The sequence below is a fragment of the Arthrobacter sp. T572 genome (genome assembly GCF_056780115.1).
Genome location: NZ_JBRAZQ010000002.1, coordinates 339,362 through 391,997, shown reverse-complemented (window position 1 = coordinate 391,997; position 52,636 = coordinate 339,362). Strand labels below are relative to the sequence as shown.

Genomic DNA, 52,636 nt, shown 5'->3' with positions numbered 1-52,636 from the left:
CAGGGCCCGGATGATGCCGGGGGCATTAACCTCGTCCCGTTCCGGCTCAAGGATCGCACCGTCCCAGATGACGTTGTCCATCACGATCACCGTCCCCGGGTGGCCCAGTCGGATGGCCCAGTCCAGGTAGTTGGCATCGTTGTCCTTGTCCGCGTCGATGAAAACGAAGTCGAAGGATTCCTCCGCGGCCAGCGTCGGCAAGGTGTCCAAGGCAGCGCCCACCCTGATCTCCACCTTGTGGCCAACACCCGCCGCGTCCACGTTGGCCCGCGCCACGTCCGCGTGCTTCCGGAGGTATTCGCACGTGACGAGGCGGCCGTCGTCGGGAAGTCCCTGCGCCATCCAGATGCTGCTGAAACCGGCCAAGGTTCCGATTTCCAGGATCCGGCGGGCACCGCTCAGCTGCACCAACAGTTTGAGCAACTTCCCGGCGGTGGGAGCCACCTCAATGGGCGGCATTCCCGCTTGGACGGCAGATTCCAAGGCGCGCTGGTGCGCAGGATCCGGACCTACGACGACGTCAGTCAGGTATTGCTCCACCTCAACCCATGCGGGTTCGGCTGCGTGTTCAACCATGGGCCCCAGTCTGGCACCTGTGGCGCCTCCGGGGGAAGGAACTACTCCTGGTTGCCGAGGGCCCTCTCCAGCCGCTCGACCTTTCCGGTCAACTCGCCGGTGTAGCCGGGGCGGATGTCGGCCTTGATGACCAGGCTGACCCGGCTGCCGTACCGGCCCACCGCCTCGGTGGCGCGCTTGACGACGTCGAAAACCTCATCCCATTCACCCTCAATGGTGGTGAACATCGAATCGGTACTGTTCGGCAGGCCGGACTCACGGACAATCCTGACGGCGGCCGCTACGGCATCGTGGACCGATGCGTCCGCTGAGGGTCCGCCTTCGGAGGCGGAAGCAGGCTGGCCGGAAGGAGCAACTGAAAATGCAAGCAACATGAAAACCAGTGTTTCATGTACCGGTATGTCATATAACGGCCTACTCCCGCGTAACCACGGCGCCCACCCGCTCCGTTGCTAGTCTGGCAAGCATGGAACAGCCCTCCCAACGCAAGCCCCTCCGGGCGGACGCTGCACGCAATGTGGACAAGATCATCACCGCCGCCCGGCAGTGCTTCCGCGAACACGGCCCGGACGTTCCCTTGCAGACCATCGCCTCCACCGCAGGAGTGGGCCCCGCAACCTTGTTCCGCAACTTTGCCGACAAGGAGCAATTGGTTTTGGCGGCGTTGTCCCGCCAGCTCCGCCAGCACGTGGATCCCGTGGCCGAGGCTGCACTCGACGGTATGGACGCGGCGGAGGGCCTGATCAACGTGATCGACGCCGTGGTTCACGTGGCCAGCGAAGACGCCAACCTGCTCAACGCGGTGGCCGGGCGCCGCGGCCTGCTCATGGGCATCACCGGTGGACTTATCGGCTCCATGGCCACTTTGCTGGAGCGCGGACAGGGCCAGGGGTCCTTGCGCAAAGACATCACCATCGAGGACATGGTCCGCCTGCTGGCCATGCTCATCGGTGCCGTGGACACCATGGAACCCGGCTCACAGGCATGGAAGCGCCCGGTGGCGCTGATCGAAGATGCCATCCGCACCCAGCGGCCATCGCGGCCGCTGCCCGAACAGTCCGATATCCCCGGCGTCACCTTGTCCGACGTCGTCTAGGGTTCAGCCCCAGCCGAGCAGCCGCAACAGCGCCGCCGCGGCAGCACCGGATATAACCACCACCAGGAACGGCGCCCGCAACCACAGGGCCACCGCGGCCGCCGCCAGTGCGCCGATGCGGGCATCCAGCACCAGCCCCTGGCCCGAGGCCAAGGCATTGACTGCCGTCAGGGAGGCCAGGAGGCCGATGGTCATGGTCCCGGCGATGTGCATGATACGCGGGCTCTTCAGCAGCTTGGCCGGAACGAAGTACCCTACCAGCTTGGTGAGGTAGGCCAGGGCGCAGGCAATCAGGATCCAGAGCCACAGATTCACGAGGATCCCTCCCGCCCATGGCCGTGGCGTCCCGCGTAGGGGTCAATATCCGGTTCCAGTCCTTCGTCCATACGGGCGTGGCTGAACCAGCCGATGACGCCTGCGATCACCGCTGCCACCAGGATTGGCACGCCGGACGGTACGAACGGAACGGCCAGGATGGTCGCCAAGGCACAGGCAGCCGCAATGGCCCACGGTTCGCGGCCCTTGAGCCGCGGCCATAGCAGCGCCAGAAACGCAGCCACCGCAGCGCCGTCCAGTCCCCACTGCTTGGGATCCCCCATGGCATCGCCGGCCAGGGCACCCACAGCTGTGAAGATATTCCACAGAATGAATATGCCAATACCGGCCGTCCAGAATCCCCGGCGTTGCTCGCCCGCATCTGTTTGGCCCGACGCCGTTGCCGTGGATTCGTCGATGGTGATGTGCGCGGACACATACCGGCGCCATCCGCGGGGATGCAGCATGGCATTGATCTGCATACCGTAGATTCCGTTGCGCAGCCCCAGCAGTGCACTGGCCGTCATGGCGGCCACGCCGGAGCCGCCACCGGCAACAACCCCGATGAACGCGAACTGGGATCCTCCGCTGAACAGCAACAAGCTCAGCACCATGGTCTGCCAGACGTCGAATCCGGAAGCAACGGAGAGCGCCCCGAAGGATACCCCGTACAAGCCGGTGGCGATGCTCAGGGAAAGTGCGATCTTGAAAGCCGGCGAGTCCCGGAGCTTCATGGGTGCCGCTTCCTGGGAGGGACCGCTCATTTCCGCAGGCTCCATGACCACAGGATCAAAGGGGCCTGGAGGGGCAAGCGCAAGGTGTGGATCCTGCGTTCAGCCGGTGTCCCCTCCGGCCCGTATGCACGACGCAGAGCATCAATATGCCCGGCAAGGAATACTGAAAACATCGCAGTTGTCGCATCCGCCGCGGCTTTGCGGGTAGCGGGAATCAAAAGGCCGACGCCGAGTGCCGCCTCGATCAGGCCGGAGGACGCCACCCATTCCTCACGGGACATCACGGCCAGGGCACCATTGGCCTTGCTGCCGGGCTCGTCCCGGCGGCAGAGATACTCCGGAACCACGGGGTAGTAGAACTGCGGAGTGCGGAAGTGCTTCATGCCGCTGGCCAGGAGGAGCGCGCTCATTCCTATTACTGAGACGGAATGTAAGAGGTGCGATGGTGTGGGCGAACGGCGTAGCGACATGAGACCACTCAATCACAACGGCCGGGAGACCCGCCAAAGTTTCCCAACCAGGTCGCATTAGTGCGCGTTTTGAGCGCTCAAAACGCGCACAAGTGCTACTTAGTTGGGACGGCGAGCTGGGCCAGGACCTGGGCAGGCTTGTTGGTGGTGATCTCGTGGATGCCCAATCCCTGGCACAGGGCTACATCCTTGTCTGAATCAACTGTCCAGACACGGAAAATACGGCCGGACTCAAGCCATCGCTGGACGTTCCTGGCATGCTCGCGCACATAATCGATTCCCGGACCGGCGATCAGTACCTCGCCCGCGTCGAGGACCCGCTCGGCTTCCTGCTGGGTTGCCCTCATGACATTGGCCAGCGCGCCTGCCGTGATCGGGCCGAAGCCCAGGTCTTCCCGGATTTCCTGCGCGGTGAAGTTGTCCACCAACTGGCAGATGTGCTCACCGGGCACAGACGCCAGAAGATGCTGGATGGAATCCGTGTCGAAGCTCATGAACGTGATCCGGATATTGTCCAGCCGTGATTCCTCCGGGCTCCAGCCTTCGCTGCGCAACAGGTCCAGCACCCTGTCCTCAAGTTTGAGCCGGTAGGGGCTTGGATGCTTCAACTCAATGGCCAGTCCGATTTCCCGCCCGGCTCCGCGCAGGATGTCCAGCAGCTCCGGCAGCGTCAGGAACTGGTCGGCCGTCCCGCCGTAAGCGTCCGGGATGCGGGCGCCCTTCCAGGAGGAGAAGTCCAGGGCACGCAGTTCGTCCAGCGTCTTCTCCGCAACCGGCCCGGTCCCCGTTGACGTTCGGTCCAGGGTGGCATCGTGCAGGAGGACCACATGCTGGTCCCTGGTCAGGTGGACATCGCATTCAACACCGTCGGCACCATCGGCAATGGCCTTCAAGTAGGCAGCCCTGGTGTGCTCGGCGAAGGCAGCGCTGGCTCCCCGGTGCGCGTAGACCTTGGGCCGGGCGGGAACGAAGTCGTCACTTGTCATGCAGACACGGTAGCCCACGCTGTTGGACGCTCGGGGCTAGGCTGGATTAATGCAGGTGAACTCTGAACAAATCCCAGCCGAAGACGTCACCAACCATTCCCCAGCCACACCGGCGGCAGGCACCGCACGCACCCGCGGTGGGTCCGCCGTCGTCGGGCCTTCCTCCGGAGACGAGGAGAAGGCTGCGGCGCTGCGCCGTATGAAGCGGCTGGCACTGTCGCTGCTGATTGTCATGGCTGTGGTCTTCATGGTTGCCTTCGCATATCAAAAGGAATACCCCTGGCTGGAATACGTGCGGGCCGCGGCCGAGGGCGGCATGGTGGGTGCGTTGGCGGACTGGTTCGCCGTCACGGCGCTGTTCAAGTACCCCATGGGCCTCAAGATCCCGCACACGGCCATCATCCCGCGCCGCAAGGACCAGATCGGCGAGTCATTGAGCAACTTCGTGGAGAGCAACTTCCTGTCCCAGGAAGTGGTGCAGGACAAGCTGGCCAGCATCGACATAGCCCGGAAGGCCGGCACCTGGCTGTCCGGTCCCGGCGGTCCCGAGCGCGTAGCCAAGGAAGGCGGCGCACTGATCCGCGGTGCCTTCACCGTGCTTAATGACGACGACGTCCAGGCCGTGATCGAGGGGATGGTCCGAAAGCACCTGCTCACGCCTCCCTGGGGTCCGCCCGTGGGACGGATGGCGGAACGGATCTTCGCCGACGGCCACCACCACAAGCTTGTGGACCTGCTGGTGGACCGGGCAGCGGACTGGGTGGATGCCAACCACGCCACCGTCAACCGCCTGGTCTCGGACCGCTCGCCGGTGTGGGTGCCAACGTTCGTGGACGGGCTCGTGGGCGACAAGGTGTACGTGGAACTGCTGAAGTTCATTCGTGCCGTGCAGAACGACCAGAACCACCAGGTACGCCAGTCCATCGATGCCTACCTCACCGAACTCGCCCATGACCTGCAGCACGACCCCGCCATGATCGAACGGGCCGAAGCCATCAAGGCCCAGATCCTCGGTGACCCCGAGGTCCGCGAGCTGGCTTCCCGCACCTGGGGTACCGTCAAGAACGCGCTGCTCGCCGCCGTCGACGATCCCGACAGTGAACTGAGCCTGCGCTTCAAGGGCGCCGTCCGCGATTTCGGTGCCCGGCTGGTCAACGACCACGAGCTCGCCGGGAAGGTGAACGCGTGGATCGGAGACGCCGCCGGCTATCTGGTGAACACGTACCGCTCAGACATCGCGGGGGTCATCTCCGACACCGTTGCACGGTGGGACGCGGAGGAAACCTCCCAGAAGATCGAACTCCAGGTGGGCAAGGACCTGCAGTACATCCGCATCAACGGAACAGTAGTCGGAGCCTTGGCCGGGCTGGCCATCTTCACGGTGGCTCACCTGCTGTTCGGGTGAGGCTCAGCGCAACAGATGCACCATCTGGCCGGGTCTTGCCTGGCCCAGCGCGTCCAGGTCTTCATCACGCACCACCGCAATCACGGGCGAGGAACCCGTAGCCGGGTGTCCGGCCAGCGCAATGATGGGAAGGCCCGACGGCGGGAGCAGGACCGAGCCTGTCACCAGCGGTCGGGCCTGGGGTGCTTCGCCCGCCTCATGGAAGCCCTGGGCCGGTCCGTCGGCCGGGTGCAGGGAACGCCCCACCAGCCGCGCTCCGGCGCGGTCCGACTCAGGCGAGAGCGTCCAGGGTTCCGTGGTCAACCTCAGCCAGGTGGCGGCGTCGTACTTTTCAACGTCCGGGCCGGGCGCCACCCTGGCGACCACTGGTCGTTCACGGTCCAGGGCACGGCGGGCGGTCCGGGTCACGGCCGGGAAGGTGTGCCCGCTGGGCGGCCCGAAGGTTAGCGTCCGCCCTGTGGTCAAGGCATCGGACTGCGGTTCCATGCCGCCTTGCACCGCGAGGTAGTAGCGGATGCCGAACAGGGCAGGGCCGAACTCGAGCATGGCACCGGGGGCCACCCGGACCGCCTTGTTCAGGGGCAGCTCTGAGCCGTTGAGCTTGACCATGCCCTCCGCGCCGGAGACAGCCACGGCGGAACCGGTGACAAACCGCAGGCGAAGGCCACCCACCAGGACCTCAAGCCCGGCAGCCTCACCGGCGTTTCCCAGCAGCGCATTCGCCAGGTTCAGGGACGCCCTGTCCAGGGCCTGTTCCGGCGCCACCACCACGGCGGAAGCACCGGGGTCCATCACTATCGCACTCATCAGGCCTCCTTTGCATCTGGCCAAGCCGCGCCTAGGCGAACGCTTCGATCTCCACACCGGCGCGTTCAAGTCCCTGCCGCACGGCCACGGCCATGTCCACAGCGCCCGGGGTGTCACCGTGGATGCACAGGGAATCGGCCCGGACGGACACCACGGAACCGTCAACGGCCACCACTTCGGCCCGCGTCGCCAGCCGTACTGCCTGGGCAACCACGGCCTCCGGATCGTGCAGTACCGCGCCGTCCTGCGAGCGCGGAACCAGCGTGCCGTCCGGGAGGTAGGCCCTGTCAACGAACGCTTCCGCGAACACGGGGTGGCCGGACTCTTCGGCCAGCTTCAGCCATGCCGATCCCGGCAATCCGAGCACCGGCAGGCCGGGGTCGTAGGCGTGCACGGCGGCCACCACGGCTTCGGCCTGGTCCGGGTCATGGACAATCCTGTTATAGAGCGCGCCGTGCGGCTTGACGTAGTCCACGGAGGCTCCCACCGCGTGGGCTACCCCATCCAGGGCGCCCAGTTGGTAGAGGACATCCCCGAAAAGTTCATCGAAGCTCATATCCAGTGACCGCCGCCCGAACCCTGCGAGGTCGCGGTACCCCACATGGGCGCCCACCCGGACATCGAGGTCGAAGGCGGCACGGCAGCTGTCCAGCATGGTGAGGGGGTCGCCGGCATGGAAGCCACAGGCCACGTTGGCGCTGCTGACGATCCTGAACATGGAGGCGTCATCGCCCATGGTCCACGAGCCGAAGGACTCGCCCAGGTCAGCGTTCAGATCCACCGGTGCCCCCTTCCAAGGGAAGATCCTGCCTGGCTGCGCCGGGCTGGAGTTCACCGGGTACGGTGTCCGGCAGCGGCCCGAATGCTTCCTTGGCCGTGGCCACCACAGCCCTGCCCATCATGAGGTTGCCGGCGCCGCCAACCACCGCTCCCACCCCGAACGGAAGGGCCCTGCCCAGCAGTGCCGTTCCCTGCCGCTTCACCAGGCTCTTCAGGAAGGCCCGTTGGATGGCGTCGCGGATCACGCCGAACCCGCTGCCCGGTATCTTCTTGGTCAGGGTGCGGCCCCACTCGTTGGTGATGTCTTTCCCGCGGCCCAGCGACTGTCCGCTGAGTGCTCCCAGCAGGGATGTGCCTTCCTCGCCCAGCATGATGGCCATGACCATGGTCCTGGCCCTTTCGGGGTCGGTCAGCCGGATTCCGTGCAGTTCGGCCAGCGACGACGCATACAGTGCCGTGGTCTCCAGGAAACCCACGGTGGCCAGCGCGGACAGTCCCAGCGAAGCTGCGGTTCCAATACCAGGTACGACGGCGGTAGCGCCTACCGCTGCTCCCCCGCCTGCCACGGCGGCCAGGTAGTCACGCTCGAGTTTGGCGGCCAATTGCGCGGGAGTCGCGTGGGGGTGCCGCCGCTGCATCCGCCTGAGGTTCGCCAGGACCAGGGGCCTTTGCACGTCCACGGCCTTGAGCAGGGCGGTGTGCACGCCCGGCTTGGTGTTTCCCTGGGCGTCGAACACGGCGTTGTGTGCTGTCTTTTGGGCGATTTTCACAGCGGGGTTGGGTCGCTTGGGCATCTTCACCTCTCCATGGCAGCTGGCTCGTTTCCGAAGAACTACTGCGTTCAGCCTATGCCACGCCGGCTGCACACCGGGCGTAGACTAGGGTGCATTCACGGAAGCAGTCCCCTGGACAGGAGTATCCGTAATGAACCCAGCCGACAAGAACGAACACGTGATCAGGCACCACACCGATTCCCCGGCCGAGGGCGGGACCGAGGATTGGGTACCTGACGACATCGGCATCCATAGCCAGGATCCCGCAGAGGGACCGGACACGGACGACGACCAGTCGGCGCCGGGAGCTTCCTGACCCGCTCTCGCCTGTGGCCGCTGCCGGGTCTAGGCTGGTGGAATGGCCGCTCTGAGGGCGTTGCGCCCTTTTGCACACCGTGAATTCCGGGTGCTCATCGCCGCGCTTTCGGTCTCCATTTTCGGCTCGGGTATGTGGGCCGTGGCCATGGTGTACGAGGTCATCCACCTCGGCGGCGGTCCCTTGGAGTTGTCCTTTGTGGCAACCGCGGCCGGCGTGGGCCTGGTGGCGTTCGTCCTGGTCGGCGGCATCGCAGCGGACCGCATGCGCCAGCGCCTCCTCATCATTGCGGTGGAGGGTGTCAACCTGGCAGTGATCGCCACGGTCTCCCTGCTGGCACTGCTCAACCTCCTGCAGTTGTGGCACCTGGCGGTCGGGGCCTTCGTGCTGGGAGTGGGACAGGCCTTTTTCTTCCCCGCGTACTCCGCCATGCTCCCCCGCATCCTGCCGCCCGAGGACCTGCTGGCCGCCAACGGCATGGAGGGCACGGTCCGCCCCATCCTCCAACAGGCAGCAGGCCCGGCGCTTGCGGGCATTGTGGTGGCGTCCCTGTCCCCTGCGTTCGCGGTGACAGGAGTCGCCGTTTGCCACCTGGTGGCGTTCGGCATCCTGAATTTCCTGAGCCGGCAGGACCTGGACATCCGCGGGCCCACCGCAGACCTGGCCGGAGCGGAAGTCCCGGCCCGGACGTCCCTCTTTCACGACCTGCGCGAGGGATTCAGCTACACGATCCGCACTCCCTGGCTGTTGTGGACCCTGCTGTGGGCCTGCCTGTCGGTGCTGTTCCTTATCGGCCCCATCGAGGTCCTGCTGCCCTTTGTGGTTCGGGACCAACTGGGCGGTGACTCGCGGATGTTCGGCTTCCTGCTGGCGATCATGGGCGTGGGCAGCGCCGTGGCGTCCCTGGCTACGGCATCCTTCCGGCTGCCCCGACGCTACCTCACGGTGATGATTGTGACCTGGGGCGTGGGCAGCCTGCCGGTGGCGGCCATCGGGTTCATGGACAGCGTGTGGGTCCTCGCGGCTGCCATGGTGGTCTTCGGAGTCACCGAGGGCGTCGGTGTGGTCATTTGGGGAACACTCCTGCAGCGCAGGGTGCCACCACATCTGCTGGGCCGGATCTCAAGCCTGGACTTCTTCGTGTCCCTGGCCCTGATGCCGGTGTCCATGGCCCTCGCGGGTCCGCTGGCCGAGGTGGTTCCCATCTGGCTGATCTTCTTCGTGGGTGGGCTGGTATGCCCCATCATGGCCTTCGTTGCCCTGTTCGCGGCACGGATGACGGTGGACGAGATCCAGCACCCGCTGTCCTCGGATTCGCCAGATCCGGCCGGCCGTCCTTCAACTGCAGGTCATTCACCGGCATAGGTTGTTACTGCACGGGCAGGGGCCCCGTTGTCCGGCGGAGCACCACGTGCGGAGTCCGCACAGCGTGGGTGGGAGTCGCCGCGCCTTCCAGCCTGTCAATGGCCCTGTCCACCGCGGCCCTGGCAAGCAGCGGCGCATCCTGGCTGACAGAGGTGAGCTGCACGTAGCTGAGGCGCGCGAACTGGCTGTCGTCGTAGCCCATCAGGGAAACGTCTTCCGGCACCCTTAGCCCTACGGCGCGGAAGCTCTCCCGGATGCCCAGGGCGCAGCGGTCATTGAAGGCCAGGACCGCCGTGGGCAACTCGTCCAGCAGCGCCTGGCCTGCGCGCATGCCGTCCTCTTCCGTGGCCCCGCCCTGGACAACACGCGCCTCCAGGCCCCTGCTTTCCATCTCCTGGACGAAAGCCTCACGGCGCCTGGATCCGGACACGGCAGTTCCGCCGTGGACGTGCACAATCCTGCGGTGCCCTTGCGATACCAAGTGGTCCACTGCCAGCCGGATGCCTTGGAGGTCGTCGCTGCTGACTGAGTCCACGGTAGGGCCAACGTCGTCGCGCAACAGGCTCACCACCGGCAGCCGTGCGGAACAGCGTTCCAGTTCGTCCTGCCCCAGCGCCGGGGAAATCATGATCAGGGCTTCGCAGCCCAAATCCAACAGCGACTCCACGGCCTGCGACTCCGGGCGGTCCCCTGTGACTGCGCTCAGGGCGATGTCGTAACCACGGTGGGCGGCTCCGGCATACGCTGCCTCCACGATTTCGGCATGGAACGCTTGTGCCGTGGAGAAGGTGACGCCCAAGAGCCTGGTCCGTGAACTGCGGAGCAGCCGCGCCCTGCTGTCCGGGCGGTAGCCGAGGTTTCCGGCGGCCTCCAAAACCCTGGCCCGGGTGGCCTCGGACGCACCCGGGGCGTTGCGCATCACGATCGACACCAACGCCCGGGAAACTCCGGCTGCCTCTGCCACGTCCATTAACGTGGGGCGTTTTCCTGCCATGGCCCTCCTCCGACGGAGCAAGTCTATAGAACGATCCAGCAGATGACTGGCGCTCGGTTTGCCCGGCGGATGGCCGGACCATGGCGTGACAGGTACCAGACGTGCGGCCGGCCGCGACTCAGACGACCGACCGCACTAGCCCGGTTCCACAGCGACGGCGCCCCGGGTGGGCCCCAGAACCCACCACATCCATCGCTGCTCACTCAGCATTGCCCGTGGATCTGTACCGAAAAGGGCGACGGCACTGCACACCGGGCAACGACTTGGGCACTGGATATGTGCCACCTGACCAAAGATCGTGACGGAGGTTTTGAAAGAAGTTTTGCGTTCCGGGCCAGGTTCCTTTTGACACGTGAACTAGAACGATCTAGACACGACGTCCGGCACATGCCACCATGGACTGACTAGAACGATCTAGACCAGGAGAACCAGAAGTCCACATGACATACCTCCAGCATCCCGCGCCCCAAAGCCGGCCGGTCCGGATTGCCCTGCTTGGCGCCGGCTGGATCGGCAAATTCCACGCCGATTCCATCGCACGCCGGATTCCGGATGCCCGGCTGGAAGCCATCGCCGACCCCCTCCTTCCCGCCGTCCAGGATCTGGCCACCACGTTCGGGGTCACCAAGATCAGTACCGATGCCGCAGATGTCCTTGCCGATCCCGACGTGGACGCGGTCCTCATCGCCACTCCCCTGCGCTTCCACGCGGAACTGATCCAGGCCGCCGCGAAGGCCGGCAAGGACATCTTCTGCGAAAAGCCCGGCGGACGAACCATCGAGGAACTGGACGCGGCCATCGAGGCGGCGGCGAGTGCCGGCGTCGTCCTTCGCTTTGGTTTCAACCGCCGCTACTCCAGCGACTTCGCGGCCGCACGCAGGCTGATCGACCACGGCGTTGTGGGCACGCCGCAACTTCTCCGCTCCCTCACCCGCGACCCCGGCACGGAAGCCGGCCTTGGCAATCCTGAACGCATCGCACCGGGCACCATCTTCCTCGAAACCCTGATCCACGACTTCGACACCCTCAACTGGCTCAACCCCGGCGCCGTCCCCGTCAAGGTCCACGCCGTTGCCGATGCCCTGGTGGCACCCGAGGCGAAGGCGGGCGGGTTGCTGGATACCGCCGTCGTGACCGTCACGTACAGTAACGGCGCCATCGCAGTGGCGGAAGCGAATTTCAACGCCCTCTACGGCTACGACGTCCGCGGCGAAGTCTTCGGATCCGCAGGCATGGTCACCGCAGGCACGCCCCAGGCCACCAACGCCACCAGTTACACCGCTGCCGGCATCGCCTCGGACACCACGCGCCTGAACATCCACCTGTTCCACGACGCCTACACCGATGAGCTGGCGCACTTTGCGCACGACGTCGCGGCACGCCGCGGCTTTGAAAGCACGACGGCGGCTGCCTCGCCTACCGCCGCTCCCGGCGGGGTCGACGCCCGGAACGCCTTGGCCGTGGCGTTGGCTGCGTTCAAGTCCGCCGAAACCGGGCTGCCGGTAGACGTTTCGGAGATTGCTGAGCTCCGCCCGGCCGAAGGTGCCGTGCAGTTGCAGGGAGCCGGAGCATGAGTTTCCGCTTGGCTGTCTGCGCCGAAATGGTCTACGGCGAACTGCCACTGATCGACCGTGCGCGCAGGATCCACGATCAGGGTTTTGAGGTGGAACTCTGGGACACCCGTGGGCGGGACATCTCCGGGTTGGCGGCGACCGGCGCCCGTTTCTCCTCCATGAGCGGCTATTTTGGCGGCAGTGTCATCGACCCCGCCAACGCCCACGAGGTCCTGGCCTCGGCGGAGAAGCTCATTCCTACCGCCTTGGATTTGGGCGTGGAGCGGATGGTGGTGCACCCGGCCGAACTGGGCGAGGGCGGGCGTGCCGTGAGGCCAACGCACCGCTCCACGGGAGAAATGTGGCTGACCGGACTCCGCACGCTGGAGAAGCTCGGAGCTTTGGGCGCGAAGCACGGCATCACGTTCGCGCTCGAAAACCTGAACACCATCCTCGACCACCCCGGCATTCCACTCGCCCGGGCCAAGGACACTCTGGCACTGGTCCAGGCCGTGGATCATCCGAACGTCAAAATGATGCTGGACCTTTATCACGCTCAAATTGGCGAAGGGAACCTGATCGAACTGGTCCGGGCGGCACAGCCGTACACCGGCGAAATCCAGGTGGCCGACGTTCCAGGACGTTTCGAGCCCGGGACCGGGGAGATCAACTACCCGGCCATAGCCAAGGCACTCCGTAACGCCGGGTACGCCGGGGTGATCGGGATGGAAGCCGGAGCCGTGGGTGGCCAGGGCATCGAGGCAGGCGACACCGCCCTCGCCGCCTTCCGCACCGCCTTCACCTAACCCCCTCCCCTCCCAACTGGGTCGCATTTGTGCGCGTTTTGAGCGCTCAAAACGCGCACAAATGCGACCTACTTGGGTTAGTACTTGATGGGTTCCATGCGTCCGGAGCGCAGGGAGAGCACGGCGGCTTCGGCGATGGCTTGGGCTTTCAAACCGTCCTCCAGCACGGGAATGGACGCCGGGCTGCCTTCCAGCGAGGTCACGAATGCTGCCAGTGCCGCCGCGTACGTTGGCTGCACACGTTCGAACCATCCCGGGTGCAGCCCGTCCTCCACCACAACACCACCCGAGTACCGGGATACGGCGCCGTTCCGGTGGCGTCGGGCTTCCACCATTCCCTCAGAGCCCATGACCTCGATCCGCTCGTCGTACCCGTAGCCGGTGCGGCGCACGGAATCGATCTGGACCAACGCCCCTCCGGGGAGCCGCAACGTGACCGCGGAAGTGTCGACGTCGTCGTACTGCGTGATGGCCGGTTCCGCCAAAGCCGAACCCGTGGCGAAAACCTCCACCGGATCCAGGCCGGACAACCAACGCGCGAGATCGAAGAAGTGGACGGTCTGGTCGCGCAGCTGACCGCCGGAGGTGGCCACGTAGGACAGCGGCGGCATGGACGGGCCACGCGAGGTGAGCTGGATAAGCTCAACGGTTCCGATCCCGCCGGAGTCCACCACGCGCTTGAGTTCGGCGTAGTCCCGGTCGAAGCGGCGGTTGAAGTCCACCATCACCGGGATGCCGCTCTCCTGCGCGAAAGCGGCGGTCTCGCGGGCCCGGTCCAGGTCCAGGTCAATGGGCTTCTCGCACAAAGCGGCGATTCCGACGGCGGCGGCGCGGCGCAGGTGTTCGGCGTGCGTATCGGTGGACGATGCGATGAAGACGGCGTCAATCGCCTCAGGGTCGAAGACCTCCTCGAGCGATGTGGCTGCCGAGGCGCCATGCGCGACGGCGAGCGACTCCGCGCGCTGCCGGTCGACGTCGTACACCAAACGGAAGTCAACGCCGGGGTGGGCGGCAAGGTTGGCGGCGTGGACGGAACCAATGAAGCCGGCTCCCACAAGGGCGAAACGTTGCATGTCAGGCTACTGCTTTCTGTGAGGCGAATGCGAATGCGGGGACTTTCCACGCGGAATCATCGTGGTGCGAGGCGGCGACGGCCTCGACGAACTGCACACCGATCAGGCCGTCGATCCCGGTGGGGAAGGTCAGTTCACGCCCGGGCAGGGCCGTAGAGTCGCGGCGGGCACGCAGCACTTCGGCGAGGTCGGAGTAGAAATTCGCGAAGGCTTCAAGGAAGCCCTCCGGGTGGCCGAGGCCCACGCGGGTGAGCCGGGACGCGTCGTCGTGCAGTGTGCTGAGGCCGTGCGTGAGGATGGTGGCGGCGCCGGCGAGGTCCTGGACCTTGAGGTGGTGCGGATCCTCGTGCTGCCATTCGAGGCTGCCCTTCTCGCCGTAGACGCGGATGCGGAGGCCGTGGTTGTGCCCGGTCGCCGCCATGCTGGCCCAGACGCGGGCGGGGACGTTGCCGGTGAGTTCGAGTTCAACGGTGGCGTTGTCGAAGACGCGACGGTTGGGCACGAAGGTCTGCAGCCGGCCGGACAGGCGCTCGGCTTCCAGGCCCGTGATGTAGCGGAGCAGGTGGAAGGCATGGGTGCCAAGGTCCCCGACGACGCTCGGGAAACCGGCGACGTCCGGATCCGTGCGCCACTTGGCCTGCTTGTGGTCCAGCTCTTCGAGGGCTGTCGCCGCCCAGCCGGAGGCATGCTCGACGTCGACAAACCGGATCGAGCCCAGCTCCCCGTTGCGGACCATGCGGGCAGCCTGGCGGACCATCGCGTAAGCCGAGTAGCAGTGCGGAACGGCCAGGATGGCGTTGTTTTCCCCGGCGATGCGCACGAGTTCGGCGGCGGTGGCGGAGTCCTGGGTGAGCGGCTTTTCGCACACCACGGAGATGCCCTTTTCCAGGAAAGTCCGGGCGATCGTGAAGTGGCTGTCATTGGGCGTGGCCACTACCACCAGGTCAAGGCCATCTTCACGGGCGGCCTCGGCGCGGGCCATGTCGCGGATGTCAGCGTAGTTCCGGTCTTCCGGAATGCCCAGCCCGGCGGCAATCTCCCGGGAGCTACCAGGGTCCCGGCCAAAAATACCGGCCCGGAGATCGTAGTGGCCGTCCAGGCGCATTGCGTAACGATGCGTCTTGCCGATGTCCGCGCCGGGCCCTCCTCCTACCATTCCGGCCACCAGCTGCCGCGTGTTCGGTGCACTCATGAGAGATCCTCTTTGACTCTTTGGAATTTACTTGGACCGGTCCATAATGGCTGTGACGGACCTCCAGCGTCAAGCCCCTAAGCTTGGTTGCGGAGCGCTGGACGAGAGGAGACACTGCATGCCGGCCGCGAAACCCACCATCCGCGATGTCGCGAGCGCCGCAGGCGTCTCCAAATCCCTGGTGTCCCTGGTCCTCCAGGGATCCGCCAACGTCAGCGAGGGCCGCCGTCGTGCTGTCCTGGAAGCCATGGACCAGCTCGGATACAGGCCCAACCGCCTGGCCCAGCGGTTGTCCGGGCCCCGCAGCGGGACCATCGGCGTGATGCTCAACGACATCCGCAACCCCTGGTTTGTGGAACTCCTCGAGGGTCTCACCGCATCGCTGCACGCGGCCGGGATTTCGCCCGTCCTGGCCGACTCGTACACGGACAACCGGGTGGGCCGCAGCTCTGTGGAGACCCTCCTTGACCAACGGATCGATGGCCTGGTGGTGGTGGGAACCACCACGGAGTCGGCGGCCATCGAAAAGGCGGCGCAAAGCATCCCGGTGGTCCTGGCCGGGACCCGCGAACCGATGTTGGACGGCGTCGACATTGTGGTCAATGATGACGACGCCGGCGCGCGGCAAGCAACCGAACACCTCCTCGCGCTGGGGCACCGGCACATCGCGCACCTCCAAGGGCCGGGCGAAGTGGGCAGGCTGCGCCGGTTGTCCTTTGAGCGGACCATGGTGGATGCCGGATGCAAGCCGGTGGTGCTGACCGGCGGAGTCACCGAGGAAAGTGCCTACGCCGCCGCAAGCCGCTTGCTGGCGGGAACGGAACGTCCCACCGCCATCTTCGCCTACAACGACATCGCCTGCATCGGCGCCCTCTCCGCCGCCGACGATCTTGGCCTCTCCGTTCCCGAAGACCTTTCCCTGGTGGGCTACGACAACACTTACCTGGCCAAGATCCGGCACCTCTCCCTGACCTCGGTGGACAACGGAAACCTCGCCGTGGGCGTCGAAGCAGGAAAGTTCATCCTGGAACGCCTCGGCACGCCGGACCTGCCGGCGCGACTGCACCAGGTTCCGTCGCAGTTGCAGGTGCGGGGCTCATCCGGCGATGCACCGGCCTAACGCGAGCGCCTGAGCAGCAACACCCCCGCGTTCGCTGCCACAATCAGCCCAATGCCCACCCACTGGACGGGCGCCAGCTCCTGGCGCAGCGCGAGCGCTCCGATGATTGCCGCGAACACGGGGTTGATGCTCATCAGGATGCCGAACAGGCTGGCGGGTACCCTGCGCAGCGCGACCAGGTCCGCCACGTACGGCAGCACGGAAGCCAGGATCCCGGCGGCCACCGCACACAGAACCGTAAATCCATCCACGGGCTGGCTCAGGAAAATCACGACGGCGACAGGCAGGAAGAGCGTCGCGGATACTCCCGTGGCGGCAGCTGTGCCTTGGATGCCTTGGGTTCTTTGGCCCACCACGCGGTTGAGGAGGATGTAGGCCGCCCAACTGCACGCAGCCACCAGTCCGAAGCCGATGCCCACGAAGTCCGTGGATGCTTCCGGATTGGTGATGGCCACGACACCCGCCGCAGCAGCCACCGCACAGAGGGCGCTGGTCTTCTGCCGCGAACTGGCCAATGCCACTGCGAGGGGCCCCAGGAATTCCAGCGTGACAGCCAGGCCCAGGCCGATCCGCTGGACTGACGCGTACAGGCCGAGGTTCATGGTGCCGAAGGAAACAGCCAGCAGGAGGACCGGCCACCATTGCCGCCAGGCCAGATCCCGCAGGCGTGGCCGGACCAAGGGCAAGAGCACGGCCGCAGCCACGAGTTGGCGGACAGCCACCACCCCCACCGGCCCGATGACCGGAAACGCCAGCGAAGCCGTCGCGGCTCCGAGCTGGTTGGAGAGGGCACTGGCCACCAGCGTGGCTGCTCCGCCGGCCTTGCCCGCAGCTGCTGATGGAGTCGTTTCGGTCATGGGGAGAGTCTGCGCGCGGAAGGCCCATCCGCTAAATGCATAAGCCACCCTATTTATACGCTGGATGCATGAATAGGATGGGCCGCATGGATGTGGAACTGCGGCAACTGCGGTGCCTGCTGGCGGTGGTGGATGAAGGCACGTTCACCGACGCTGCGATTGAACTGAGGATGTCCCAGGCAGCAGTCTCCCGGAACATCGCAGCACTTGAGCTGGCACTGGGGACACAGCTGGTGCGACGGACCACCAGGAGTGCAGGCCTCACGGCAGCCGGCGAGCGGGCGACAGCGACCGCGCGCCGGATCCTCGGCCTGTTGGCGGACCTTGAACGGGACGCCCGCGCCGGCACCGGGAAGATCCGGATCGGCTACGCCTGGTCGGCCCTGGGCGAGCACACCACGGAGTTCCAGAAACTGTGGAAGGGGCGTTTCCCGGACACCGAACTGCAACTGGTCCGGTCCAACACACCCAGCGGCGGGCTGACCGACGGAACCACCGACATGGCGATCCTTCGGCGCCTGCCACCAGGCGCCGCCGTCGAGCATGTCCTGATAGGTGAGGAGAAGCGCTACTGCGCCATGTCGACCGACGATCCCCTTGCCTCCAAGCGGACAGTCACGTTGGCGCAGATCGCGACGCTGCCTGTGGCCATGGACCAACGCACCGGCAGCACCACACTCGAGTTATGGCCCCCGCAGGGTGGACCCCCCGAGGTGATCCCCATCAACGACACCGACGATTGGCTCACGGTGATCGGCAGCGGTGCGGCACGAGGCATCACCGCCGCCTCCACCGCGCATCAATATCGACGGCGGGGCGTCACCTACCGCCCTGTCCGCGACGCGCCGCCCGTTCCCGTGCATGCGGCCTGGACCGGACGAGACAAGCCCCGGGAGTTGGAGGCGATCATCGAACTGCTGAAGGGTTTGTACTCGCCAGCGGATAGATAAGCATGCTTACCATAGCCTCATGTCGCAGCGAACAGTTTCGGATCTCATGGTGGAACGCCTCACAGCGTGGGGTGTCAACAGGGTCTTCGGATACAGCGGAGACGGCATCAACGGGTTCATGGGGGCCTTGCGCCGTGCCGAGGGTGAAGTGGAGTTCGTCCAGGCCCGGCACGAGGAAGCCGCTGCCTTCATGGCCGTGGGACATGGCAAGTACACGGGCGGTGTGGGCGTCGTGACCTCAACGCAGGGTCCCGGCGCGGTCCACCTGCTCAACGGCCTCTACGACGCCAAAATGGACGGGGTGCCGGTGGTCGCCATCATCGGCCAGCAAAGCCGGACCGTACTGGGCTCTGCCTACATGCAGGAGATAGACCTCCTGACCCTTTTCAAGGACGTTGCCGCGCAGTTCGCCCAGCTGGCCAGCTCCCCCGAGCAAGTGCCCATGCTGATGGACCGGGCTTTCCGCACCGCCCTGGAAACCCGGACACCGTGCGTAGTGATTGTCCCGCACGACGTACAAACCGCCGGCGCACCCGGGCTCGAGCCGGAACACGGCATCGTGGTCACGGCCCCGGTCTGGCATCCGGCCCGCGTGATGCCCCGGGACCAGGAGCTCGACGCCGCAGCCGGGATCCTGTCCCACGGAGAGCGGATTGCCCTGCTGGTCGGCCAGGGCGCCCGCAACGCACGGAAGGAAGTGGTGGATCTTGCGGAGAAGCTCAATGCCGGCATCACCACCAGCCTCCTCGGAAAACCGTATGTGGATGAAACCCTTCCCTTCGCCGCCGGCACCATGGGCCACCTCGGCACCACCGCCAGCGCCTACCTGATGGAAAACTGCGACACCCTGCTGATCGTCGGCTCCAACGACCCCTGGACAGAGTTTTATCCCAAGCCCGGCCAGGCCAGGGCGGTCCAGATCGACATCGACGGCCGCAAGATCGCCAACCGGTACCCGGTGGAGACCGGCTTGGTGGGTGATGCCGCGGAGACGCTGCGGCAGTTGTCGGTCCGGCTCGAAGCCCTGCAACAGGACAAAGAGAGCCAACGTGCCCAGTGGCGTGCCGACGTCGGGCATCAGGTCCGCGCCTGGCGGACCCTGTCGGAAGAACGCGCCGGGATCGCCGCCAGCCCGGTCAACCCGGAACTGGTGGTGCGCGAACTTAACGGCCGGCTTCCGGACAACGCCCAGGTGGCGGTCGACGTCGGAAGTTGCGTTTACTGGTACGCGCGGCAGTTGACCCTCCCCGAGGGAGTTCCGGCGCACCTGAGCGGAACGCTCGCCAGCATGGGCTGCGCCGTCCCCTACGGACTGGCCGCCAAACTCGCCCACCCGGACCGGCCGCTGGTGGCTCTTGCCGGCGATGGCGGCATGCAGATGCTGGGCGTCGCCGAACTGATCACCGTGGCCCACCGCTGGCGCGAATGGGCCGATCCGCGGTTCGTGGTGTGCGTCTTCCACAACCGCGACCTCGCTGAAGTCTCGTGGGAGCAGCGCGAAACCGAAGCCGAACCGCGCTTTCCTGCCAGCCAGGTAATCCCCGGCTTCGACTACGCCGGCTATGCGGAACTGCTGGGCCTGAAGGGCCTTCGCGTGGATGACCCAACGAAGCTCGGCGCGGCCTGGGAGGAGGCCCTTGCTGCCGACCGGCCCGCCGTACTGGAAGTACTGACCGACCCCAACGTTCCCCTCCTTCCGCCCTTCCCTGCAGGAGCGCAGAAGCTGGACGACATGCGTTCGGCGCTCGCGGAGGAAGGGGCGGACGGCACCCACGCCCGGAAGCTCCTGGATCTGTACGCGGAGGGCGAGGAACGGCTGCGGAACCACAGCTGACCGAGGTTGACCGTGGCGGTCAGCCGCCCACGTGGTGCACGGTGAAGGCCGTGAGGAATCCGACGGCGGCTGTCAGGCCGGTGAGGTTGTGGTGCTCTTCAAAGGCCTCGGGAATCATGGTGTCGGCGAGCATCGCGAGGATCCCGCCGGCGGCAATCGCCGTGATGAACGCGATCAGGGCATCGGGAGCGCTTTCCAGGGCTGTGTAGCCAACCAGTGAGGCAAGCCCGCTGAACACCGCGATTCCGCCCCAGGTACCGAAGACGTAGGCAGGGCTTCGCCCCGCCTTCTTCATCCCTGCTGTACTGGACAGGCCCTCCGGGACGTTGGAGATGAAGACGGCGGCCAGCATGGCGGGACTGACCGTACCGGATGCCAGCAACCCGACACCCAGCACCACGGACTCCGGGACGCCGTCGATCAACGCCCCAACGGCGATCGCCGTGCCGCTGCCCGGCGAATCCTTTTCCGAGGGCTGGCGACCGCCCGAACGCTTCCGGTGCCTGGCCCCCGCCTTGGCCAGCAGCACGTTGGAGCCTACGAAAATCAGGGCGCCCACCAGAAAACCGGCCACGGTGGGCACCAGCCCACCGCCTTCCACTGCCTCGTCCACCAGTTCAAAGGCGAGCGCAGAGATCAGCACCCCGGCGCCAAAGGCCATGATGGTGGAGACGACTTTGCCCGGCACTTTCCAGATCCAGGCAACCGCGGCACCCAGAACCAACGCCCCGCCTGCCACAGTTCCCCACATCAGCGCCTGCAGCCACATCGGCATGGTTCCCGGCCTCCCGTTTCAGATCAACCAGAGTATGGTAAGCACACTTACAACCTCTGGGCCGCGGGAACCACCGTTATTGGGCCGGCTGAGCCTGCGCCTTGATGCTCCACGCAGACCAATCCAGGGGGTGCACTGACGGCCGGCCCAGGAGGTAACCCTGCGCAGCCGTGATGTCCAAGGCTGTCACTTCGTCCAGTTCCTCCGGGGTTTCCACGCCCTCGGCCACCACGAAGGCCCCAAGTTCACGCGCAAGCTCCGCCACAGCGCGGGCACGGATCTTCTGGCCGTCGCTGGACCCGATGCCTTCGATCAAATGGCGGTCCAGCTTGATGATGTCCGGATTGAGCTCTTCAAGCCTGTCCATGGACACGTACCCGGCCCCGGAAGCGCTGACGGCGATCCGCAGACCCAGCCGCCGCAGGGGTCCCAGGCCGTCACTGGAGTGGACTCCCGCTCCGGCCAGGCTGCCATTCAATTCGATGATGATCCGTTCAGGTGCCAGTGGCGACGCTGCCAGCAGGTTGCGCACCCGGGGATCCCTGGAGGTTGCGGGGGTGAGGTTGAGCGCTACGGCAATGTCCTCGGGAACGTCCTTGGCGGCTGTCAGGGCACACAGCAGTGCGGCAATCTCGAGTTCCGTGCCGAGTCCCGCCTCCTCGGCCTCGCGGAACCAGACATCCGCTCCTGCGCCATCTACACCCACGAACCTGGTCAGCGCTTCCACACCCACCACCTCGCCCCCGGGGAGGGCATGGACCGGCTGGAATGCCGTCAGGAGGAGCTTGTCCTTCAGGATGGCCTGGATGTCCTCGCGAACAGCATGGCTCACGGGAACAGCCACGGTTTGGGCGTTGTCGGAGGACTCCAGGTGGAGGTTCGCGGACGCCTGTTCCACCGGCACCTCGCGCTCAGCCTCGGCTGCCTCGCGCGTCTCGATCAGATGCTCCAGGAGGGCGGCCTCGGGATTGCCCGGATGGGCTTCCACGAGACGGCGGAGTTTGTTCCGCGACTCTTCGCCACGGAGTTCGGTGTCCGCAAGGATGGCACCAATAATGTCCACCACTTGCCCGCGCATGGTCAGTTCGTCAGAGCCCGCTTCTTGAGCCATTGATTATTCCTTTGTGTGTGTCCCCCGCTGGCAAGAGCCAGACCTGACCCGAGGCATGTGCGCCGGGTCACGAATCTCCTGTCCCGAATCTTACAGATGAATCGCCCCGGACCTGTACGGCCGGAAACACTGCACTACGGCGGCCCGCACTGACATGCTGGGAGGGTGACACCAACCGCAACGGGAACGCCGCGCACTGTACTGGGCTGGAAGCTGCTTCCGGCTTCCCTGCTGTCCCTGTCAGCGCCACCACTTTTCGCCTTCGGAAATGATGCCCTGGGCTACAGCCTGCTGGCCGCAAGCGTGGCAACGGCGGCCCTGGTGGACCGTACCCTCCTGCGTCATCTGGCGATCATTGTCGCCGGCCTGGTGATCATCAGCCTGGTGCCGTTGCACGCCGACTTGAGCATCAGCCACATGGCGCTCATGGGCACCGCCCTGGCTTTGGCGGTACTGGTTCCGTGGGTCGTGTCGCGCTATGCCTACCGGGAGGACATCATCCGCTTTCCGGTCAATACCGGGCGCAAGTGGCCGCTGGCCGCCAAACTGTACCTGGTCGGAGTCATTGCGCTCGGATACTTCATCCTGCCCGCGTACCTGATCCGGACCGGCGTCTACCGGAACTGGCCCGACGCCTCGGACCCGGAGATCTTCTGGCGGTTGTTCCTTGGCGTGAATACCGTAGGCATCTGGGACGAGCTGTTCTTCATCTGCACCACGTTCACTCTGCTGCGCCGCCATTTTCCGGACTGGCTGGCCAACCTGCTCCAGGCCGTGGTCTTCTCGTCATTTCTGTGGGAGATCGGCTACCAGGCGTGGGGGCCGCTGTTGACCTTTCCCTTTGCGCTGCTGCAGGGCTACACCTTCAAGCTGACCAAGTCCTTCACGTATGTGGTGTCCGTCCACCTGTTGTTCGACTTCGTCCTTTTCCTGGCCCTCGTCCACGCCCACAACCGGGAGTGGCTGCCCATCTTCCTCTACTGATGCTCCCCTTGCGCCCAGGGGTCTTTTCCAACGCCGAGTTCGTCGGCCATGTCTTCCAGAAACCGGATTACCGTGGCGCGCTCGGACGGAGAGAGCCGGGCGGCCGCCAGGAAACGCCTGGCCTGCTTGAGGCCCACGGTCCGCATGGCGGCTTCATGAGTTTCGGGCGTGATGGAGATGGCAAGCGCACGCCGGTCGGAAGGATGCGCCTCGCGGACGATATGGCCTGCGCGTTCCAGGCGGTCCAGCAGCTTGGTGGTGGACGCTGTGGAAATGTGCAGGTGGGCGGCTATGGCGCCGGGAGTTGCGATGACTCCGCTGTTGGCACTGACGATCAGGTAATGAAGCGCCCGCATGTCCGACTGGTTGAGCTTCATGTACTTCATGGAGGCTTCCGAGAGCCGCTGCTCGGCGTCGCGGAGCCTTCCCAAGGCAGCCATCACCTGGTTGATCTGCTGGATGTCGGCGTCCGTAAGGCGGGCACGGTCCACCAGTTCACGGCCGGGGTCGTTGGCGTCCAGGTGATAGATCGCAGAAGAAACGGTGGCGTCAATTTCTTCCGGGTTGGACATGAAAGTATGTTACACCGAACTTCCTACATGGTAGTCTTCTTTCTAGCTTGTCTAGCAATATTGGTGTTGGAAGAAGGGCGCGGCAGGATGAATACAAAAGAAATGGTGGTTCTCCTCGATGACGCCGGGGCTCCGATCGGCCAAGCTCCCAAGGCGGGCGTCCACACGGACCAGACTCCCCTCCACCTCGCTTTTTCCTGCTACCTCTTCAACGGCGCCGGCGAGATCCTGCTGACCCGCCGCTCCCCGGAGAAGAAAACATGGCCAGGTGTCTGGACCAACAGTTTCTGCGGCCACCCTGCTCCCGGGGAAGCTTTCGAAGACGCCATTCTTCGGCGGGCGCACTTCGAACTCGGTGTCGAAGCCAAGAAGGTGGAGGTGGCCCTGCCGGACTTCAGGTACCGGGCGGTCGACCCCTCCGGAATCGTGGAAAACGAGGTCTGCCCGGTGTACGTCGCGCGCATGAGCGGACCGGTCAACCCCAACCCGCTGGAAGTCGCAGACCACGTGTGGGTCAGCCCAAGCCTCTTGGCCGAGTCCCTCGAGCGGACCCCCTCCCTCTTCAGCCCGTGGATGGCCCTCCAGTACCCGCAATTGCTGGAGGTAAAGGAAATCAAGGAACTCCAGGGACTGTCGATTGGAGCCGGGGCATGACCGTCACCTCCAGCGCAGTCAGGGGCCGGACACGGCTGTGCGATGCGATCGAGCATGAACTCAACGGCATGATTTCCGCGCGGACCCGCGCCGCTGCGGACTATGGCACCGAATTCACCAGGCTCTGGACCCTGGCCGGCCGGAACGTCCTCGGCGGGAAATTCGTACGCCCGCTCCTGCTCATGGAGACCTACGATGCCTTGCAGCCAGCGGACCTGCACCCCGGCGGCAGGCGCCAAACCGCCATCAGTATCGCGGCCGCCGTCGAACTTCTCCACTACGCTTTCCTCCTCCATGACGACGTGATCGACGGCGACCTGGTCCGGCGCGGCAAGCCCAACCTCATCGGTTCGCTCCTGGCCGAGGTTGATCATCTGCCGGGTGCGGATCAACTCGCCGGCCCGGACCACCCTGGCAGTGCCCACCTCCCCGCCCGCTCCATCACCAAGCACGGCCACGCGGCCCTGCACTGGGCCCAGACCGGCGGGATCCTCATGGGGGACTTGCTCCTGGCGGGCACACACCAGGCGTTCGCCCGGGCCGACCTGCCGCACCCCGTCCGAGTGCGCCTCCTGGACCTGCTGGAACACACCATCCACGAAACAGTTGCCGGCGAGCAGTTGGACGTCGGACTGGGCGACGGCGTGGTTTCCCCGGACCTGGAAACCATCCTGAGAATGTGCGGCTACAAAACCGCCACCTACACATTCGAACTCCCCCTGCGCGCCGCTGCCGCCCTGGCCGGGGCGGAGCAGCCCGTGGAAACTGCGCTGGCAACCGCGGGCCGGCATCTGGGACTGGCGTTCCAGCTCCAGGACGATCTCCTCTCCACCTTCGGGGATCCCAGCCGCCACGGGAAGGACCCCTTCTCCGACCTGAGCGAAGGCAAGCAGACCGCCATCATCGCCTACGCCAGGATGACCAGCGTCTGGGCGGGCATCGAGCCATGGTTCGGGCGGGCCGAGCTGGCTCTGGAGGACGGCGAGCATGTCCGCCGCCAGCTTTCGGACTGCGGCGCGGAAGCGTTCGTGCAGGGCCTCATCGACCAACAGATGCAGGCGTTCCATGACCTGCTGAACAGCGCAACCACCGTGATCCCGCAGAACGCACGCAACGTCCTGGCCGATTTGGCCGGCCACCTGGAAGGACGGCAGTCTTGAGCACCATGGTTGACACCTCGTTCTCCCATTTCACCCGCACGGCCGAACGTGCCGCCAACCAGGTCATCGCGGCCTACTCCACGTCATTCGGGCTGGCATGCCGGCTCCTGGGGCCCCGGCACCGCCAGCACGTCCGCAACATCTACGCCCTGGTCCGGGTGGCCGACGAACTGGTGGATGGCGTCACGGCAGAGGCCGGCCTGAGCCACGAGCAGCAGAGGGAAGCGCTGGACCATTTCATTGACGAAACCCACCGCGCCCTGGCCATCGGCTACAGCAGCGACCTCATCATCCACGCCTTCGCCCAGACAGCCCGGGCAGCCGGAATCGACCAGTCACTGACCACGCCGTTCTTCGACTCCATGCGCACGGACCTTGGCGGGCGGACCGCGTCCACCGGAGCGCCGCTCCGATTCGATGCCGCAGCCCACCAGGGCTACGTGTACGGCTCCGCGGAGGTCGTGGGGCTGATGTGCCTGCGGGTGTTCATCCGCGGGCAAAACATCGACGACGGCGATGCCGCGGCCCTGCAGTACGGCGCCAGCCGGTTGGGGGCTGCTTTCCAGAACATCAACTTCCTCCGCGACCTCTCCGACGACACTGTCCGCCTGGGCCGCAACTACCTCGGCACCGCCGACCACCTTGAGGACGAGGACCGGATGGAGTGGGTCACAACCATCCGTTCCCAACTGGCCGATGCCAGGGCTGTCATCCCGCTCCTGCCCCACGACGCCCGGGCGGCCGTCCGCAGCGCCCTGGAACTGTTCGCGGCACTGACCCGGCGCATCGAGCACAGCAGCGTCGATGAGCTTTACCAGGCCCGCGTCCGCGTGCCGGACGTGTTCAAGGCCGGGCTCGCCGCCCGGGCCGTGGCTGCCACGTGGCTGGAGCCCCGGGGATGACCCGGGCAGCGCGGGCGACCCGGACAGTAGTGATCGGCGGTGGCATCGCTGGGCTTGCCACCGCCGCACTTCTTGCGCGCGAAGGCCATGAAGTCCAGCTCCTGGAACGCCTGGACCAGGTGGGCGGCCGGGCGGGCTCGCTGCACCGGCAGGGCTTCCGCTTCGACACGGGACCGTCCTGGTACCTGATGCCCAACGTCTTTGACCACTTCTTTCAACTGTTGGGCACCAGCGCTGAAGAGCAACTTGACCTACGGACCTTGAGCCCGGCCTACCGCGTCTTCAGCGAACCAGGGAACGACGGCGGCAGGAAGGAACCGCTGACCATCCCCCTGGGCACCGATCACGTCATGCGGATGTTCGAGCAGGTGGAGCCCGGGAGTTCCGGGCGCCTTGGCCACTACCTTGCCTCCGCCCGGAATACCTCGGACATGGCGGAACGGTTCTTCCTCTACAACCCCTTCACCCGGCTCCAGTCGCTGCTTCACCCCGAGATCCTTAGGGGACTCCCGGAGCTTGCCCGTCTGCTGGCCACTCCCCTGGAACGGTTCGTGGCCCAACGGTTCGCACATCCCGTGCTGCGCCAGGTCCTTGGCTACCCCGCAGTGTTCCTGGGCACCAATCCCGCCGATGCCCCGGCCATGTACCACTTGATGAGCGCCATGGACCTGGGCGACGGCGTGCAGTACCCCATGGGCGGGTTCCGGCACCTGGTGGAGCGGCTGGAAGCCCTGGCCCTCGACGCCGGCGTCCGTATACACACCCGGGCCGAGGCATTCCACATCGAAACCCGCGAAGTACCCCGGCCAGGCGGCAAGGGACATTTGGGCGGCCTGGGCCGCCGTCGTATTCTCCCCCGGCGGGACCGCGAGGTCACCGGCGTCAAATGGCGCGACGGGTACGGTGCAGAACACTTCAGTGTGGCTGACCTGGTGGTCTCCGGAGCCGACCTCCACCACACTGAAACCGCGCTCCTGGGCAAAACCGACCGCAGCTACCCGCAGCCCTGGTGGCAACGGCGCACCAGCGGGCCCGGCGCCGTGCTGGTCATGCTGGGTGTGCGGGGAACGCTGCCGCAGCTTCCCCACCACTCGCTGTTTTTCACCAACGACTGGGACGCCAACTTCGCCGCGATCTTCGGTGACCGGCCAGCCATCCCCGATCCCGCCTCGATCTACGTCTGCAAACCCAGCGCCACCGACCCGGGAGTCGCACCGCAGGACCACGAGAACCTCTTCGTCCTGGTACCCATCCCGGCCGACCCCGCCCTCGGTTCCGGCGGACCGGAGGGCAGCGGCGACCCCCTGATCGAACAGGCCGCCGACGCCGCCATCGACCAGATAGCGGCGTGGGCGGACATCCCCGATCTCCGCGAGCGCATCGTAGTACGGCACACCACAGGTCCCGGTGACTTCCTCCGCGACTACAATTCCTGGCGCGGCGGCATGCTGGGTCCGGCGCACACCCTGGGCCAAAGCGCGATGTTCCGGGCGCAGAATGCCTCCCGGAAAGTCCGGGGCCTCTACTACGCCGGGGCCACCACGGCACCGGGCGTGGGCGTACCCATGTGCCTCATCAGCGCCGAGCTGGTGTTGAAGAAGATCCGTGGGGACCACAGCGCCGGCCCCACCCAAGCCAGGCGGACTGTACCCTTGCCACGGAAAGTTGGCTGATGGGCTTCGTCTACCTCGCTTCCCTGTTGGCCGGAATCGGCTGCATGCTGCTGCTGGACCACCGTTTCAGGTTGTTCTTCTGGCGTGACGCGCGCGCGGCATCCATCGTGACCGCCGTGGGCGTCCTTTTCCTGCTGGCCTGGGACCTTGCCGGGATCGGGCTGGGCATCTTCCTCCGCGGTGAAGGGGCGATTGCCACCGGGGTGCTCCTGGCCCCGGAGCTTCCCCTGGAGGAGCCCGTCTTCCTCACCTTCCTGGTCCTGTGCACCATGATTCTTTATACTGGCGCCGCACGGCTCCTCGCGGCCAGGCAGGCCAGGCCGGCCAGGAGCCGTGAGCAGGAACGGGAGAACGCATGACGTACCTGTGGCTTGCGCTCGCCTTCATCGCCGCGGCAGCGACGGCGGGCGTACTGTTGACGCGCAACGCCACTGGTGGACGCCTTGCCACCGATGGACAGCGCGGCGGGCAGCATGCAGGGAACGCGGGAAGGCATTGGAAGGCGGCCGGCCTGGCCTTCGCTGCCCTGGTGGTCCTGACGGCGGTGTTCGACAGCATCATGATCGGGATGGAACTCTTCCACTACGACCCCGGCCACATCCTGGGGTTAAGGATCGGGCTGGCTCCGGTGGAGGATTTCGCCTATCCGTTGGCGGCGGCCCTGGCCCTCCCCGGGCTCTGGATCTGGCTGACCCGCAAACGCCAGGGAACGTCCACGGTTGAAGACGGTTCCGGCAGCCCGCGCAAAGGCCTCATTTCCCAGGCCTTCCTGGCCTCCCGTCCGGTCAGCTGGATCAACACGGCGTATCCCTTCGCGGCCGCCATGCTCCTGACCACCCGGGAGATTGACTGGGTGCTGGTAGCAGGAACCCTCTACTTCCTGGTTCCCTACAACCTGGCCATGTACGGGATCAACGACGTCTTCGATTACGCCTCCGACCTCAAGAACCCCCGCAAGGGCGGCATTGAGGGGGCGCTCCTTGAGCCCCGGCTGCACCGGCCCATGCTGTGGCTCGCCGCCGTGACCAACCTTCCGTTCCTTCTGGTGCTGGGATTCGCGGGCGGACCCGCAACCTGGCTGGCCCTGGCCGTCAGCGCCTTCGCGGTGGTGGCCTATTCTGCCGCCGGGCTGCGCTTCAAGGAACGTCCCGTGCTGGATTCCATGACCTCCAGCACCCACTTCGTCAGTCCCGCGGTGGTGGGCCTGACCTTGGCGGGAGCCACCATGACGCCGGGTCTGGTGGTCCTGCTGGCCGCATTCTTAATGTGGGGCATGGCAGCGCACGCCTTCGGTGCGGTCCAGGACATCGAACCCGACCGGCAGGCGGACATTGCCTCCATAGCAACAGTCTTCGGGGCCCGCCGCACGGTGCGGACCGCCGTCGTACTGTGGCTCCTTGCCGGACTGGCGATGCTGGCTACACCGTGGCCCGGGCCGCTGGCGGCCGTCATCGCCCTGCCGTACATCCTCAACTGTGCGCCATGGTGGAACGTCACGGACTCGACGGCGGCACGCACCAATGTGGCGTGGCGCCGGTTCATCTGGCTCAATTACGGTTCAGGTTTCCTGGTCACGCTGATCCTCATCCTGCAATGGAATAGGGTCCCGTGACCGGCGCGCCTAATGCCCGGGGTGCCCTTCGCCGGGTTCATCGACCGTGTCCAGGGCTTGGCTCATCCGTTGCAGGAAGTCCACCACAACCTTCGAGTCCTCCGGGGTCAACGAGCTTGCGACGTCCAGCATGCGGCGGTGCATGGCGCCAAGCGTATGGCGCACTTCTTCATCCGAGGCGGGTGTCGGCCGCACGATCAGGGCCCGCCGGTCGGTGGGATGCGGTTCCCTCCGAAGATGGCCGGACGCCACCAGCCGATCGATCAAGGTGGTCATGGAGGCCGAGGTTATGCCCAGCCGCTCGCCCAGGTCCTTGGGCTTCATCACCCGGCCATCGGCTTCGGCTTCAAAGAGGTACCGCAGGGCCAGCAGGTCCTTTTCGCCCATCAGCATGGAAGAGCGGGTGCGGCGGCGCATGGCCTGCTCCGAGGTCCGGTAATCCCGGAGCGCATTCAGGACACCAACGGCAATCTCCTTTTGGCCCGGGTCCTTCCCGTACCAGTAGCCCTTCGCGTGCGCGTCCGCGTTCATGCATGATCCTTCAAAGAAGCTTAAAGCTCGTTTACCTAGCAATTGATAGTAAGTCACCAATCGTGGCAAACGCATAGACCGCAGGCAATCCCACCAGGAAAGAGGCACGGCTCATGGCAATCACAAGGTCGGACACCGCCCGGCAGATCACGGTAACAGTGAGCCTGGCGGTGTGCATCGTGGGCTCCATGATCGGGGTCGGGGTGTTTGGCGGGACGCCCATAGCTCAAGCCGCGGGCGGTGCCTTGGCCGCGGATTCAACGCTCCTGGCCCCGGCCACGCCCGCCTTCTCCATCTGGTCCGTGGTGTACACGGGCCTTGCCGCGTACACCGTGTGGCAGTGGCTTCCTTCGCAGCGGACCAACCCACGGCAGCGGGCACTTGGCTGGCTGGTGGCCTTGTCCATGATCCTCAACGCCGCCTGGATCCTCTCCGTCCAGGCGGGATGGCTGGCAGCCAGCGTGCTGGTGATCGTTGGATTGTTGGCAGTCCTGGCGGGGTGCTTCCTCCGCTACAGCCGGAGCCGCCCGTCGTCCCCGGCGGAAGCCGTGGTGGTGGATGGCACCCTGGGGCTCTACCTGGGCTGGACCAGCGTGGCCGTGTGCGCCAACATTGCCGCCGCCCTGAAGGCCGCGGGTTTCTCCGGTTTCGGGTGGCGGCCGGAAGTATGGTCCATTGCCGTGCTGGTGGTGGTCGCCGCCGTCGGGATTGCCTTGGCAGTCAAGGGCCAAGGGCGGCTGGCCCTGGCTGCAGCCATCGCGTGGGGCCTGCTCTGGATCACCGTGGGGCGCAGCGCAGACGCGCCTGAATCGTTCCCGACCGCGATAGCCTCGGCCGCAGCGGCCGCCGTGGTTCTCGGAGCCGCCATCCTGGTCCGTACCCGCGTGGCCCTGGCAACCGCCCCGGTCCGCAGCCGGAGGGCCTGACGTCCTAGGGTTTGGGTTCCTTCCGGTCCACGGGCCCGCTGACCACTACCTGGGCAGGGCTGTGCAGGAGGTATCCGTTGAGCCAGGAGAACAACGCCCTGACTTTCTGCTGGGTCCCGGAGAGAAGCGCCAGGTGCACCAGCAGCCACGACACAAAGGCGAACGGCCCCTGCAGCTGGATGCGCTGCCGACCGATTTCCGCCACGGCTGCACCGCGCCCCACCATGGCCATGTACCCCTTGTCCACGTAGTCAAAGGGCCTGCGGGTGCCTCCGGTGAGGTCGGCCAGGATGTTGCCGGCCGCCCATTTGCCGGCTTGCTGGGCCACTGACCCCAGCTGCGGCAATTTGGTTCCCTTGGAATCGGTAATGTTGGCGGCGTCGCCCAAGACGTAGATTCCGGAGGCGTTGGGGGCGGTCAGGTCGGGCAGCACGTCCACGCGGCCCCCGCGCCCCAGCGGCAGCCCGGAGTTGGCTACCACCGCGCCGGCCTTCAGCCCGCCTGCCCACACCACGATCTGTGCCGGGATGCGGCTGCCGTCGGCCAGCGTCACGCCGTCCGGACGGACATCGGTGACTCCTACGCCCATGTGGAGCTGCACCCCTACTTTCGTGAGGTGCGCGGTGGCGTATTTCTGCGACTTTTCAGAAAACGCGGCCAGGACGGTGGGAACCATGTCCACCAGGTGCACCCGGCACCGCGAAGCAAGGTCCTTGGAGAAGTACTTGCCCACCACGTACTTGACGTTTTCGGCCATCGCCCCTGCAGTTTCCACGCCAGTGGGGCCTCCGCCCACCACCACCACGTCAACGTCGGCCTCGGGATTCTTGTCCGCCTCATCAAGCAGCCGGGTCAGGCCCGTTCCAAGTTTGGTGGCATCAGTGACCGAGTACAGCGGATAGGCGTGTTCCTCCGCGCCGGGGGTGTTGAAGAAGTTGGGTACGGCGCCCAAGGCGAGGACCAGGCTCTCTCCCCGGAAAGTGTCGCCGTCGCTGGTCGTGACCGATTTCGCGGCGACGTCCACCGCTTCCACGTGCGCGGTGACCACCCTGACTGTCTTAAGGCGCCGAAAAACGGAGCGCAGTGGCCGGGCAATGGCGGACACGCCGATTTGGGACGTCGCCACCTGGTAGAGCAGGGGCTGGAACTGGTGGTAGTTGTTGGAGTCGATCAGCAGGACGCGCACGCCCTTGCGGCCCAGCTTCCTGGCCGCTGCAACGCCGGCGAACCCGGCCCCGGCAATGATGACCTGATAGGTGTCGTCCATGCGAGCAACTTACTGCACGAGGGCGCCGTGTAACAGGCCCCCCGGGTTTCCCGCCCACAGGAACCAACCGAACGCCGACTCCCACTTATTACGCTTTGAACTGGGAAAACGTTGGAGATACTCCCGGCGTAATGATTGACATGGCGTAACTCACATTCTGTAAGCTAATTTCAAAGTCACGCAGCCGGCTTCCTTCGCTCTACTTCCGGGGAGGTCCGAATGGCCCCCAATTCCCTCAAATCAACGTACTCCCACGCAGTGGCACCATTCGCTGCACCTGTTGCTCGACGGGGAGCAACCAGGCCGCACGATCTGCCCAACAAACCCGATGCCCTGCTCGGAGCAATGGCAGTCAGGCAACTCTTCCGGCGATGGCCGCTGGTTCCCACCCGGGAACTGGAACGGATCCGCCACGTCCTGGTCCATTGCGACCAACTTGGCTCGCCGGAAGCACATCATCTGTCCGAACCCGCCCAAGCCCTCCTGGACCTGATCACGGGCGAACTTGAGCGACGCCGGGAGGCCGCCAAGGCAGCCCACCCGGCGAGCGGACCAGCACGTAAACCGGCAAAGACGCCGGCAAACCCGGCGGCGCAACCCGCTGTCGGTGAAAGGAGCCACCCTCATGGCAGGCCACTTTGAACTCGTCGACGCCGCAGGCGGGGATTGCCGCGTACGCCTGGTAGACGCCGACGGCCAGGAGTTGGCGCTGTCCATGTGCTTCCAGGACAAGGCAGAGGCCGCCAAGGGCATCTTCTCGCTGCGGGAAATCGCAGCGAGCGGCCTTATCGAGGACCACACCTCACCGCACTAAGGAAGGTGTGGCCGGGTGCAACAGAGCCTGTTTCACCCGGCCATGGCATCAGGCGGGCTTGCCAATGATCGGAAGTCCCGCCGTCGGGAAGGTACTGGGAAACACCGACGGCGGCGGGACCGGCACGGCGTCCAGCGGCACCGTCACGGTGTCCGCGCCGACCGTGACGCGCTCGCCGCGGACGTCCACGGCCAGCGGCTCCAGGCTGTATCCCCCCGCGGGTTCAAGCGCCAGTGCGATGGAACCCTGGGACAGCTCTACGGAGAGCAGCCTGCCCTGGACCTTGAGGCGGAACGACAACCCGTCCCATTCGGACGGCAGGCGGGGGTCGAAGCGGAGCACCTCGCCTTGGTCCCGCATGCCCGCGAATCCGCACACCAGGGAACTCCAGATGCCGCCGGTGGAGGCGATGTGCACGCCGTCGATCGTGTTGCCGTGGGAATTGTCCAGGTCGATGAACAGCGCCTCGGTGAAGTGCTTCAGCGCGACATCGCCATAACCGACTTCGGCGGCCATGATGCCCTGCACGCAGGCCGACAGCGTGGAGTCGCCGGTGGTGATGGGATCGTAGAAGTCGAACGCGCGCTGCTTTTCCTCCGCCGTAAAGTCCTGCCACTGCAGGAACATGGCCAGCACCGTGTCGGCCTGCTTCAACACCTGGTGCCGGTAGATGACCAGCGGGTGGAAGTTCAGCAGCAGCGGGTACTTTGAACGGGGCGTGTTCCAGTCCCACGGCTCCAGCGTCATGAAGTCGTTGTCCTGGCTGAAGACCTGCAGGTGCGGATCATAGGGCAGCGACATGCGCTCGGCAGCCTGCCGCCACACCATCCGTTCGGTTTCGGCGATGCCGTGGTGGTCGAGTTCCGCAGCGGCACGGAGGTTAAACCGTGCCATGACGTTGGTGTAAAGGTTGTCGTTGACCACGGCGGTGTACTCATCCGGTCCGGTGACACCGTGGATGTGGAACATGCCGTCCTTGCCGAAGAACCCCAGGGATGCCCACATCCGGGCCGTCTCGATCAGGAGCTCAGCCCCCACCTCCGCGGTGAACCCGGCGTCGCCGCTGGCCCACCGGTAGCGGTTGGCGGCAAAGGCGATGGCTGCGGCGATGTGGAACTGCGCCGTGCCTGCTGCGTAGTACGCACTGGCCTCCAGGCCGTTGATGGTCCGCCATGGGAACAGGGCGCCGTCAACGCTGAGCTCCTTGGCGCGCACCCTGGCATCGGGAAGCATCGCATGCCGGGACTCGAGGACTTTCCGGGCGCCCTCGGGGTTGGTGTACGTCAGGTAGGGCAGGAGGTAGACCTCCTGGTCCCAGAAGTAGTGGCCTTCGTAGCCCGAACCGCTCACGCCCTTGGCCGGGATCCCCGCAACTCCGGCACGGGCCGTTGCCTGCGCCAGCTGGAAGAGGCCCCACCGCACGGCCTGCTGGAGTTCGGGCTGACCACCGATCGCCACGTCCGCGGTGGTCCAGTACTGGTTGTAGTGCGCCTGGCTCTGGGCGACGATCTCGCTCAACTGCACGAGCCGGGACTCGGCCTCCAGGGCCAGGCTTTCGCCGCGGTCATCGGCGTCGTCCGCACCGGCTACCACGTAACTTGCCGTCTTCTCCAAACGGAACGGCTCGGCGTCGCTGATGGCCAGGACGTACCGGACCGAGGACTCGTCCTCGGCAACCACCGTTTCGAACGGCTGGCCCTCCACGGAAATCCAGTGGTCCACGGCTACGGCAATCCGCTGGCGGGACTCGGCGGTTTCCCATGCCAGGCGCAGCGACCCGTCCGCGCCCTGCAGGTGCAAAGGCAGGAGCACACGGCCGGCGTGGCGGCCGGAGCGGCGCGGGTCATGGACCGAGTGGTCCTCCACCGGCTGGTCCTGGCGGTTGACCACGGCCGAGGTAATGTCCGCAGAGACATCCCGGTCCGCGCTCACCGTCAGTTCCAGGCCAAGGCACCCGCGTGAATCGAACCCGACTGCCCGGCGCTCCACCGTGGTCACGGTGGCGCCGGAGCGGCAGGCCCACGTGGTACTTTCCTCATAGATTCCCGTGGAAAAGTCCACGCTGCGGTAGTAGTCGAGCACCGTGGACTCGGCCAGGCTCAGGGCCTCGCCGTCGATCGACACGGTGAAGTTGTTGGCGTCCGGAACATACACGATCCGCTGGCCCGTCCTCGCAAAACCGTAGGCGTTCTCAGCGTGCTTGATATCCCAAATCTCGTGGAACCCGTTGATGAACGTCCCCGGAAGTCCGCCGTCGCCGCGGGTCGAATGTGCGCCGCGGATTCCCAGGTGGCCGTTGCCGAGGGTGAACAGCGTCTCCAGCGTCCCCTCGTCACCGGGGACGTGGATGTTCTCCACAAGCTTCCACGGTTCACACGGGAAGCGCAGCCGATCGGAGCTGATGAGTGCCATGGGCTCTTGGTGTCCTTCGAAAAAGTAGTGTCAGAGAAGGTCGCTGAGGTCGTCCACCACCAGCGTGGCTCCGGCATCGAGCAGGGTTTGGCGGCCCGCTCCCCGGTCAACGCCGATCACGGCCCGGAAGTTGCCTGCACTGCCGGCCTGGACACCGGACACGGCGTCCTCCACCACAATGCACTCCTCCGTGGGAACACCCAGCAGCGACGCGGCATACGTGAACGTTGCCGGGTCCGGCTTTCCGGGAAGCCCGACGGCGGCAGCCACCTGGCCATCCACCACCACCTCGAAGTGGTGGTCGAGTCCGGCGGCCTTCAGCACAGCGGGAGCGTTCCGGGATGACGACACGACCGCTACCTTCAGTCCCGCCTCCACCGCTGCATTGATGAACTTGACCGAGCCTGGGTACGGGTCCACGCCACGGGTGTCCACGATCGCATTGAAGATCGCATTCTTGCGGTTGCCGAGGCCCTGGACTGTTTCGCTCGTGGGGGCGTCGTCCAGGGGACCTTCCGGCAGGGTGATGCCGCGGGAGGCCAGGAAGTCCCGGACCCCGTCAAAGCGCGGCTTGCCGTCGATGTGGTCGAAATAATCGCTTTCGCGGTAGCCCGCGGGGTGGCCGGCTTCGGCGAGGTAGCCGTCGAAAAGTTCCTGCCACGCCTGTTCATGCACCACGGCGGTGGGCGTCAGCACGCCGTCGAGGTCGAACAGGAGCGCAGCAGCGCCGGTCCAGGCAGTATGGAGGTCAGTCATATGCAAAAGTCCGTTTCAGCGCCGCAGGGCGCATCTTTTTATTCGGTGTTCGATGGGCTTTTCAGGGGCAGGTGTTGGGGTTCTGCTGCCGGGGGCCGTGCCACGCAGGTGGTGCGGTGGACTGGACGGCTCTGCGCCCGGGCCCCGGGGGCCCGTCATCGATGCCAACGACCATTGTCCCATGGAAGATTCCCCCGGGATACATGCGGGCACATGCAGCTAACGGTGTTCTCTGCATGGAGTGCGGCCTCCAATCGCTGCCGTCGGTTCCTGTTGCCGGCTGTTGGGGAGCCGCAAGCCAAAAGTGTAAGCGCTTACAAATTCGTCATTCAACAGAGTATCCCCGGCCATCTGTATGTGACGGGAATCGCAAAAAAAGATTGCTTCCGGCGGCGGTTTGCCGTCTAATCCGGAGCGTTCAGCACGTAGAAGCGCAGGAAGGCGCTCACGTCCACCAACTCCGGCGGTTCGATCCTGTGCCCCATGCCGGGATAGGTCCGTGCCGTCAGCGCCACGTTGGCATTGAGCCACTCCTCCGTGTGGGCGATCGCGTCCTCGTTGATCACCGGATCAGCCTTGTCCCGGCCCCAAAAGAACGGCGGCGGCGTGTCAAAGGACTCGCTCAGGGCCAGGAGGTCGTTATCCAGCACAAACCCGGACAAGCCCACCGTGGCTTTGAAGGCATGGGGGCGGAGCCGCAGGAGCGTGCTGGCCATGGCCATGCCCTGTGAATAGCCGAGCAGGCTGACGCTGCTGTGATTGCCCTTGACCGAGCCGATCCAGTCGAACACCCGGTTGGTCGACGTGATGACATCGGCGAAATCGTTGGTGAGGAAGTAGTCCAGCAGGAACCAGCCGTAGTGGTCCCCGATCACCATCGGCCCGCGCAGGGCGGCGCACGTGAACTCCTTGGGCAGGTGCGGAAAGAGTTCCACCATGCGCTCCTCACTGGTGCCGTAGCCGTGCATCATCACCAGCAACGGCGTGCCTGCGCGCTCGTTTTCAGGCTTCGACCAAACCACTGAATCCATGGACCCGAGCCTAGTAGACTGACCGCATGACACCGCAGGAACTGGCCAACCTGGCCCATCTGCGGCGTGCCCGGGACTTCATCGACCGCGAGTACGCACGGCCGCTGGACGTACCCACCATGGCCGCCGGCGCCCTCATGTCGCCCGCCCACTTTTCCCGCCAGTTCAAAGCGGCGTATGGCGAATCCCCCTACAACTACCTCATGACCCGGCGGATCGAGCGTGCCATGGCCCTGCTCCGCGCCGGAGCCAGCGTCACCGATGCCTGCATGGAAGTAGGGTGTACCTCCCTGGGTTCCTTCAGCTCCCGCTTCAACGAAATCGTGGGAATGACGCCCAGCGAATACCGCTCCCGCGAGCACCAGGCCGTCAAGGCCATGCCCACCTGCATCGCCAAGCAGCACACCCGGCCGGAACGGAAGAAGGCCGAAACAGCCGCCACCAGTTGAGCAGGATCGGAGAAGCGCCGGCCAGGCCACTGCAATAGCGTGTGGGACATGAACATCTCACTGAAATACGCACACATCACCGTCAACGACATCGACGAGTCCCTGGCCTTCTACCGGGACGCACTCGGCCTTGATGTCAGGAACGACGTCGGCTCTGACGGGCAGCGTTGGGTGACCCTCGGCAGCGAGGCGCAGCCGGACCTTGAGCTGGTCCTGTCCCCGCCGCACGCCGGGCGATCCCAAGCAGACGGGGACGCCATCCAGGAACTCCTCACCAAGGGCGTCATGCCCATGCTCGTCTTCGCTACCGACGACCTCGACGGAACGTTCGAGAAACTCCGGGCGTCCGGCGCGGAAGTCCTCCAGGAGCCCATTGACCAGCCGTGGGGTCCCCGCGACTGTGCCTTCCGCGACCCGTCCGGAAACCTGATCCGCATCAACCAGGGCTGAAGCACGCCAAGCGGGAGGCGGCCGTGGCACCCGCGGCGGCCTCCCGCCGTCGTGCGCCTTGGACGGCGGGGCAGTTACCGGCGGGCGAGCCCTACATCGGACCGCTGGCCGTCCTGGTTGGTGGTGGCGATCGCGGCACTGACCACGTCCGCCAGCCGTAGGCGGCGAGCGTAGGCCTGGCGCTGCAAACGCTCACCCGTGCCGCGTTTGAGGATCCTGGCCAGGCCGGACCGTGCGGTTCCCAGGTCGCCCGTGCCGGTCAGCGCCTTCCGTACGTGCCGCAGCAGAGCCCCCACCACGTCGGCTGCGGGGTAGGGCACCTGCTCCAGCGGATGCAGCAGTTGGTCGCCCATGCCGAAGCGGCTGGCGCGCCAGTTGGACATGCGCAACACGCTGGTCAAAGCGTTCGACGGCGGCGCCCCCTGCCGCCATTCCCCCGCCGCGGTTTCCACCAGGGCCCGGGCGATGACGGCGATGGTCAGCGCATCCTCCGCGTACAGGCAGACGTCGGCAATACGCAGCTCCACGGTGGGTTGCCCGCGGGAAAGGCGCGCGTCGAAGTAGATCATGCCCTCATCCATGGGTACCCCGGTGGCCAGCAGCTCCGCGATCACTGTCCGGTACCCCTCGGCCGAGCCGAACACGTCCATGGGGCCGGCGGTGGGCCACCTGTTCCAGATCTGCGTCCGATAGCTGGCAAAGGCTGTGTCCGCGCCCATCCAGAAGGGAGAATTCGCGCTCAGGGCCAGCAGGACAGGCAGCCAGTGGCGTATCCGGTCCAGGACGGCAACTCCTTCGTCCTGGGACTCGATGGACACATGCACGTGGAAGCCACACGTGAGCTGCTCACGGGAAATGAGGCCGAACTCCGTCCCCATGGCGGCGTAGCGGCGGTTGCCCAGGGTTGGTGTTGCATGGAAGACCGGTGGCGTGGCCAGGGCTGCCACCCTGGCACCCACTGCCCGCGCAGCCGAATCGGCCAAGGCCCGGCCCAGCACGATCTCCTCCCGAAGGTCGGATGCCTTGCTGCAGGGCCGCGAGTTCACTTCAATCTGTTCCTGCTTGAACTCGGATTTAAGTGTCGGGGACTCATCGGGCCCCTTGCCGGATCCTGCGGCGACATCCAGCATCCCGGTGGCAAGCGCCAGCGGGGTTCCGTCCACCGGATGGGCAATGAGCAACTCTTCTTCGACGCCGAACGTACGCATGGCCACCCTCCCCTGTGGATGTGGATCAAAGACGGCACTCAGCCGACGTGGCGCGGCACCTCCATCTGGAAGCCGCAACGGCAGTGCAGCACCTGTGTCTGGAGATAGACCTCCAACAAGCTCGGGCCATCCGGATCGCCAGTGGTCCGGGGAGCCTCAATCACGCGTTCGGCGGGGCGGCCCAGCGTCATGGGTTCACCGCAGTGCGTGCAGCTGAACCACAGTCCGGCCGCCGAGGTGGCGAGGAACTCCGCCTGAATGCTGGGGACGAGCTCTGCCAGGCGGACTGCGTGGGCGTAAAAAGTGTCACATTCACTGCAGGTGTAGCTGACTTCCACCAGCTCGGACTGGTTGGGGGCAGCTTCCACCACTGTTTCAACAAAAATATAGGAATCGGTTCCGCACACTGTGCACCACGGCCGGGTGTCACTGGGGGCCGGTTGTGCCCCGGGTCTGGTTGCGGGTTCGGGGGCGGGAATCGGGGATCCAAGCGTCATTGCCATTCTCCTTCAAGCACATTTCCACTGTGCAGTGGTTCCGACACATTCCCTTGCGGGGGCGCATTGAGAGCGTCGGGAAGAAGCAGATTGCTCCTGGTGAAAGCGGCGCGGAATGCACGCGGGTCGCCGGCCGACGAAGGCCACAGCTGGGGCGTGCAGTTCAGGGACCATTTCCGGGATGGCTCCAGGTCGCGGGGCTTCAAGGGCTATCGGCTTAACCCACTAAGAATGTAGATCACCAGTGGCGGACCCCACAAGATGCAGGGTTGACGGGAAGCGCTCCCCAACGCTGCCTCAGGGCTCGAAATGGGAGACCGGCGCCTCGTTCGCCATCGCCCGGATCAGCTGCTCCGCCACGTCCCTCAGTTTTTGGTTACGGCCATTGGAGGCCTTGGTCAGGATTTGGAACGCTTCCTTCTGGCTGCACCGGTTCTGGCCCATGATGATGCCGCAGGCGAGGTCGATCACCGTGCGTGACTGCATGGCGTCACGGAGGTCGTCGGCATGCTGCTGCTTGGTGCCGATCCGCACTGCCAACCGCAGGGAACGTTCCGCCTGCCCGCCGTAAAGTTCGCATTCCCTGATGGTGGCAGGATCAAACACCCCGGCCTTGGGTGCGAAAAAGTTCAATGCAGCCGTTGCGCCCTCGTCCAGGGTGACCGGAACGCAAAGGACGGACAGGTGCCCGCGCTCAGCGATGACAGAGCAGTAATCGCTCCACCGCTGATCCACGGAAGTGTCCGGCACATGCACCGTGGCCCTGGATCTCATGGCCTCCAAACACGGTCCGTCTCCGTACGACTGCTGAACCTCGTCGATCAGGCGGGCTTCCTTGGTGCTTCCGGCCACGGTTGCTGAACGGCGGCGCCGGTTCAACGTGATGCCGCAGAGCACGTCCAAACCAACGGCGGCGGACACGGCGGCAGCCGAGAAGACGGCCAGATCCTCGAGGAATCCGTTGACGTCGTCGCTGTCGATGACCAGATCCTGCAGCTGCTCAGGGATCGAAATATCGTCCGGCACCACCGCGTCGTTACGGCCTGCGTATTCAACGTTCATTTCGTCCATGATTCAGATTATGTCGCCAACTGCGCCCCGCGTCATTCTTTGCGGATACTGGCAAAGAATCCTTGCATCCACGGTGCACCTATGTGCACAATCTAGCTACAGTCCGCCCCACGGACCCAGGCGTACGCTCATGCAGACGGGCACCCGCATTCACATGCAAAGGTGAATACCCATGCCGGCCCAGCCAGCGTCGAGAGTCCCGGACGAAGCCCACCAGCCGCCCGACGAACCTCTCTGGTGCCCGCAGTGCAATACAGACCAGCACCTGCTGGTGGGCACCATCCAGCAGCACTACCCGCCGGCCACCACCACGCTTGATGTGGATTATGACTGCGCCGCCTGCGGGAACTCCTATCTCCGGACCGCCACAGTGCAGCGTGTGGCCATGATCCTGAACCGGCCCGGCTCCTCCCACAGCGTCTTCCAGTTCGGCGGCCAATACCTCCACTGCGGCGCCCCCATGAAAACCAGGAGCTGCGAGCTTCGGCGGATCCAGGCCACGGCGGCAGTGCGTCCAGGCAGCAGCGCCCAGCTTTATGAAGTCCACATCAACACACGCGTCCTGGGATGCAGTTGCGGGTTCCGCATGGAATTTCCCGACTGATGGCCGGCGGAAACCTCCTGCGGCAGCATCCAAGGACCTACCGGAAGAAGACAGCATGAAGGCAGACAAACGAAGGAAAGAGTCACTGGCGACCGGTTCCGATTCGAGGTCCGGCAAGCACAAGCTTCCGGACCCACCCGACCCGGACAACCTTCCCATCGACTACACCAACGGCTGGGACTCGAGCCGGTTCCCCACCAGCGCGCCCAGGAGCCTCCGGCCACAACACCTGGGGCACCGCAGGAACAGCAAGCCGTGAGCGGCAACTCCCCGGGCGCTGGCGGCGCGGGAACCCCGGACCTGACGAGCGCAGACCCCGCCGTCGAGCCGGACCCTGCCATCCAGTCCCGCCAGCGGGAACCTGCTCCCACTCCGGAACCCGTTCCCCTGCCCGAGCCCGGGCCGCCGCCAGTACCCGAACCGGACCAGATACCGGAGGACGACCAACTTTAGAAGAAGGGCCTGGCTGCGGGAGCCGCCGGGCCAGTGGAACCGCAGGGGCGCCGGCTCCCGACAGTTCCACCGAATGACCGGGTCCTGCCAAATCCCCCAGTCAGGACCCGACGAGGGCACGTCGCGCTACAGGGAGCGCGACGTGCCTTTTCGTTTGCCCTGCACACGCCTGATCCTTCGCATCATCAATCTTTGTTTGTGTTGGTTTCTCTTGACTTACCCGCATAAACAAAGATAGAGTCAAGCAATTCCACATTGTTGTGACAGCAATCACTCACAGTGGATGCACGAAAACAGGCATTACCGCAATGGAGGGTAAGTGTTCGCCGAAGAGCGCCAACAACTGATCTCCGCACTCGTCGCAGAGCGCGGACGCGTGAGCGTTACCGAGCTCGCCGACCGGTTCAGCATCACCACCGAAACCATCCGCCGCGACCTCGCGGCCCTCGAGGTTTCCGGCAACCTGCGCCGTGTGCACGGCGGCGCAGTCCCCTCGGACCGGCTCAGCACCCGCGAAGAAAGCATCCTGGAGCGCGCCATTCAGCGCCAGGCCGAAAAACTCCGCATCGCAGCAGCCGCCCTTTCCATGATTCCCGGACCCACCACCGGCAGTGTCCTGCTCGATGCCGGTTCCACCACGGAGACCCTCGCCGACCTCCTGGCCCAACGCACGCCAGCCAATGGGTCAACGGACGACCTCGTGGTGATCACCCATGCCATTCCCATTGCCGGCAAGCTGTCTGCCACTCCCGGTGTTGCCCTCCAGATCCTTGGTGGCCGCGTCCGCGGGCTGACACAGGCGGCAGTGGGCCAGTCCACCGTGGAGGCCGCTTTCAAGCTCCGGCCGGACATCGCGTTCGTCGGTGCCAACGGCATCCACGCTACGTTCGGGCTCAGCACCCCCGATCCCGAGGAAGCCGCCGTCAAGGCAGCCTTCGTCAAGTCAGCCCGCCGCGTGGTGGCACTGGCCGACTCTTCCAAGCTGGACGCCGAAACCCTGGTCCAGTTCGCCACTTTGAAGGATGTGGATACCTTGATCACAGACAGGGAACCCTCCGCGGAACTCGCGGCAGCCCTGGCCGACGCCGGTGTAGACGTGGTGGTCGCATGATCGTCACGCTGACCGCCAACCCCAGCCTTGACCGGACAGTTGAACTTCCCGGACCGCTGGCCCGCGGAGAAGTGCAGCGCGCGGTGGCCGTCCATCAGGAATCGGGCGGAAAGGGCGTCAATGTGTCCCGGGCGCTCGTGGCCTCCGGCCTCGAAACGCTCGCGGTTCTTCCGGGCGACGACTCGGATCCGGTCCTTGCCGGACTGCACGACGGCGGTGTGCCCTTTGCCGCGCTCCCCATCGGTCAAGCGCTGCGCAGCAACGTCACGCTTACCGAACCGGACGGCGTCACCACCAAGATCAACGAGCCCGGCCCGGAACTGAGCGGGGAACAGCAGGAGGCCCTGATCGGGCTGCTGCTTGAACGCTCGCGTGGCGCCAGCTGGGTGGTCCTGGCCGGCTCGCTCCCACCAGGAGTGCCCGCCGACTTCTATGCCACCATCGCCCGCCGGCTGCGTTCCCGTGCCGATGGGATCGCCGCTCCAGGCATCGCCATCGACTCGTCCGGGGCTCCCCTCGCGGCAGCACTGGAAGGTGACGCCGCCGGAAAGCCGGATCTCCTGAAGCCCAACGCCGAAGAGCTCGCAGAACTCGCTGCGGCCGCAGGCTTCGCCACTGTCTCCACCGCTGACGAACTGGAAGCAGACCCGGCCAAAGCCGCCCAAGCTGCTGCCGCCGTCGTTCACAGCGGTGTGGGTGCCGTACTCGCAACGCTCGGATCCAAGGGCGCAGTGCTGGTGACGGCAGACGGAGCGTGGCTTGCCACGCATCCGCCGATACAAGCCGTCAGCACTGTAGGTGCCGGCGATTCGTCCCTGGCCGGCTACCTGCTGGCCGCAACCAAAGGTGGTTCCGCCCCGGACTGCCTCCGTCAAGCCGTGGCCCATGGTGCCGCCGCTGCTTCGCTGCCGGGCTCCACTGTCCCGGCAGTCCACCAGACAACCCCAGACGCCGTTACCATCACGGCCCTCCCGAAGGACTAACAGTGACCCAGCTGATCACACCCCAATTGGTCACCCTCGACCAGAACCTGGGCGATGCCCCCGCCGACGTCATCCGTGTCCTGGCCGGCAAGGTTGCCGCCGCTGGCCGTGCCTCCGAGGTTGAAGGGCTCTTCACCGACGCCTTCGCCCGCGAGCAGAAGACGGCCACCGGCGTTCCCGGCGGCATTGCCATCCCGCACTGCCGTTCCGCCGCCGTGACGGAACCGGCCCTGGCTATGGCACGGCTCTCCCACAAGGTGGACTTCGGTGCAAAGGACGGCCCTGCGGACCTCATCTTCTTCATTGCAGCCCCCGACGGCGCTGACCAGGAACACCTGAAGCTGCTCTCCAAGCTGGCCCGATCACTCATCAAAAAGGACTTCACGGCTGCGCTGCGTGCGGCTTCCTCTCCACAAGAAATAGTCGAGCTGGTAGATGGCGCTTTGAGCGATAAGCCGAGTTCCGGCGGAGCCGGTGATGGGGGTCGCGGAGTGGTTGGGCATCGCGAAGCGGGCACGACCCCCATCACCGGTGAAGCGACCCCGGCCGGACCCAAGCGCCTCGTGGCCGTTACCGCTTGCCCAACCGGAATCGCGCACACCTACATGGCTGCCGACTCGTTGGTTGCCGCGGCCAAGGAAGTTGGTGTGGACCTGCAGGTTGAAACCCAGGGTTCCTCCGGCGCCAAGCCGCTGGACCCCGCCGTGATTGCCGCGGCAGATGCGGTGATCTTCGCCGTCGACGTCGACGTTCGCGGAAAGGAGCGCTTCGCCGGCAAGCCGGTCATCAACGCGCCCGTCAAGCGCGGCATTGATGAACCGGACAAGATGGTCCAGGAAGCCCTCGCCGCTGCCGATGACCCCCACGCACACCGGGTGGCCCATTTCGGTGCGGAGGAGCAGGCCGAGCGCGAGGCCGAGGAGAAGAGCGAGCACATCGGCCAGAAGCTGAAGCGCGCACTCCTGACCGGCGTGTCGTACATGATTCCGTTCGTGGCCGGTGGCGGTTTGTTGATTGCGCTCGGCTTCCTCATGGGTGGCTACCTGATCACGGGCTTTGCCGACAAGATCGTTGTGGAGAACAGCATCTTCAACCTGCCCACCGAGTTCCCGGACAATGCCTGGGGTCCGTTGGGCGCCTACCTCGGTGCCGTCCTCTTCAAGATCGGCGCCCTGTCCCTCGGCTTCCTGGTCCCGGCACTGGCGGGCTACATCGCCTACGCGATCGCCGACCGTCCGGGTATTGCGCCGGGCTTCGTCGCCGGCGCGGTTTCCGGCTTCATGGGCGCGGGCTTCCTCGGCGGCATCGTCGGCGGTTTGCTGGCCGGCTACGTCGCCTACCAGCTGGGCAAGCTTAACGTGGCCCGCTGGCTCCGTGGCCTGATGCCGGTGGTCATCATCCCGCTGATCGCGTCCCTGGTGGCGTCCGGGTTGATGTTCCTGATCCTCGGCGCCCCGATCGTCGCCCTGACCAACGCCCTCAACGCCGGGCTTTCCGGCCTGACCGGCGCGGGAGCCATCATCCTCGGCGTCATCCTTGGCCTCATGATGTGCTTCGACCTCGGCGGCCCGGTCAACAAGGTCGCCTACTCGTTCGCCGTTGCCGGCCTCGGCACCGCGTCCATCACCAACCAGGCTCCGTGGCAGATCATGGCCGCCGTCATGGCGGCAGGCATGGTTCCGCCGCTGGCCATGGCGCTGGCTACCGTGATGGACAAGAAGCTGTTCTCGCTCGCCGAACGCGAAAACGGCAAGGCTGCCTGGCTTCTGGGAGCATCGTTCATTTCCGAAGGTGCCATCCCGTTCGCCGCCGCCGATCCGCTGCGCGTTATCCCGGCCAGCATGGTGGGTGGTGCCGTGACCGGTGCACTGTCCATGGCCTTCGCTGTCACGTCCAAGGCACCCCACGGCGGCCTGTTCGTCTTCTTCGCCATCGACAACTTCCTGTTCTTCTTCCTGTCCATCGCCGTGGGCGTGGCGATCACCGCACTGCTGGTCATAGCCCTCAAGCGCTGGGCCGTGAAAAAGCCCGTCGAAGCGGAAGCGGTTCCTGCCACCGCAGGCGTCTGACCTTCCTGCACCACCGTCACCCTGGACTTCCCACACCCACATCCCTATCCAAGGAGCACCAATGACTGAACGTACCGCCACCATCGCCAGCCGCGTCGGCCTCCACGCCCGCCCGGCAGCCATCTTCGCCGAGGCTGCCGGGGAACTTGACCTCGACGTGACCATTGCCCGCCAGGGTGAACCCGCCGATGACGCCATGGACGCGGCCAGCATCCTGTCCTTGATGAGCCTCGGCGCCGAACACGGCGATGTCGTGGTGCTGCGTGCTGAAGGCGCGGGTGCGGACGAAGCCCTGGACCGCCTGGTGCAGATCCTCGAAACGGACCACGACGCCTAGAAGCACCGGCTCCTAAAAGCCTGGCCGCTCCCGGAGGGTGCGGCCAGGCTTTTTTCGTTTAACGCCTGCGTCCAGACTGGCCTTTGCGTCCAGCAGCCACTTGCGTCAGCCCTGCTTGGAGATCAGGAATTCCGCGATGGAGGGCTCCGTTGGCTTCACGTCGAGGAGTTCACCGGAAAGATACGCTTCCACGATCCGCGGGTCCACGTAGGAGGTGCGCGCCACCGTGGGCGTGTTGCCCAGCAACCCGGCCGCCTCTTTCATGGCTTTGACCAAGGCCTGGGGGCGGGTCATGGTGCCTTCAGTCTTCAGGAGGCACAGCGCTGCGGCGGCAGTGCCCTTCCACGTCCGGAAGTCCTTTGAACTGTAGGCTTCACCGGCAATGCTCCGGAGGTACTCATTAACCATGGACCCGTCCAAGGGAACCCACGAGCCGTTGGCCTTGTAGGCCAACAGCCGCTCCTTGCCCGGCCTGCGGGAAAGGGGTTCGAGGAAGGCAGCCAGCGCTGGGTCATTAATGGAGGTGTCCCACCATTGGCCGCTCTTGCCGGGAAACTTCAGGCCGACGGCGTTGTCCTTGATCCTCGCGTGGCGGCACCGGAGGGTCGTCAGTCCGTAGGACCCGTTCTGCTTCATATAGCTTTCGGAGCCGACCCGCAGTGCTCCCAGATCCATGAGGCGGACAGCGGCAGCCAGGGTTTGTTGCCTGGGGTCGGAGGTGTCCTTCAAGTGCAGCGTCACGGTGCGCCGGATCGATGGGAAGGCCGAGCCCAGTTCGGCGGCGCGCTGGAATTTCTCGGTGTCCTTACGTTCGCGCCACCGGGGATGGTAGAGGTACTGGCTGCGTCCCGCGGCATCCACGCCCGTGGCCTGGATGTGCGCATTCTCGTAGGGACTGATCCAGACCTCGGTCCACGCAGGCGGGATCGCCAGCGCATTGATGCGCTGGCGATCCTCTTTGTCCAGGAGTGTCCCGTCCGGATGGCGGTAGCTGAAACCCTTGCCCGAACGGCGCCGCACGATGCCGGGCTTGGAAAGGTCACTGCGCCGAAGCCTGGCCATGGGTGCTCCGCGTGTCCGGTGCCGGGCCGCCGGTCAGGCTTCGTCCGGGTCCGTTACTGCGGCGCCGGCACCCATGATTTCTGCATTGATCATCCAGACCAACTGCTCAAGGCGGGCGATGAACTCATGCAGGAGGTCCGCCGTCGTGGGGTCTTCCTCATCCACCTCGTCATGGACGTCGCGCATGGTCTGGACGGCTCGTTCCACGCGGTCTGTGACCAGTTTGACGGCGTTCTTGGTGGAGACAAGGCCGCCCGGGAACTCCTCCAGCCGAGTGCCCTTGGCGATCGTGGCGCTGCGGCCGTCGGGGAGGGCGTGCAGTGCCCGCATGCGCTCCGCGGTGTCATCGGCAAACTGCCGCGTGGCCACCACAAGTTCATCCAACTGGAGGTGGAGGTCACGGAAGTTGGGGCCAACGATGTTCCAGTGGGCCTGCTTGCCTTGGAGCTGTAGCTCGATGAGGTCCGTCAGGACGATTTGAAGGTTGTCTGCAAGCTGCTGTGACGCTTTCATGTTTTCCTCTCGTGGACGGTCGCTTGGGCGAAAAACCATGCCAGCAAATTTCTTCACCAACAGGTCAATCATCAGGTGACGACTGCAATTACTCTTTCATAAGGATGCTTAGTAGTACAATGGAGAGTGTCGCTGTTCACAACTGGCGAACCCGCTCACCCGCGGGCCGCTGGCGGTGATAACGGCCAAATGGCACCCGGCGGCAGCAATGCACCGGGAACCGCAACAAAGAAATGAAGTAAGCAGGAATGCATAGTCAGGAATCCAGGAAGATCCCCGGGATTCCAAGGAAAGGAATGTGCTGACCATGAATACGCTTCTGATAATCGCTGGTGTAGTGGCAATTGTTCTTCTTCTGGTGGGCGGCTTCTCGCAGGCCCTCAACTGGCTGCTGTGGGTAGGCGTGGTCCTTCTGGTCATTGCCGCCATTGGCTGGCTGCTCAGCTTCATGTCCGGACGCAGGGGCCACACGGTTTAGAGCGGCGCCGCCAGGATTGACTCCTCAGGCGCCCCAAGGGCCACACCCCGGATGATCGCGGAACGCGAGGGCTGTCCCCCTGCAGCAGGTCTGCGGCATGGGGCAGCCCTCACGCTTCTCAGGCGTTGTCGTCCGGCGAAGCGCCGGCACCTTCTTCGTCCGTACTTTCCGGTTCCGGAGAGCTCCCGGGTGCGGGCCGTTCCGGGGTTTCGCGTCCGGAGCCACCACCGGGCAATTCCTGCTCCGGTGTAGGTGTTCCGTAGCCGCCGGGTGCATCTTCCGGGTCGACGCGGTGTGGGTCCTGGCTCATTTCTTCCTCCTGGTAATTCCTGTGAGGCCCCGATAAAACACGAGGAATGCTGACAGTTCGACCGTAGTCCGGCGTTCCGTTGGCGTCCACCACATACCCAGCTGGAGGTGCACGAATGGTTGAGCCCGATCAGGCTCCCAGGACCGGCAGGAATGAATCCACCGAAGAGCGGATGGACCGCAATTGGATGGAATTGATCCAGGAATTACGGGTCCTGCAAACAGGCGTGCAGATCCTGGGAGGTTTCCTGCTGACCCTGCCGTTCCAGGAAAGATTCGAGGACCTGGACGATTGGCAGCGCGGGCTTTACCTCTTTAACGTCATGGCCGCCGCACTCACCACGTCATTGATTGTGCTGCCCGTCAGCGTCCACCGCCGGCTGTTCCGCCAAGGCCTCAAGTCGACCCTCGTCTCCAGTGCCAACATCATCACCAAGTTCGCACTGTTCGGCGTGGCCATCCTCATTGTGGGATCAGCATCGCTGGTCTTCGATGTGGTGGCCGGTAGGACCGCCGGGCTGGTCTCCGGGGGTGTCATCATCCTGGTCCTGCTTGTCCTTGTCCTCGGGACACCGATCTGGCTCCACCGGCGGGCCCTTCGAAACCATGACAACGGTGACAGCGCTGATGAGGCGACAAACGGGAAGGAGCGCTGACCCGTGCTGCGGCCAACAGAGCATCAGGAAACCTCAACGAAAGGAGGACCGATGCGCCAATGGATGAAAGACCACGGCTTGCTGCTGGCAAACGCCGGCCTGTTCGTCGCCTTCCTGGGCGGCATGGTGGTGTCCGGGGCAGCCAGCTACAGCGAGGAGCAGCAAAGCCACGGACAGCCACCACTGGGCGTCCTGGAGTACGTCGGCACAGGCCACTTTGTGGAGGCCGTGTTCGAGAACTGGGAATCCGAGTTCCTGCAGATGGCCATGTACGTGGTCCTGACCATTTTCCTCTTCCAGAAGGGCTCCTCTGAATCCAAGCCCGTGGATAAACCGGCACCGCAGGATGAGGATCCCCGGGACGCCAAGCACACTCCCAAGACCCCCTGGCCCGTGCGCCGTGGAGGATGGGTCCTGAAAGCGTACGAGCACTCCCTCGCCGGCCTGTTTGCCCTGCTCTTCCTGGCGTCGATCACGCTGCACGCCTTCGGAGGAACGGCGGCGTACAACGAGGAACAGGTCAGCCATGGGCTCCCGGAAGTGGGCCTGTGGGAGTATGTTGGCTCCAGCCAATTCTGGTTTGAGTCATTCCAAAACTGGCAGAGCGAATTCCTGGCCGTCGCCGTCCTCGTCGGCGCCTCCGTTTACCTGCGCCAGCGGGGCTCTCCGGAATCCAAGCCAGTGGCTGAACCACACAAGGAAACCGGCGCCTGATCGACCAGAGAAAGGAAAGACATGCCAGCCAGGAAGAATCCCAGCCTGAAGGATCCGGAGCTTTACGAGGAACTCCGGGAAGACGGTGCTTCCAAGGAAAAAGCCGCGCGCATCTCCAATGCCGCCGCAAACCAAGGCCGGAAGGAAATAGGACGCAAGGGCGGTAAATCCGGCGATTACGACGACTGGACGGTGGACAAGCTGAAAGCCCGCGCCAAGGAGCTCGGCATCACCGGCTACTCAGGGAAGAAGAAGTCGGAGATCATCTCCATGCTGCGGAACCACTGATAACTAGTCCTGAAGCCGCGGCGCGGGCCTGAGCTTTTTCAGCCACTGTTCGGTCTGGGCAATATGCGCCGCCATGGCGGTTGCCGCGAGCGTGGGATTGCGCTGCGCAATAGCCTCAACGATCGCGCGGTGTCCGTCAGTGCTGCCCTCGCGCACCGCGGTGCCAGTGTCGCCGTCGAAGATGTGGAAGTGGCCCCCGCGCGAACGGAAGATGCCCACCAGGCCGGCTAGCGTGGAGTTGCCACTGGCACGGCAGATTTCTTCATGGAACCGGGAATCGTACTCCGAATACTCGGAAGGGTTGTCCGTGCCCTCCATGCTTTCCAGCAGCTCCGTGAGGGCAGCGACAGCGGCCGGGGTTGCATTGGCTGCCGCAGCGGCCGCCGCGTGGGACTCCATCAGCCTGCGGATCTCGAACAGTTCCAGCAGTCCGTCCAGGGGCAGCAGGTCCACCAGCAGCGCGAAGTTCTGGAGAATGACGGTAGGCTCCAGCGACGAGATGTAGGTCCCGGAGCCGTGGCGCGACTCCATGATCCCCAGCGCCGACATCGCCCGGACAGCTTCCCGCAAGGAACTCCTGGACACCCCCAACTGCGCACAGAGCTCAGCCTCGGGGGGACACTTTTGCCCGGGCCCCAGCTCCCCGGATGCGATCTTGTTCCGCAGGCCCTGCATGGCCGTTTCAACTGCACCCACTGAGCCGCTCCCTCCAGACGTGTTACACGCTACCCCACCCAGGCAAGCGTGTGCCGGATCGTCATAGTGTCGGACTTTTCTACAAAGACATCTTATCTCTCCGTCATGTTTTGAACCGTGGAGCCACTTAAGCGCTTCATTTCGCCAAAGTCCTCTGACTTCTTTGCAAAGTTGTCTGTTGTCTTGGCTGCTCCTGTGATGTAACTTACAGACAGTCCCGCCTCTTCGACCAAGAAGGCTTCTGTGTACCCAGCCAGCAACCTCACGGCACCGCATCCGATGACGACTCCGGATGGCAACCCGTCCATCTCCGACTGGAGCCTGACCCCACACAAGACCCACCTGAACCACGGTTCATATGGCTCAGTCCCACGGGCTGCCCAGGAAGTGCAGCTCCAACTCAAGGCCCGCATGGACGCCAATCCGTGCACCTGGTTCATGGGGCAGTACAGCGCCGTGGCCAAAGCCCGGGCACAGGTTTCCGGCTTCCTGGGAGTTGACGCGGGCCATACAGCCCTCGTCCTCAACGCGAGTGCCGGCATCAGCGCTGTCTACAACTCCCTGGACTTCGAGCACGGCGCGGAGATCGTCACCACAAGCCATGCTTACGGAGCCGTGCTGCATGGGGCCCACCGCATCGCGCGCAAGCACGGCGGCAGGGTCCGGATCGCCGACGTTCCATTGGATGCAAACGCGGAGACCGTCTGCGCCCTGGTTCTGGCCGAAGTCAGCAGCAGGACGGCCCTCATCGTCGTTGACCAGATCACCTCAGCAACTGCACGTGCCTTCCCGGTCGAGGCCATCGCGCGGGCCGCGGCCCCGCTCGGCATCCCGGTGTTGGTGGATGGAGCACACGCGCCTGGCATCGTGGAGTCACCCGTGCCCGACTTTGAGGGTTTCTGGGTGGGGAACCTGCACAAGTTTGCCTGCGCCCCCAGGGGAACGGCGGCACTTGTGTGCAGCGGCGACCGTGCTGCGGGCCTGGTGCCGCTCATCGACTCCTGGGGATTCCCGTACCGCTTCCCCGAAAACTTTGACCACGTGGGAACCCAGGACGTTACCTCGTGGATGGCCGCCCACGCCTCTTTCGGCACCATCGAGGAACGATACGGCTGGGGGACGTTCCGCAGCTACGCCGGCGGGCTGTGCGACTATGGCGCGTCGATCATTGGAGATGCTTTCACCGCGCACACCGGCGAGGACCACTCCGTGGAGGTCGGCATGCCCGTAGGTCCCCTGCGACTCCTCCGGCTGCCGAAGGGCCTTGCCACCACCCACGAGGATTCGCATAGCGTCCGGGAGCTCATCTCCGAACGGTGGGACTTTGAAACTGCCGTGACCACCTTCGCGGGTGAGGGCTTCCTGCGCCTTTCCGCGCATCTCTACAACTCGCCAAGTGATTACGAGGCCTTCGCGGAGAAGGCCGTTCCCGGGCTCGTGGAGCTTGCCCGATCCACTTGAGGAAACTACGCTGCGCCGCCAACCGGTGCAGGACCATCCATCACA

At 65.3% G+C, this 52,636-nt stretch carries 61 protein-coding genes (1 of these 61 only partly in view); 33 read left to right on the top strand and 28 right to left on the bottom strand.

The window, feature by feature from the left end; genetic code table 11:
• Positions 1-576, bottom strand: the 5' portion of a protein-coding gene (locus tag ACUYMZ_RS03030) for an O-methyltransferase (protein WP_426005533.1). The gene continues 96 nt to the left of window position 1, outside the view; 576 of the gene's 672 nt are visible here — the first part of the coding sequence; it begins with the start codon at positions 574-576; the stop codon falls past the left edge of the window.
• 41 nt (positions 577-617) lie between these two features.
• A complete protein-coding gene (locus tag ACUYMZ_RS03025; RefSeq protein WP_426005531.1) occupies positions 618-950 on the bottom strand; it encodes a thiamine-binding protein in 333 nt (110 codons plus the stop codon).
• Between the two features lie 92 nt (positions 951-1,042).
• Here ACUYMZ_RS03025 and ACUYMZ_RS03020 point away from each other — a divergent pair, with 92 nt between their 5' ends.
• Complete coding sequence (locus ACUYMZ_RS03020) at positions 1,043-1,672, top strand: TetR/AcrR family transcriptional regulator (RefSeq protein WP_426005530.1); 630 nt, start codon at positions 1,043-1,045, stop codon at positions 1,670-1,672.
• A gap of 3 nt (positions 1,673-1,675) precedes the next feature.
• Here ACUYMZ_RS03020 and ACUYMZ_RS03015 read toward each other — a convergent pair whose 3' ends face one another.
• From ACUYMZ_RS03015 to ACUYMZ_RS03000, 4 genes are all read right to left on the bottom strand, one after another.
• On the bottom strand, positions 1,676-1,987 hold the full coding sequence (locus ACUYMZ_RS03015; protein WP_426005529.1) for an AzlD domain-containing protein: 312 nt from the start codon (positions 1,985-1,987) through the stop codon (positions 1,676-1,678).
• Positions 1,984-2,721 (bottom strand): AzlC family ABC transporter permease, encoded by a 738-nt coding sequence (locus ACUYMZ_RS03010; protein WP_426007469.1) that lies wholly within the window; start codon positions 2,719-2,721, stop codon positions 1,984-1,986. The genes ACUYMZ_RS03015 and ACUYMZ_RS03010 overlap by 4 nt, the downstream gene beginning before the upstream one ends.
• A gap of 26 nt (positions 2,722-2,747) precedes the next feature.
• On the bottom strand, positions 2,748-3,131 hold the full coding sequence (locus ACUYMZ_RS03005; RefSeq protein ID WP_481602051.1) for a DoxX family protein: 384 nt from the start codon (positions 3,129-3,131) through the stop codon (positions 2,748-2,750).
• A gap of 155 nt (positions 3,132-3,286) precedes the next feature.
• On the bottom strand, positions 3,287-4,177 hold the full coding sequence (locus ACUYMZ_RS03000) for a glycerophosphodiester phosphodiesterase family protein (RefSeq protein ID WP_426005526.1): 891 nt from the start codon (positions 4,175-4,177) through the stop codon (positions 3,287-3,289).
• 49 nt (positions 4,178-4,226) lie between these two features.
• Between ACUYMZ_RS03000 and ACUYMZ_RS02995 the strand changes: the two genes are divergently transcribed.
• Positions 4,227-5,582 carry a DUF445 domain-containing protein gene (locus ACUYMZ_RS02995; RefSeq protein ID WP_481602050.1) on the top strand — a complete coding sequence of 452 codons (1,356 nt, stop codon included), beginning with the start codon at positions 4,227-4,229 and terminating at the stop codon, positions 5,580-5,582.
• A gap of 3 nt (positions 5,583-5,585) precedes the next feature.
• Here the strand turns inward: ACUYMZ_RS02995 and ACUYMZ_RS02990 are convergent, their stop codons facing one another.
• The 3 genes from ACUYMZ_RS02990 to ACUYMZ_RS02980 are packed head-to-tail and all read right to left on the bottom strand — an operon-like array spanning position 5,586 to position 7,963.
• Entirely contained in the window at positions 5,586-6,389 is an 804-nt protein-coding gene (locus ACUYMZ_RS02990) for a 5-oxoprolinase subunit C family protein (RefSeq protein ID WP_481602049.1), read from the bottom strand.
• 31 nt (positions 6,390-6,420) lie between these two features.
• Positions 6,421-7,170, bottom strand: coding sequence for a LamB/YcsF family protein (locus tag ACUYMZ_RS02985; RefSeq protein ID WP_442423250.1), 750 nt, complete (start codon positions 7,168-7,170; stop codon positions 6,421-6,423).
• Positions 7,154-7,963 carry a hypothetical protein gene (locus tag ACUYMZ_RS02980; protein ID WP_481602048.1) on the bottom strand — a complete coding sequence of 270 codons (810 nt, stop codon included), beginning with the start codon at positions 7,961-7,963 and terminating at the stop codon, positions 7,154-7,156. The genes ACUYMZ_RS02985 and ACUYMZ_RS02980 overlap by 17 nt, the downstream gene beginning before the upstream one ends.
• Positions 7,964-8,093: 130 nt before the next feature.
• Between ACUYMZ_RS02980 and ACUYMZ_RS02975 the strand changes: the two genes are divergently transcribed.
• Positions 8,094-8,258, top strand: a complete 165-nt coding sequence (locus ACUYMZ_RS02975; RefSeq protein WP_426005518.1) for a hypothetical protein — start codon at positions 8,094-8,096, stop codon at positions 8,256-8,258.
• Positions 8,259-8,300: 42 nt separating this feature from the next.
• On the top strand, positions 8,301-9,623 hold the full coding sequence (locus ACUYMZ_RS02970) for an MFS transporter (protein WP_442423249.1): 1,323 nt from the start codon (positions 8,301-8,303) through the stop codon (positions 9,621-9,623).
• Between the two features lie 4 nt (positions 9,624-9,627).
• Here the strand turns inward: ACUYMZ_RS02970 and ACUYMZ_RS02965 are convergent, their stop codons facing one another.
• Positions 9,628-10,617, bottom strand: coding sequence for a LacI family DNA-binding transcriptional regulator (locus ACUYMZ_RS02965; protein ID WP_481602047.1), 990 nt, complete (start codon positions 10,615-10,617; stop codon positions 9,628-9,630).
• Positions 10,618-11,057: 440 nt separating this feature from the next.
• Between ACUYMZ_RS02965 and ACUYMZ_RS02960 the strand changes: the two genes are divergently transcribed.
• Together ACUYMZ_RS02960 and ACUYMZ_RS02955 are read left to right on the top strand one after the other, a co-directional pair.
• The gene (locus tag ACUYMZ_RS02960; RefSeq protein WP_481602046.1) at positions 11,058-12,191 is read left to right on the top strand and encodes a Gfo/Idh/MocA family oxidoreductase; all 1,134 of its coding nucleotides are present in this window, start codon (positions 11,058-11,060) and stop codon (positions 12,189-12,191) included.
• Positions 12,188-12,976, top strand: coding sequence for a TIM barrel protein (locus ACUYMZ_RS02955; RefSeq protein WP_481602045.1), 789 nt, complete (start codon positions 12,188-12,190; stop codon positions 12,974-12,976). Before ACUYMZ_RS02960 ends, ACUYMZ_RS02955 begins: the two co-directional genes overlap by 4 nt.
• Positions 12,977-13,053: 77 nt before the next feature.
• Here the strand turns inward: ACUYMZ_RS02955 and ACUYMZ_RS02950 are convergent, their stop codons facing one another.
• Both ACUYMZ_RS02950 and ACUYMZ_RS02945 read right to left on the bottom strand, forming a co-directional pair.
• Positions 13,054-14,049 carry a Gfo/Idh/MocA family protein gene (locus ACUYMZ_RS02950; protein WP_481602044.1) on the bottom strand — a complete coding sequence of 332 codons (996 nt, stop codon included), beginning with the start codon at positions 14,047-14,049 and terminating at the stop codon, positions 13,054-13,056.
• Position 14,050: 1 nt separating this feature from the next.
• Positions 14,051-15,241 (bottom strand): Gfo/Idh/MocA family protein, encoded by a 1,191-nt coding sequence (locus tag ACUYMZ_RS02945; RefSeq protein WP_481602043.1) that lies wholly within the window; start codon positions 15,239-15,241, stop codon positions 14,051-14,053.
• A 118-nt stretch (positions 15,242-15,359) separates the two neighbouring features.
• Between ACUYMZ_RS02945 and ACUYMZ_RS02940 the strand changes: the two genes are divergently transcribed.
• Entirely contained in the window at positions 15,360-16,361 is a 1,002-nt protein-coding gene (locus ACUYMZ_RS02940; RefSeq protein ID WP_481602042.1) for a LacI family DNA-binding transcriptional regulator, read from the top strand.
• Here ACUYMZ_RS02940 and ACUYMZ_RS02935 read toward each other — a convergent pair.
• A complete protein-coding gene (locus ACUYMZ_RS02935; protein ID WP_481602041.1) occupies positions 16,358-17,218 on the bottom strand; it encodes an EamA family transporter in 861 nt (286 codons plus the stop codon). The two genes, ACUYMZ_RS02940 and ACUYMZ_RS02935, sit on opposite strands and share 4 nt — an antisense overlap.
• Positions 17,219-17,286: 68 nt before the next feature.
• Here ACUYMZ_RS02935 and ACUYMZ_RS02930 point away from each other — a divergent pair, with 68 nt between their 5' ends.
• A complete protein-coding gene (locus ACUYMZ_RS02930; protein ID WP_481602040.1) occupies positions 17,287-18,168 on the top strand; it encodes a LysR family transcriptional regulator in 882 nt (293 codons plus the stop codon).
• Positions 18,169-18,187: 19 nt separating this feature from the next.
• A complete protein-coding gene (locus ACUYMZ_RS02925; protein WP_481602039.1) occupies positions 18,188-20,002 on the top strand; it encodes a thiamine pyrophosphate-requiring protein in 1,815 nt (604 codons plus the stop codon).
• 19 nt (positions 20,003-20,021) lie between these two features.
• On the opposite strand, the gene ACUYMZ_RS02920 is transcribed toward ACUYMZ_RS02925, so the two are convergent.
• Together ACUYMZ_RS02920 and ACUYMZ_RS02915 are read right to left on the bottom strand one after the other, a co-directional pair.
• Positions 20,022-20,777: a ZIP family metal transporter gene (locus ACUYMZ_RS02920; RefSeq protein ID WP_426005506.1), complete on the bottom strand. Its 756-nt coding sequence runs from the start codon at positions 20,775-20,777 to the stop codon at positions 20,022-20,024.
• A 76-nt stretch (positions 20,778-20,853) separates the two neighbouring features.
• Positions 20,854-21,888 (bottom strand): EAL domain-containing protein, encoded by a 1,035-nt coding sequence (locus tag ACUYMZ_RS02915; RefSeq protein ID WP_481602038.1) that lies wholly within the window; start codon positions 21,886-21,888, stop codon positions 20,854-20,856.
• Between the two features lie 165 nt (positions 21,889-22,053).
• Here ACUYMZ_RS02915 and ACUYMZ_RS02910 point away from each other — a divergent pair, with 165 nt between their 5' ends.
• Positions 22,054-22,872 carry a CPBP family intramembrane glutamic endopeptidase gene (locus tag ACUYMZ_RS02910; protein ID WP_481602037.1) on the top strand — a complete coding sequence of 273 codons (819 nt, stop codon included), beginning with the start codon at positions 22,054-22,056 and terminating at the stop codon, positions 22,870-22,872.
• Here the strand turns inward: ACUYMZ_RS02910 and ACUYMZ_RS02905 are convergent.
• A complete protein-coding gene (locus ACUYMZ_RS02905) occupies positions 22,866-23,444 on the bottom strand; it encodes a MarR family winged helix-turn-helix transcriptional regulator (RefSeq protein WP_481602036.1) in 579 nt (192 codons plus the stop codon). The two genes, ACUYMZ_RS02910 and ACUYMZ_RS02905, sit on opposite strands and share 7 nt — an antisense overlap.
• Positions 23,445-23,531: 87 nt before the next feature.
• On the opposite strand from ACUYMZ_RS02905, the gene idi reads away from it, so the two are divergent.
• Genes idi through ACUYMZ_RS02875 form a run of 6 tightly spaced genes read left to right on the top strand, consistent with a single transcriptional unit; the run spans position 23,532 to position 29,445 of the window.
• Positions 23,532-24,098 carry an isopentenyl-diphosphate Delta-isomerase gene (idi, locus tag ACUYMZ_RS02900; RefSeq protein ID WP_481602035.1) on the top strand — a complete coding sequence of 189 codons (567 nt, stop codon included), beginning with the start codon at positions 23,532-23,534 and terminating at the stop codon, positions 24,096-24,098.
• On the top strand, positions 24,095-25,258 hold the full coding sequence (locus ACUYMZ_RS02895) for a polyprenyl synthetase family protein (protein WP_481602034.1): 1,164 nt from the start codon (positions 24,095-24,097) through the stop codon (positions 25,256-25,258). The genes idi and ACUYMZ_RS02895 overlap by 4 nt, the downstream gene beginning before the upstream one ends.
• Positions 25,255-26,160 carry a phytoene/squalene synthase family protein gene (locus tag ACUYMZ_RS02890; protein WP_481602033.1) on the top strand — a complete coding sequence of 302 codons (906 nt, stop codon included), beginning with the start codon at positions 25,255-25,257 and terminating at the stop codon, positions 26,158-26,160. Before ACUYMZ_RS02895 ends, ACUYMZ_RS02890 begins: the two co-directional genes overlap by 4 nt.
• Positions 26,157-27,833: a phytoene desaturase family protein gene (crtI, locus tag ACUYMZ_RS02885; protein ID WP_481602032.1), complete on the top strand. Its 1,677-nt coding sequence runs from the start codon at positions 26,157-26,159 to the stop codon at positions 27,831-27,833. Before ACUYMZ_RS02890 ends, crtI begins: the two co-directional genes overlap by 4 nt.
• Positions 27,833-28,192, top strand: a complete 360-nt coding sequence (locus ACUYMZ_RS02880; protein WP_426005498.1) for a lycopene cyclase domain-containing protein — start codon at positions 27,833-27,835, stop codon at positions 28,190-28,192. The genes crtI and ACUYMZ_RS02880 overlap by 1 nt, the downstream gene beginning before the upstream one ends.
• Positions 28,189-29,445, top strand: a complete 1,257-nt coding sequence (locus ACUYMZ_RS02875; RefSeq protein WP_481602031.1) for a prenyltransferase — start codon at positions 28,189-28,191, stop codon at positions 29,443-29,445. Before ACUYMZ_RS02880 ends, ACUYMZ_RS02875 begins: the two co-directional genes overlap by 4 nt.
• Positions 29,446-29,454: 9 nt before the next feature.
• Here the strand turns inward: ACUYMZ_RS02875 and ACUYMZ_RS02870 are convergent, their stop codons facing one another.
• Positions 29,455-29,976, bottom strand: a complete 522-nt coding sequence (locus tag ACUYMZ_RS02870) for a MarR family winged helix-turn-helix transcriptional regulator (protein ID WP_426005496.1) — start codon at positions 29,974-29,976, stop codon at positions 29,455-29,457.
• A 113-nt stretch (positions 29,977-30,089) separates the two neighbouring features.
• Here ACUYMZ_RS02870 and ACUYMZ_RS02865 point away from each other — a divergent pair, with 113 nt between their 5' ends.
• On the top strand, positions 30,090-30,902 hold the full coding sequence (locus ACUYMZ_RS02865; RefSeq protein ID WP_481602030.1) for a TspO/MBR family protein: 813 nt from the start codon (positions 30,090-30,092) through the stop codon (positions 30,900-30,902).
• A gap of 4 nt (positions 30,903-30,906) precedes the next feature.
• Here ACUYMZ_RS02865 and ACUYMZ_RS02860 read toward each other — a convergent pair whose 3' ends face one another.
• Positions 30,907-32,169 carry an NAD(P)/FAD-dependent oxidoreductase gene (locus ACUYMZ_RS02860; RefSeq protein WP_481602029.1) on the bottom strand — a complete coding sequence of 421 codons (1,263 nt, stop codon included), beginning with the start codon at positions 32,167-32,169 and terminating at the stop codon, positions 30,907-30,909.
• 219 nt (positions 32,170-32,388) lie between these two features.
• Here ACUYMZ_RS02860 and ACUYMZ_RS02855 point away from each other — a divergent pair, with 219 nt between their 5' ends.
• On the top strand, positions 32,389-32,811 hold the full coding sequence (locus ACUYMZ_RS02855) for a hypothetical protein (protein ID WP_426005492.1): 423 nt from the start codon (positions 32,389-32,391) through the stop codon (positions 32,809-32,811).
• Positions 32,795-32,983: a YegP family protein gene (locus ACUYMZ_RS02850; RefSeq protein ID WP_426005491.1), complete on the top strand. Its 189-nt coding sequence runs from the start codon at positions 32,795-32,797 to the stop codon at positions 32,981-32,983. The genes ACUYMZ_RS02855 and ACUYMZ_RS02850 overlap by 17 nt, the downstream gene beginning before the upstream one ends.
• A gap of 48 nt (positions 32,984-33,031) precedes the next feature.
• On the opposite strand, the gene ACUYMZ_RS02845 is transcribed toward ACUYMZ_RS02850, so the two are convergent.
• The 3 genes from ACUYMZ_RS02845 to ACUYMZ_RS02835 all read right to left on the bottom strand — a co-directional run bounded on the left by ACUYMZ_RS02845 (position 33,032) and on the right by ACUYMZ_RS02835 (position 37,182).
• Positions 33,032-35,395 (bottom strand): glycoside hydrolase family 65 protein, encoded by a 2,364-nt coding sequence (locus ACUYMZ_RS02845; RefSeq protein ID WP_481602028.1) that lies wholly within the window; start codon positions 35,393-35,395, stop codon positions 33,032-33,034.
• Positions 35,396-35,425: 30 nt separating this feature from the next.
• Positions 35,426-36,151, bottom strand: a complete 726-nt coding sequence (locus ACUYMZ_RS02840; protein WP_481602027.1) for an HAD family hydrolase — start codon at positions 36,149-36,151, stop codon at positions 35,426-35,428.
• Between the two features lie 404 nt (positions 36,152-36,555).
• Positions 36,556-37,182 carry an alpha/beta hydrolase gene (locus tag ACUYMZ_RS02835; protein WP_426005488.1) on the bottom strand — a complete coding sequence of 209 codons (627 nt, stop codon included), beginning with the start codon at positions 37,180-37,182 and terminating at the stop codon, positions 36,556-36,558.
• A 26-nt stretch (positions 37,183-37,208) separates the two neighbouring features.
• Between ACUYMZ_RS02835 and ACUYMZ_RS02830 the strand changes: the two genes are divergently transcribed.
• On the top strand, positions 37,209-37,631 hold the full coding sequence (locus ACUYMZ_RS02830; protein ID WP_426005487.1) for a helix-turn-helix transcriptional regulator: 423 nt from the start codon (positions 37,209-37,211) through the stop codon (positions 37,629-37,631).
• A gap of 48 nt (positions 37,632-37,679) precedes the next feature.
• Complete coding sequence (locus tag ACUYMZ_RS02825) at positions 37,680-38,081, top strand: VOC family protein (RefSeq protein ID WP_426005486.1); 402 nt, start codon at positions 37,680-37,682, stop codon at positions 38,079-38,081.
• Between the two features lie 74 nt (positions 38,082-38,155).
• Here the strand turns inward: ACUYMZ_RS02825 and ACUYMZ_RS02820 are convergent, their stop codons facing one another.
• The 3 genes from ACUYMZ_RS02820 to ACUYMZ_RS02810 form a co-directional block, all read right to left on the bottom strand.
• Positions 38,156-39,289, bottom strand: a complete 1,134-nt coding sequence (locus ACUYMZ_RS02820) for a glutamate--cysteine ligase (RefSeq protein ID WP_481602026.1) — start codon at positions 39,287-39,289, stop codon at positions 38,156-38,158.
• 38 nt (positions 39,290-39,327) lie between these two features.
• A complete protein-coding gene (locus ACUYMZ_RS02815; RefSeq protein WP_426005483.1) occupies positions 39,328-39,786 on the bottom strand; it encodes a hypothetical protein in 459 nt (152 codons plus the stop codon).
• A gap of 297 nt (positions 39,787-40,083) precedes the next feature.
• A complete protein-coding gene (locus ACUYMZ_RS02810; RefSeq protein WP_426005481.1) occupies positions 40,084-40,857 on the bottom strand; it encodes a GAF and ANTAR domain-containing protein in 774 nt (257 codons plus the stop codon).
• A gap of 172 nt (positions 40,858-41,029) precedes the next feature.
• Here ACUYMZ_RS02810 and ACUYMZ_RS02805 point away from each other — a divergent pair, with 172 nt between their 5' ends.
• The 7 genes from ACUYMZ_RS02805 to ACUYMZ_RS02775 all read left to right on the top strand — a co-directional run bounded on the left by ACUYMZ_RS02805 (position 41,030) and on the right by ACUYMZ_RS02775 (position 46,414).
• The gene (locus ACUYMZ_RS02805) at positions 41,030-41,461 is read left to right on the top strand and encodes a hypothetical protein (protein WP_426005480.1); all 432 of its coding nucleotides are present in this window, start codon (positions 41,030-41,032) and stop codon (positions 41,459-41,461) included.
• Positions 41,462-41,516: 55 nt separating this feature from the next.
• Positions 41,517-41,720, top strand: a complete 204-nt coding sequence (locus ACUYMZ_RS02800) for a hypothetical protein (protein WP_481602025.1) — start codon at positions 41,517-41,519, stop codon at positions 41,718-41,720.
• Positions 41,717-41,914 (top strand): hypothetical protein, encoded by a 198-nt coding sequence (locus ACUYMZ_RS02795; protein ID WP_426005477.1) that lies wholly within the window; start codon positions 41,717-41,719, stop codon positions 41,912-41,914. Before ACUYMZ_RS02800 ends, ACUYMZ_RS02795 begins: the two co-directional genes overlap by 4 nt.
• 319 nt (positions 41,915-42,233) lie before the next feature.
• Positions 42,234-43,025 carry a DeoR/GlpR family DNA-binding transcription regulator gene (locus ACUYMZ_RS02790; protein ID WP_426005475.1) on the top strand — a complete coding sequence of 264 codons (792 nt, stop codon included), beginning with the start codon at positions 42,234-42,236 and terminating at the stop codon, positions 43,023-43,025.
• On the top strand, positions 43,022-44,008 hold the full coding sequence (locus ACUYMZ_RS02785) for a 1-phosphofructokinase family hexose kinase (RefSeq protein ID WP_426005474.1): 987 nt from the start codon (positions 43,022-43,024) through the stop codon (positions 44,006-44,008). The genes ACUYMZ_RS02790 and ACUYMZ_RS02785 overlap by 4 nt, the downstream gene beginning before the upstream one ends.
• Before the next feature lie 2 nt (positions 44,009-44,010).
• On the top strand, positions 44,011-46,077 hold the full coding sequence (locus tag ACUYMZ_RS02780) for a PTS fructose transporter subunit IIABC (RefSeq protein ID WP_481602024.1): 2,067 nt from the start codon (positions 44,011-44,013) through the stop codon (positions 46,075-46,077).
• Between the two features lie 61 nt (positions 46,078-46,138).
• Positions 46,139-46,414 carry an HPr family phosphocarrier protein gene (locus ACUYMZ_RS02775; RefSeq protein ID WP_426005472.1) on the top strand — a complete coding sequence of 92 codons (276 nt, stop codon included), beginning with the start codon at positions 46,139-46,141 and terminating at the stop codon, positions 46,412-46,414.
• Positions 46,415-46,519: 105 nt separating this feature from the next.
• Here the strand turns inward: ACUYMZ_RS02775 and ACUYMZ_RS02770 are convergent, their stop codons facing one another.
• Positions 46,520-47,476, bottom strand: a complete 957-nt coding sequence (locus ACUYMZ_RS02770) for a DNA topoisomerase IB (protein ID WP_426005471.1) — start codon at positions 47,474-47,476, stop codon at positions 46,520-46,522.
• A gap of 33 nt (positions 47,477-47,509) precedes the next feature.
• Positions 47,510-47,989, bottom strand: coding sequence for a Dps family protein (locus ACUYMZ_RS02765; RefSeq protein WP_426005470.1), 480 nt, complete (start codon positions 47,987-47,989; stop codon positions 47,510-47,512).
• Between the two features lie 307 nt (positions 47,990-48,296).
• On the opposite strand from ACUYMZ_RS02765, the gene ACUYMZ_RS02760 reads away from it, so the two are divergent.
• Positions 48,297-48,467 carry a hypothetical protein gene (locus ACUYMZ_RS02760; protein WP_018778938.1) on the top strand — a complete coding sequence of 57 codons (171 nt, stop codon included), beginning with the start codon at positions 48,297-48,299 and terminating at the stop codon, positions 48,465-48,467.
• A 118-nt stretch (positions 48,468-48,585) separates the two neighbouring features.
• Here ACUYMZ_RS02760 and ACUYMZ_RS02755 read toward each other — a convergent pair whose 3' ends face one another.
• The gene (locus ACUYMZ_RS02755; RefSeq protein ID WP_481602023.1) at positions 48,586-48,777 is read right to left on the bottom strand and encodes a hypothetical protein; all 192 of its coding nucleotides are present in this window, start codon (positions 48,775-48,777) and stop codon (positions 48,586-48,588) included.
• A gap of 115 nt (positions 48,778-48,892) precedes the next feature.
• On the opposite strand from ACUYMZ_RS02755, the gene ACUYMZ_RS02750 reads away from it, so the two are divergent.
• From ACUYMZ_RS02750 to ACUYMZ_RS02740, 3 genes are read left to right on the top strand one after another with little or no spacing between them, the layout of a single operon-like run.
• Entirely contained in the window at positions 48,893-49,432 is a 540-nt protein-coding gene (locus ACUYMZ_RS02750; protein WP_481602022.1) for a DUF6328 family protein, read from the top strand.
• A 51-nt stretch (positions 49,433-49,483) separates the two neighbouring features.
• A complete protein-coding gene (locus ACUYMZ_RS02745) occupies positions 49,484-50,146 on the top strand; it encodes a DUF6766 family protein (protein WP_481602021.1) in 663 nt (220 codons plus the stop codon).
• Positions 50,147-50,167: 21 nt separating this feature from the next.
• Positions 50,168-50,434 carry a DUF7218 family protein gene (locus ACUYMZ_RS02740; protein ID WP_426005466.1) on the top strand — a complete coding sequence of 89 codons (267 nt, stop codon included), beginning with the start codon at positions 50,168-50,170 and terminating at the stop codon, positions 50,432-50,434.
• A gap of 3 nt (positions 50,435-50,437) precedes the next feature.
• On the opposite strand, the gene ACUYMZ_RS02735 is transcribed toward ACUYMZ_RS02740, so the two are convergent.
• Positions 50,438-51,130, bottom strand: a complete 693-nt coding sequence (locus ACUYMZ_RS02735) for a FadR/GntR family transcriptional regulator (protein ID WP_481602020.1) — start codon at positions 51,128-51,130, stop codon at positions 50,438-50,440.
• Between the two features lie 243 nt (positions 51,131-51,373).
• Between ACUYMZ_RS02735 and ACUYMZ_RS02730 the strand changes: the two genes are divergently transcribed.
• The gene (locus ACUYMZ_RS02730) at positions 51,374-52,591 is read left to right on the top strand and encodes an aminotransferase class V-fold PLP-dependent enzyme (protein ID WP_481602019.1); all 1,218 of its coding nucleotides are present in this window, start codon (positions 51,374-51,376) and stop codon (positions 52,589-52,591) included.
• The last annotated feature ends 45 nt before the right edge of the window (positions 52,592-52,636 follow it).

Excerpts from the sequence above, each read along its gene's own strand:
- ACUYMZ_RS03025 (WP_426005531.1), bottom strand. The coding sequence starts at position 950 with ATGTTGCTTGCATTTTCAGTTGCTCCTTCCGGCCAGCCTGCTTCCGCC.
- ACUYMZ_RS03020 (WP_426005530.1), top strand. The coding sequence starts at position 1,043 with ATGGAACAGCCCTCCCAACGCAAGCCCCTCCGGGCGGACGCTGCACGC.
- ACUYMZ_RS03010 (WP_426007469.1), bottom strand. The coding sequence starts at position 2,721 with ATGAAGCTCCGGGACTCGCCGGCTTTCAAGATCGCACTTTCCCTGAGC.
- ACUYMZ_RS03005 (WP_481602051.1), bottom strand. The coding sequence starts at position 3,131 with ATGAGCGCGCTCCTCCTGGCCAGCGGCATGAAGCACTTCCGCACTCCG.
- ACUYMZ_RS03000 (WP_426005526.1), bottom strand. The coding sequence starts at position 4,177 with ATGACAAGTGACGACTTCGTTCCCGCCCGGCCCAAGGTCTACGCGCAC.
- ACUYMZ_RS02995 (WP_481602050.1), top strand. The coding sequence starts at position 4,227 with ATGCAGGTGAACTCTGAACAAATCCCAGCCGAAGACGTCACCAACCAT.
- ACUYMZ_RS02990 (WP_481602049.1), bottom strand. The coding sequence starts at position 6,389 with ATGAGTGCGATAGTGATGGACCCCGGTGCTTCCGCCGTGGTGGTGGCG.
- ACUYMZ_RS02980 (WP_481602048.1), bottom strand. The coding sequence starts at position 7,963 with ATGCCCAAGCGACCCAACCCCGCTGTGAAAATCGCCCAAAAGACAGCA.
- ACUYMZ_RS02975 (WP_426005518.1), top strand. The coding sequence starts at position 8,094 with ATGAACCCAGCCGACAAGAACGAACACGTGATCAGGCACCACACCGAT.
- ACUYMZ_RS02970 (WP_442423249.1), top strand. The coding sequence starts at position 8,301 with ATGGCCGCTCTGAGGGCGTTGCGCCCTTTTGCACACCGTGAATTCCGG.
- ACUYMZ_RS02965 (WP_481602047.1), bottom strand. The coding sequence starts at position 10,617 with ATGGCAGGAAAACGCCCCACGTTAATGGACGTGGCAGAGGCAGCCGGA.
- ACUYMZ_RS02960 (WP_481602046.1), top strand. The coding sequence starts at position 11,058 with ATGACATACCTCCAGCATCCCGCGCCCCAAAGCCGGCCGGTCCGGATT.
- ACUYMZ_RS02955 (WP_481602045.1), top strand. The coding sequence starts at position 12,188 with ATGAGTTTCCGCTTGGCTGTCTGCGCCGAAATGGTCTACGGCGAACTG.
- ACUYMZ_RS02950 (WP_481602044.1), bottom strand. The coding sequence starts at position 14,049 with ATGCAACGTTTCGCCCTTGTGGGAGCCGGCTTCATTGGTTCCGTCCAC.
- ACUYMZ_RS02945 (WP_481602043.1), bottom strand. The coding sequence starts at position 15,241 with ATGAGTGCACCGAACACGCGGCAGCTGGTGGCCGGAATGGTAGGAGGA.
- ACUYMZ_RS02940 (WP_481602042.1), top strand. The coding sequence starts at position 15,360 with ATGCCGGCCGCGAAACCCACCATCCGCGATGTCGCGAGCGCCGCAGGC.
- ACUYMZ_RS02935 (WP_481602041.1), bottom strand. The coding sequence starts at position 17,218 with ATGACCGAAACGACTCCATCAGCAGCTGCGGGCAAGGCCGGCGGAGCA.
- ACUYMZ_RS02930 (WP_481602040.1), top strand. The coding sequence starts at position 17,287 with ATGAATAGGATGGGCCGCATGGATGTGGAACTGCGGCAACTGCGGTGC.
- ACUYMZ_RS02925 (WP_481602039.1), top strand. The coding sequence starts at position 18,188 with ATGTCGCAGCGAACAGTTTCGGATCTCATGGTGGAACGCCTCACAGCG.
- ACUYMZ_RS02920 (WP_426005506.1), bottom strand. The coding sequence starts at position 20,777 with ATGCCGATGTGGCTGCAGGCGCTGATGTGGGGAACTGTGGCAGGCGGG.
- ACUYMZ_RS02915 (WP_481602038.1), bottom strand. The coding sequence starts at position 21,888 with ATGGCTCAAGAAGCGGGCTCTGACGAACTGACCATGCGCGGGCAAGTG.
- ACUYMZ_RS02905 (WP_481602036.1), bottom strand. The coding sequence starts at position 23,444 with ATGTCCAACCCGGAAGAAATTGACGCCACCGTTTCTTCTGCGATCTAT.
- idi (WP_481602035.1), top strand. The coding sequence starts at position 23,532 with ATGAATACAAAAGAAATGGTGGTTCTCCTCGATGACGCCGGGGCTCCG.
- ACUYMZ_RS02895 (WP_481602034.1), top strand. The coding sequence starts at position 24,095 with ATGACCGTCACCTCCAGCGCAGTCAGGGGCCGGACACGGCTGTGCGAT.
- crtI (WP_481602032.1), top strand. The coding sequence starts at position 26,157 with ATGACCCGGGCAGCGCGGGCGACCCGGACAGTAGTGATCGGCGGTGGC.
- ACUYMZ_RS02880 (WP_426005498.1), top strand. The coding sequence starts at position 27,833 with ATGGGCTTCGTCTACCTCGCTTCCCTGTTGGCCGGAATCGGCTGCATG.
- ACUYMZ_RS02875 (WP_481602031.1), top strand. The coding sequence starts at position 28,189 with ATGACGTACCTGTGGCTTGCGCTCGCCTTCATCGCCGCGGCAGCGACG.
- ACUYMZ_RS02870 (WP_426005496.1), bottom strand. The coding sequence starts at position 29,976 with ATGAACGCGGACGCGCACGCGAAGGGCTACTGGTACGGGAAGGACCCG.
- ACUYMZ_RS02865 (WP_481602030.1), top strand. The coding sequence starts at position 30,090 with ATGGCAATCACAAGGTCGGACACCGCCCGGCAGATCACGGTAACAGTG.
- ACUYMZ_RS02860 (WP_481602029.1), bottom strand. The coding sequence starts at position 32,169 with ATGGACGACACCTATCAGGTCATCATTGCCGGGGCCGGGTTCGCCGGC.
- ACUYMZ_RS02855 (WP_426005492.1), top strand. The coding sequence starts at position 32,389 with ATGGCCCCCAATTCCCTCAAATCAACGTACTCCCACGCAGTGGCACCA.
- ACUYMZ_RS02850 (WP_426005491.1), top strand. The coding sequence starts at position 32,795 with ATGGCAGGCCACTTTGAACTCGTCGACGCCGCAGGCGGGGATTGCCGC.
- ACUYMZ_RS02845 (WP_481602028.1), bottom strand. The coding sequence starts at position 35,395 with ATGGCACTCATCAGCTCCGATCGGCTGCGCTTCCCGTGTGAACCGTGG.
- ACUYMZ_RS02840 (WP_481602027.1), bottom strand. The coding sequence starts at position 36,151 with ATGACTGACCTCCATACTGCCTGGACCGGCGCTGCTGCGCTCCTGTTC.
- ACUYMZ_RS02835 (WP_426005488.1), bottom strand. The coding sequence starts at position 37,182 with ATGGATTCAGTGGTTTGGTCGAAGCCTGAAAACGAGCGCGCAGGCACG.
- ACUYMZ_RS02830 (WP_426005487.1), top strand. The coding sequence starts at position 37,209 with ATGACACCGCAGGAACTGGCCAACCTGGCCCATCTGCGGCGTGCCCGG.
- ACUYMZ_RS02825 (WP_426005486.1), top strand. The coding sequence starts at position 37,680 with ATGAACATCTCACTGAAATACGCACACATCACCGTCAACGACATCGAC.
- ACUYMZ_RS02820 (WP_481602026.1), bottom strand. The coding sequence starts at position 39,289 with ATGCGTACGTTCGGCGTCGAAGAAGAGTTGCTCATTGCCCATCCGGTG.
- ACUYMZ_RS02815 (WP_426005483.1), bottom strand. The coding sequence starts at position 39,786 with ATGACGCTTGGATCCCCGATTCCCGCCCCCGAACCCGCAACCAGACCC.
- ACUYMZ_RS02810 (WP_426005481.1), bottom strand. The coding sequence starts at position 40,857 with ATGGACGAAATGAACGTTGAATACGCAGGCCGTAACGACGCGGTGGTG.
- ACUYMZ_RS02805 (WP_426005480.1), top strand. The coding sequence starts at position 41,030 with ATGCCGGCCCAGCCAGCGTCGAGAGTCCCGGACGAAGCCCACCAGCCG.
- ACUYMZ_RS02800 (WP_481602025.1), top strand. The coding sequence starts at position 41,517 with ATGAAGGCAGACAAACGAAGGAAAGAGTCACTGGCGACCGGTTCCGAT.
- ACUYMZ_RS02785 (WP_426005474.1), top strand. The coding sequence starts at position 43,022 with ATGATCGTCACGCTGACCGCCAACCCCAGCCTTGACCGGACAGTTGAA.
- ACUYMZ_RS02775 (WP_426005472.1), top strand. The coding sequence starts at position 46,139 with ATGACTGAACGTACCGCCACCATCGCCAGCCGCGTCGGCCTCCACGCC.
- ACUYMZ_RS02770 (WP_426005471.1), bottom strand. The coding sequence starts at position 47,476 with ATGGCCAGGCTTCGGCGCAGTGACCTTTCCAAGCCCGGCATCGTGCGG.
- ACUYMZ_RS02765 (WP_426005470.1), bottom strand. The coding sequence starts at position 47,989 with ATGAAAGCGTCACAGCAGCTTGCAGACAACCTTCAAATCGTCCTGACG.
- ACUYMZ_RS02760 (WP_018778938.1), top strand. The coding sequence starts at position 48,297 with ATGAATACGCTTCTGATAATCGCTGGTGTAGTGGCAATTGTTCTTCTT.
- ACUYMZ_RS02755 (WP_481602023.1), bottom strand. The coding sequence starts at position 48,777 with ATGAGCCAGGACCCACACCGCGTCGACCCGGAAGATGCACCCGGCGGC.
- ACUYMZ_RS02750 (WP_481602022.1), top strand. The coding sequence starts at position 48,893 with ATGGTTGAGCCCGATCAGGCTCCCAGGACCGGCAGGAATGAATCCACC.
- ACUYMZ_RS02745 (WP_481602021.1), top strand. The coding sequence starts at position 49,484 with ATGCGCCAATGGATGAAAGACCACGGCTTGCTGCTGGCAAACGCCGGC.
- ACUYMZ_RS02740 (WP_426005466.1), top strand. The coding sequence starts at position 50,168 with ATGCCAGCCAGGAAGAATCCCAGCCTGAAGGATCCGGAGCTTTACGAG.